This is a genomic window from Terriglobus roseus, from assembly GCF_900102185.1.
In the GTDB taxonomy this organism is placed as follows: domain Bacteria; phylum Acidobacteriota; class Terriglobia; order Terriglobales; family Acidobacteriaceae; genus Terriglobus; species Terriglobus roseus_A.
Window position 1 is genome coordinate 2,532,916 of the sequence record NZ_LT629690.1, and the last position, 57,671, is coordinate 2,590,586.

Sequence of the window (57,671 nt, forward strand, 5' to 3'; positions counted from 1 at the left end):
ACGGAACGCCTCGTGGACTTCGGCGAGAAGCTCAAGGCATCGGGATCAGCTAACACTGAGGCAGCAGAGAAGAAGGTTGAAGAGTGGCGCAGTGGCACTGTGGAAGAACGCATTGCACACGCACTGGTCAAAGGTATTGACGCATACATCGAAGCGGACACGGAAGAGGCGCGACAGAAGTTAGGGCGGCCTCTGCTCGTCATTGAAGGGCCGCTGATGGCGGGTATGAGCATCGTTGGTGACCTGTTTGGTGCGGGCAAGATGTTCCTACCGCAAGTGGTCAAGTCTGCTCGTGTGATGAAGAAGGCTGTTGCCTGGCTGACGCCTTTCATGGAGCAGGAGAAAGCCGCCCTTGCTGCAGCGGGTGTTGAGATCAAGGCGCAGGGCAAGATCGTTCTCGCCACCGTTAAGGGCGATGTCCATGACATCGGCAAGAACATCGTCGGCGTTGTGTTGGCTTGCAACAACTTCGAGGTGATCGATATGGGCGTTATGGTGCCCGCAGAGAAGATCCTCGAGCGCGCCAAGGAAGTGCGTGCTGACATCATCGGCCTCAGTGGCCTCATCACCCCGTCGCTGGACGAGATGGTGCATGTGGCGCGGGAGATGGAGCGGCAGAACTTCACCCTGCCGTTGTTGATCGGCGGCGCAACCACCAGCCGCGCGCATACTGCCATTAAGATTGCCCCGCATTACAGTCAGCCGGTGGTTCATGTCACGGATGCCAGCCGCGCCGTGCCGGTCACTACGAGCCTCCTGAGCGAGGACAGTCGAACACAGTTCATCGAGCAGCATCAGGCTGAGTACGAGGCCGTGCGCAAGGCGCATTCGGCGCCCAAGCAGCCTATGGTGCCGCTGGCTACGGCACGGGAGCGTCGGTCGCCCATTGAGTGGCGTGGTGAGGATATTGCTACGCCTGAGTTCACTGGCGTGCGCGTCCTCGACGACTTCTCCCTGGAGACGCTGCGGGAATACGTTGACTGGTCGCCCTTCTTCCACGCATGGGGCTTGAAGGGACTCTATCCGCGCATCCTGGACGACGAGAAGCAAGGTGCGGAAGCGCGTGAGCTGTTCGCTAACGGCAACAAGATGCTCGACCGCATTGTCACGGAGAAGCTGATTACTGCTCGCGGTGTTTACGGTCTCTTCCCTGCCAATGCTGTGGGTGATGATGTAGAGCTGTACACCGATGCGTCACGCAGCAAGGTTCTTACACGCTTCCACTTCCTGCGTCAGCAGGCGCATCGTGAAGGCACTGAGCCTTGCCGTTCGCTGGTGGACTTCATCGCTCCTAAGGAGACTGGTCTTCCGGATCACATCGGCGCGTTTGCCGTCACAAGCGGCATCGGCATGAAGGAACTGGTGATGAAGTTCCGCGAAGAGCATGACGATTACAGCGCGATCATGGCGGAAGCGATCGCCGATCGCCTTGCTGAAGCTTTTGCTGAAGCGCTGCACAAGCAGGTACGCGACGAGTGGGGTTATGGCCGTTGTGAAGGGCTCTCTGTGGACGACATGATCCGTGAGAAGTATCGCGGTATCCGTCCTGCACCTGGTTATCCTGCGTGCCCCGATCACACGGAGAAAGGCACCATCTGGGAGTTGCTGAACGTGCAGGAGAACACCGGCATCGAGATCACCGAGTCGTTCGCCATGTGGCCCGGATCAAGTATCAGCGGCATCTATTTCGCACATCGGGAATCGCGCTTCTTCTCGCTGGGCAAGATCGATCGCGATCAGGCTGAAGACTATGCGCAGCGTAAGAACTGGACAGTAGCGCAAGTGGAACGCTGGCTTGGACCTAACCTTGGGTACGACCCGGAGGAATAGTACCCTCCCCCTCCCCCTGTTTTTCTAAAATCGTCTTTCTATTGGGGTTAGGGATTGGGTAGCTGGAAAATCGTCTAACGATTGGGTTTAGGGACAAAATCGTCTTTCTAAAGGAGTTAGGGCCGCGCGAAAGCGCGGCCCTTTTCTCTCTGTTTCTATTTTAGTGATTTGGCAGAAATACCATGCCAACTCTATTTCTTTTATTTTGTCTAAGTTGTATGGGACAAGGACTTGACAACACTTCGTTGTCTGTCCGGTTTGACTACTCTGCGGCTACGGCAGAGTCCGGGATGCCGCGTTGTTGGAGCATGGGACCTATCTCCGGGTCGCGGCCTGCCCATTCTCGGTACAGCTCTGCGGGGTCTGCGGTGTTGCCGCGTGAGAGGACCATGTTGCGCAGGCGGTCGCCGTTGGCGCGGGTTAGGCCGCCGTTCTGTTCGAACCAGTGATAGGCGTCGCTGTCGAGCATCTCGGCCCATAGATAGGCGTAGTAGCCCGCGGCATAGCCTCCGCCAAAGATGTGGGCGAAGTAGGTGGAACGGTAGCGCGGCGGGACGAGCGCGAAATCCACGCCCTTCTCTGCCAGAGCCTTCGCCTCAAATTCGTCCGCCTGTTGGGCGCACTCGCTGGACGGCAGGGTGTGCCACTGAAGATCAACTTCCGCTGCGGCAAGCACCTCTGTCAGAGCGTGGCCACCGTTGAAGTTCTTTGTTGCCTTCAGCTTAGCCTGCAACTTCTCAGGCATTGCTTCACCCGTCTGCCAGTGCTTCGCGTAGTTTGCAAACACAACGGGATACGAGGCCCAGTGCTCGTTGAACTGCGAGGGGAATTCCACGAAATCGCGCGGTACGGATGTTCCGCTGAGCGATGGGTACATGACATCGCTCAACATGCCGTGGAGTGCGTGGCCGAACTCGTGGAAGAGTGTGTTCACTTCGTCGCTGTCAATGAGCGATGGCCGGCCGTCTACGGGCTTGGTGTAATTGCACACGTTGGTGATGATGGGCGCGTAACCCAACAGCTTGGATTGCGTGAGGAGTGAACTCATCCATGCGCCACCGCGCTTGGAGTCGCGACGGTAGAAGTCGCAATACAGAAGCGAGAGGTGCGAGCCGTCTTGATTGAAGACTTCGTAGGTGACGACGTCAGGATGATAGACGGGCAGGTCTGTGCGCTTGGCAAAGGTGATGCCGTAGAGTTCCGTTGCGGCAAACAGCACGCCGTCTTCAAAGACGCGGTTCAGATCGAAGTACTGCTTTACCTCATCTTCATTGATGTCGTACTTCGCCTTGCGCACCAGCTCTGCGTAGAAGGCCCAGTCCCACGGCTCCAACGCAAACTCGCTCCCGATCAGTTCCTGCATTGCCGCCGCTTCTGCCTTTGCGCCAACGAGCGCAGCAGGAACGAGGTTATCGAGGAAGGCAATGGCAGCGTGCGGTGTGCGCGCCATCTGATCGCTCAGCTTCCACGCTGCATAGTTTTCATAACTAAGCATGCGTGCGCGCTGGGCGCGGAGTTGTGCCAGCCGAGCGACCATTTCGCGTGTATCGCTTGTATTGCCCTTTTCTGCACGCAACAGTGAGGCCTGCCACAGTGCCTGGCGTGTTTCGCGGTTCTTCAGCGATGTCAAAGCGGGCTGCTGCGTGGTGTTCTGCAGCGTGAGATAAAAGCCCTCCAACTCGCGGCTCTTTGCGGCTTCTGCTGCTTCTGCGATTTCTGCGTCGCTCAGACCATCCAGTTCTTCGCGTGTGGCAACCTGCAGGCCGCCTTCCTTCATTGCGGCCAACACGCAGTTAATGAACTTTGCCTGAAGGGTGGACTGTTCCTGATTGAGCGCCTTCAGTGTGTTCTTGTCGGGATCGCTTAGCAATGCACCGGACTTCACAAAGCCGTCGTAAGTAAGCTCAAGCAAACGAAGCGATTCTGCATCGAGCGAGAGGGATTCGCGCTGGTCATACACAGCCTTCACGCGTGAAAACAGACGCTCATCGAGATTGATGCTGTCGCTATGCGCTGCGAGCCTGGGCGCTACTTCCTGCTGCAACTGTTGCAGGGTTGCATTGGTATCTGCACCGGACACGGCGTAAAACGCATGCGCTACGCGGTTCAGCAACTCGCCGGTTTTCTCAAGCTCGACAATCGTGTTCTGAAACGACGGAGCTTCTGCGTTCGCGATGATTGCGTCAACCTCAGACCGCGCCTGCGCCATTCCCGTTTCAAATGCGGGCATGTAATGTTCGTCGCGGATCAGGTCAAAGGGCGGAGCATAAAACGGCAGCGTGCTTGCGGCAAAGAATGGGTTGTTACTGTCAAAAACATCAGTGGAAGCCGAAATTGCCTCCGAACCTTGCTTATCAGTCATGGAATGCCTCAACAGAAATCTAACAATTTTTGATGGTTGAATTCGTTATGAAAGTGCTACCTTGCGCACAACGGAGGACGCCCATGGCACAGGATCTTCGCACGTTCACGCACCGCTGGTTTGATGACGTTTGGAATGACTACAAAGAAGCGTCGCTGGATGAGATGCTTTCTCGCGACGTGGTCTGCTATGACTTTCCTGACGTTGGTAAAACTGTGGGATTTGATGATTTCAAGAAGACTGTCGAACACTTCCACGCGAATTTCAGCAACATTCACGTGGTGGTGGATGACGTGATTGTGGAAGGCAACAGGGTGGCCAGTCGATGGCATGTGAGTATGACGCATACTGGCGAAGGGCTGGGCTTCTCACCCACGGGAAGAACGATTGCCTTCAACGGAATCAGCTGGGTAGAGATTCAGGACGGAAAAATAATGAAAGGGTGGAACGGTTTTGACCTGACCCACCCTATCTCAACTCTGAAAGCTCTTTCGACAGCTATCGCTCAGACACACTGATTATGACAGCAACTCGACTTGATCTTCGCTGCTGCCGGGCTTCAATGCGCCTGCTGGGGTCGGCATTAGCAGATCTTCCTTACGCATGACAAGGTTGGTCGCGTTGAGGCTTGCCAGCTCAAATCCATGGCCATGCGTAATGGCGTCGGTGGGGCACGCTTCAACGCAGTAACCGCAGAAGATGCAGCGGTTGTAGTCGATGTTGTAAACCTTCGCGTAGCGCTCGGCTGAGGAGATGCGCTGTTCCTCAGTGTTCTCTGCTGCCTCGATGTAAATGCAGTTCGATGGGCAGGCCGCGGCGCACAGGAAGCAGGCTACGCACTTTTCCAGACCGTTTTCGTCGCGCTGAAGCTGGTGCTTGCCGCGGAAACGCTCCTGGAAGATGGCGCCGCGCATTGGTCCCGGACCGTCGGGGTAGTTCTCAACCTCAGACGGTTGCAGCATCTCTTTGAAAGTGATGCTCATGCCCTTGGCAATGCCGGCAATGTTCTTCACGACTGACATGGCTTGAGTATACGATGCCTGCTCCGTTAGTGTTCTCTCTATGGCATCTTTGCGTACCGTTCTTGCCGTCCTGATCGCGTTTTCGCCCGTAGTCGCCGCCGCACAGAAAGAAAATCCGGCACTGCGCCCCTACGAATCCTGCTCGTTCCCTGATGGCCTTTCCGTTACGGACGTCCAGCCCATGCCGCCGGACGTGCGGGATCGCCCGGCAAAGACGAAGCAGGGTGAAAAGAGCGTTCCGCTGCTGGCCGGTCGCCGCATCACGTTTTCCTACCCCGGAGCCGACCCGTATGTCAGCGTGAAAGTGGAGCAGCTGCCGCCGGACAACTATGCCCTCAACAAGCGCTATCTGCTGGAAGATTTTGACGACATTGTGGCTTCAGACAAGGGCGTTGCGAAGAACACCACACGCCCTGCCCGCATCAGCGCCTTCAACGTTACGGGGTTGGATCGCAAAGCGATTTCGGGCAACACGCTGGGCATCTACATGCTGATGGATGACACGACTCATGTGGTGTCGACGATTTACCTGCTGAACCCGAAGCAGAGCCACATCAAGACGATTGAAGACTACTCTCGCCAGCGCGATACGTTTCTTTACAACTACACACGATGCATTCGGAATAACCAGAATGGTGTTCTGTTTGGGGTGTCGAAATGATGAAGTCTGCGGTGCTTTCCTGCGCGTTGCTGAGTGCTTTCCTGCCCCCAGTGTCGCAAAGCGGTATGGCGATGAACAAGCCTGCGGCACAGCCTTCTACTTCGCTGACGGTGACGGGGCTTTCGGGTACGTCGAAGACGCTTTCACCTGCGGATTTCAAGGCGTTGCCGCATGTCACGGTGAACGTCCACAACGTTCATACGAACAAGGACGAGAGCTACTCTGGCGTTGCGGTGAAGGATTTGCTGGCGATGGTTGCGCCTGCGAAGGGTGAGGGGCCGAAGGTGTCGGGCAATATGACGCTGATCATTGCCGGTGCTACGGATGGCTTTCAGGTGGCCATCACGCTTTGTGACACCAATCCGGATTGCCGCAATGGTCAGAGCATTGTTGCGGATGCGCTGGATGGTGCGGCGCTGACGCAGGATGGTGCGTTCAAGCTGGTTCTGTCGGAAGACAAGCGGCCTGCGCGCTGGGCTCGTAATTTGCAATCGCTGACGGTGAAGGCGGCTCAGTAGCGTTACTGCTGCGCGGCCCCGGCTGGCCCAGGCGTGGCCGCAGCCTGCGGTATTGCCGCATCGGGTTGAGGGCCGTTGGCAGGCGGCGTTGTCGCAGGTGCGGTAGTTGCGCTTGCGGGAGTGGCGCTCCTTCGCGGCGACGGTGGCACGATCGCGGTCACTGTGCTGACGACATCTGGATCATCGCGGAGCTTGAGGTACAGCGTGTGGTTGTCCGCGGGGCGAGGTACGGAGATGGAGTCGCCAGCGAAGCCCAGGGGAACTTCCGTTTCGTTCTGGAAACTGTTGTCGGTGGCGACAGAACCCAGCAGATACAGGTCTTTGCCGTTGATCTGGCATCCGGGGTCGTTAGGATCTTCTTTCGGTGTGGCACGTGTGCAGGTCACGCCTGTGATCACGGGAGTGCGCACGAGCGTTCCGAGGGGAATCCAGTCGCCTGTGGTTCCGTCGTTACCGACAGCGCGCACCTGGATGGGACCGAAGGCGGACGGGCCGAAGGTCTTGGCGGGCGTCAGGAAGGCGAGGGCCGTGTGGCTGTCCTGCAGGACGACAGAGCCGTCGGCGAGGGACAGGGTGGCTTTCAACGAACCGTCAGTCAATGCCACTTCAATCTTTTCGCTGCGGGGAAAGCGTTCCGGGAAACGAGAACGAAGGGCAAGCGTCAACTTGGCGTTGAGGGGGATGGCGTCCTCGCTGCTGAGAGTCAACGGGATGCCGGAGCCGCTGTCGGCCTTTAAGGTCTTGCGGAGGAGGTCTAATGCGGGCCGCGCCGTGTCTACGCTGTACGACACGGGGAGCGTGCGGCCATCGGCCAGTTTCGCTTCCGCGGTGCCACTGTCGCCGGAGATGAAGGCAACGGGCTTGGTGTGGGTATCAGCTAGCTGCTTGCCCTGCTCGCGGACGAGTTGGAGAGATTTGCCGTCGGCTGAAGGGCCGTCCGGGCTGGGCTTGTAGTCCGAGCCTGCAATCTTGACGGAGACAATGCCGCCCAAGCCTGTGCCCGCAAGCATGGCGGCGGTGTCGCCCGCGTGGATGCGGATGGCCTCAAGACGTGTCTTGTCGGAATAAGCGGTTACGGCGACCTTCTCCACGTCAGGCGTGCCAAACTGCTTCACCAGAAGATGGACGCTGCCGGGTGCGGCCTTCTCAAGGGGCACGCTCACCTGGAGAACGTTCTTACGGTCCGCCGCCTGCTTCCACTTGAGGGGACTATCGTGTCCTCCCTGATCGAGGGCGATGGTGGATGCGCAGGCCGTTCCATCGGCGTGGAGGCGGAGCTGGTTCTCGCGGCCGGTGAACAGGTCAGACTGTTCTGCGGCGGTCCAACCGCCACCAGGAAGCCGCTGTAGCGGCACTGTGACGCCCGAGAACGTGTCGAAGCCCCACATTCCCTGCAGCGTACCCGTGATCTGCATCGGGCCGTCCTTGTCGGCAATGAGAGGCATTGTGGTGGTGGTGTCTGGAGCCGACTGCGATGCAGGCTTTTCGTGTGATGCATCGGCATCGCGTGCTTCTGGAGCTGCTACTGGCAGAGGCTTGCGACCGCGTGCTTCTGTCAGCATCAGACCACCTTCAAAGGCGTCCGCGATCAGAGGCAGGTCGGTCTTGCCGTTCAACGTCGCGCCATCGTTCAGGTGCAGATGGAGATCATGCGCGAAGCTGGTGGCATACACCAGAGGTGCGCCTTCCAACGGCAACACCATCCTGGGCTGCAACAGGCAGGAGACGTGAGCCACATCCTGCAGACGCAGCGGCGGCGCAACGGAAGATTGGATTGCCGGCAGGGCAACCACGATTACAGACTTCGGATTATGAAACGACGGCGCGGTATTCAGACGGAGATTGAGCGACTCTTCATCCGGAAACGCTATGGCGGGGATGTACTGAAAGTGCGCGGTATGGATGCCGCTCATGAGCCGCACCAGATCAATGACTGTGCCGACGTATGCGGAGTACATGCCCGCACCGTTCGCGGTGGCCATCGGCGTTCCTGCAACGGCGCCGATCAGGTTTGCGGTGTCACCAGAAGTCAGAGCAGACGCCAGTGTCTGCCCGTGGCCGTCATCCAACAGCAGTTGAGTGCCCGTCTGCCGCAGGCAGGCCATCTGTTGATCTGCGGGCTTCTTAAAGCAGTCGTCATTCGGCTTCAGGTTCAGCGTTGCTGCGAGTTTCTTGGAATGATCCAGCAACTGGTCTGAGGAGCCTTCGGAGACACGCTGCAGCGCCTGCATATAACGCTCGATGCGTGCCTGTTCAAAGGAAGCTTCGTTCAAGTCTTGCGAGGCGCGGACAAACGTGCCGGGACGCCCTGTGACTGCTGACTTCAGAGTGGAGAAATCGCCGCCAGTCTCAGGTGCGAGGAAGATCAGCGCCTGCTGCGCTTCCTGCGGCACGGCAACCGTAACGCCTTCAGCAAACCGCTTGTCCCAGGTTTTGAGTTCCGTGAACCAATTGTCCGGCGGAGGGTTCGTGCTGCCACGGAGAAACGCCACGATAAGAATCATGCGGACAGACTGCGTTCGTGGCAGGTCCGCGTGAATGGTGAGCTTGTCGCCCGCCTGAAGATTCGGCACCATCGCAATGGGCAGGGACTGTTCGCCGCGCTGCACATGCACGCTGATACTGGGTCCGGTTAAATCAAAACGACTGGCTGCCTGTCCCATCGCCGCGGCACATGACACCGCGACCGCTGCAAGGTGCAGCGCGATGCGAACTCCCAGGCGAAATCTTCTTTTCAAGCGTTGCGACATCCTCTGGCTTTAGACGGCAAAGGTTCCAGAAGCGTCGCTTACTACGCCTCTGCGGGTAAACTCGTCAGGCAACAATACCTGTCCTTACATCGCTACGGTCCAACGAATCAATGGCTTCCGCACCGGATGCGGATGCCGGTACGCCACCAAGCGGCAGGAAGATGCGGAATGTGGTTCCCCCGCCCTGTCCTTCGCGCGCTTTACGGCTTCGTACCTGGATTCTGCCGTGATGGCGATCCACAATCTCCTTTGAAACCCATAACCCTAAACCAGTTCCGGTGACTCCCTTGGTTGAGAAGAATGGCTCAAAAAGATGATCGATCGTCTCCTGATCCATGCCGCTTCCGGTATCGGAAATGGTTAGGATGAGTCCCTTTGTTCCCGTCACCTGATCATTCGCCTCCGCTGTGCGGATCACCAAACGTCCACCAGAAGGCATGGCATCAATCGCGTTCCCCAGCAGATTGACGATCACCTGTCGCACTTCGCCCTCGTAAGCAAAGAGCGGCTGCGTGCTGCGGAAACGTTTGCTAATCGTTACGCTCTGACGACGGATGCGGGATTCAAACAACGCCACCACCGTTTCAACCAACTCTCCCGGTTCAGTATGCACAGGGCGGCTGGATTGACGATGAAAACGAAGTGTCTGAACGGTGATCTGAGCGACGCGATCAAGTTCCTTCTGCGCCATCTCCAGATAGGAACGTCCCATCTCGTCCATCTGCGATTGCTGTACGAGATACAGGCAGTTCGTAATGGCTGCGAGAGGGTTATTAATCTCATGCGCGATGGACGCGGCTAAGCGACCTGCGACAGCCAGCTTCTCTGTCCTTCGCAGAACCTCTTCACTCTTTTTCTGATGACGAAGATCCGCGATGAACACAGCGATTTCGCGATTCTCTTCTGTTCGATTGACGCCTTCGCGATCGAGAAAGGTCAAACCGACGAGAGTTTCGATCTGTTCACCGGAAGCGGTCAGGCAGACGAACTCGAAGGGCTCTTTCATCTCATCGCTGTTGAGCGCGATAAACGACTTCTGCAGCCCTGGAAGGATATTCATCAAGCTGATCGTGCCGGTCATGAGTTCGACTTCGCCGTATCCAAGCAGACGAACAGCAGCATCGTTTGCGTAAGTGATACGGCCGGAACTCTGGCCGATCAACAGACCAAGGGGCATTGCGTCCACCAGCCGGTGGAAACGCATCTCTGCAAGTTCAAGCGCACGTTCAGCGGCGACGCGGGAGCGCCGTGCGGCAGCCTCGCGGAGTTCACGCTCAAGCACTGGAACCAATCGCGCGAGATTCTGCTTTGTAACGTAGTCCTGTGCGCCACGACGCATCGACTCCACGGCAGTCTCTTCCGAGATTGCACCGGACATCATGACGAACGGGAGATCGAATCCGCTCTGGCGAACCAGGTCCAATGCTTCCGGTCCACTGAAGCGGGGAAGGTTGTAATCCGCAATGACAACATCAGGCGGATGCGCAGCGATTGCTGCAGACATCTCTTCCGCCGTTTCGACACGCGTCACCAACGGCGCAAATCCATTGCGCTTCAGGAAACGTTCCAACAGGGCTGCATCGTCCTGGTTGTCTTCCACCAGCAGCAGCGATATGCGCCTTGCCTCTAGCTCAGGGGTGGGCATTCGTTCAACACCAGCCAGTACATACCAAGCTGACGGGTGGCCTCCGCAAAGTCAGTGAAGTTCACAGGCTTGCGGATGTAGCTATTCACTCCGAGCTTGTAACTGCGCACCACATCGCGTTCTTCATCAGAGGACGTAAGAACGACAACGGGCAACATGCGTGTGGAGTCATCCTCGCGAATGCGACGCAGCACCTCAAGGCCCTCGACCTTCGGCAGCTTCAGATCAAGCAGTACGAGCTGAGGACGCACCGCTCCAGGCCCGAAGAGCGCATCCAGCGCTTCCTCGCCATCACGCGCCACACGCACCTCATTCACGATGTTGCTCTTCTTGAGAGCACGAATGGTGAGGAGCTCGTGGTCGGGATCGTCTTCTACAAGGAGGATGGAACGGCTAGTTTCGGGCATGGGTGTCATCCTAACGTAAACCAGAAGGTTGCGCCATGGTCCACGGTACTGTCTGCCCAGATGCGGCCGTGGTGACGGCGGATTACACGCGCGACCGTGGCAAGACCAATGCCTGAGCCCTTGAAATCCTTGTCGCCATGCAAGCGATTGAAGGCATTGAACAGTTTGTCGGCGTAATGCATGTCAAAGCCCGCACCGTTGTCCGTGACACGCCATGCCTTTTTCTCTGCGTCCCAACCAAAGGAAATCTCCGCGTGTTCCTTGCGCGAAGTAAACTTCACCGCGTTTCCGAGAAGATTTTCCAGCGCAACCTGCACCAGTTTTGGATCGGCCTGCGCCTCTGGGCCGGAAGTAACAGTAAAAGTGATATCCCTGTCGGGATTTTCTTCTTTCAATACGCTGATGACGCTCTCTGCAATCTCTGAGGGCACAACGGTCTCTCGGACGAGATCTGCTCGCGTGATTCGGGAGAGCTGCAACAAAGCATCAATCAACTGGCCCATGCGCTGCACGCCGGTGCGCACACGACGGATGTAGTCTCGGCCAGTTTCATCGACGACCTCGGAATAATCCTCCATGAGAGCCAATGAAAAACCGTCGATGGTTCGGAGCGGTGCACGGAGATCATGCGATACGGAGTAAGAGAATGCTTCCAATTCCCTATTGGTGCTTTCCAGTTCTGCTGTGCGCTCCTGGACTCGCTGCTCGAGTTCTGCGTTGAGGACACGGACTTCTTCTGCGGATCGCTCTGCTTCCGCCTTGGAACGAACGGCGTCTTCCTTTGCCTGCTCTGCAGCGAGGCGCTGTTCGCGTTCCTGCCCGAAATACCACGTGACCGATCCGATCATGAGCAGATCAAGAACGCAGGCGAGGCCGATTGCGAACATGGTTCGCACACCGCTTTGGTGTACTTCAATCGCGCGATTGGCGAGCAGCTTGCGCTCTTCGTTTTCCATGGAGGTGAGCAACAACCGTGCGCGTCGCATCTCCGCTTCACCCTCACCAGAATTGACTAGAACCAATGTGGCATCCAGCCCGGATGATTTCCGAACGTTCAACATGTCCTGCAGCAAGCCCATGCGACGCCCCACGGTGCCACGCAGAGCTTCCAGGTTTTTCTGTTGTTCCGGGTTGTCTACCGTGAGATCACGGAAGATCTCTAATTGCTGAGGAAGTTCGGTCTGAGCAGAGCGGTAAGGAGCGAGCATGGACTCGCGCTCTGGCGCCATGACATAGCCGCGCACGGAGCCTTCCGCGTCGTCCAGGAGCTGCATCACGCGCTCTTCCTGGCCGATGACCTCCCATGTATGCGCCAGCCAGGCTTCGCTTTCCATCAGCGATCGAACCGCCGACACAGCGAACCATGTATTCAATCCAACAACGACGAGCGCCGCAAACAGCGCAAGGGGGACTATCGAACGGGACGACCGCGCAGGCATATTCCACACATTGTAACGGGGTGCTGCGGGTCGAGCGGTATGCGCTACTATGCGTCAAACAATCCGCTCGTTCCGGAATCTTGGAAGGATACACATTCAAAAAGAAGGCCGCAGCTTGGTGGCTGCGGCCCTTGGATGGAGTGCACTACGGGTTGTTAGAAGTTCAGCTTCAGAGCTGCCTGTACGTTACGTGGCAGGTTGGCCTGTGAGTTGACCTGTCCGAAGTTCGAAGCTCCGAAGGTGGTGTTTGGCAAGCCAAACTGCACCTTGTTGAACACATTGAAGGCTTCCAGGCGGAACTGCAGCTTGATGCTCTCGTGGATTGGGAAGTACTTGATCAGTGAGAGATCGTCCTGGAAGGTTTTGACACCGCGCAGATAGCCAGAAGAGCGTGGGACGTTGCCCAACTGGAAGGATTGCGCCTGCGTGAAGCCGGTCCAGTTGAAGTAGCCGTCCTTATACCCGGCACCGGATGAACCGAGGCGATTGCGGATGTCGCCGTGGTTGAGAGGATCGACACCCTGAACGAACATGGGGCGTGATCCTGAGAATGCGGCGCCACCGGTTTGCGTGATTCCTAATGCGGCACCGGATTGCACAGCGATGATGGTGTTCAGTCCCCATCCACCGATGATCTGGTTCACCCATCCGGATGCACCGCTGCCAAAGCGCTGGCCACGGCCAAACGGAAGTGTGTAGTTCGCGTTGGCAACGAGGCGATGCGGCACGTCAGTGGATGCAACAGACCACTCGTAGTCACGGATGTGGTAGCTGTTCTGGTAGTTCGGCGTGCCATTTGCATTGAGGAAGCCAGCCGTGATTGGCACAGCGTTCGTCATGCTCTTGGAGAACGTGTAGCTGACAGTTGCTGTCAGGTTGGGCGAAGGCTGCATGGTGATGAAGGCCTGTGCCGCGTTGAACTCTGCAGTACCGCCGCCGTAGCCACTGATGTTCAGCGAGCTGTTCGCCATGCCGCTGTTCGTTGTGTACTGCGGATACGCTGCGAGCAGAGCCGCACGCTGTACCGTTGGCGTGTTCAGGTTGCCAACGTTCGGCTGTCCATAGAACGGATTCGCAACGCTGGCCTGCAGGTAATTGACGTAGTTCGTATCACCAACTGCGCCCCAGTTCTGGTCACGCAAGTCGTTGGGACGGATGTTCTGCGGCAGGTGAAGGCTGTGGCTGCCGACATAGTTCAAGTGAAGAACGATGCCGCGGGAAATCTGACGTTCCACGCCGAGGTTCCACTGCTCGTTATAGGAGAGCGGAGTGTCATAGAGCACGCCTGTCACGCTGGTACCCGTACCTACCTGAACTCCGTTTGCCGCGCCCTGAGGAAGCTGAACACCAGTCGGGAACGGGTTCGCGATGGTAGCGTTTGGAACCTGTGTGCTGACGAACGTGGTCGCCGTGCTGATGGAGTAGCCCAACGTGCTGGCGCTATAGAAGCGCTGGCTGGTCGGGAGGTAGAGGATCGAGAAGCCAGAGCGCACTACCGTCTTTGGCGTTACCTGCCAAGCGAGGCCGAAGCGCGGCGAGAACTTGGTGTAGCTCGTCTTCCAGGTGCGGTTGGGATAGTTGACGCCGAGGAAGCGTGCACCGCCGGTGAACGGAAGCGCCGCGCTGGACAACGGGTTTGCAACCTTCAGATCGAGATCCGCCCAGCGATTCTGGCGCTCGCGATAGCCGGTTTCGATGTCCCACCGGATGCCCATGTTCAGGGTCAGGTTCGGGAAGACCTTCCAGTCGTCCTGGAAGAACGGTGCGTGGTACCAGGAGTCATACGCTGGCAGCACCTGACGCTGGAGCGAAGCACTGGTGAATGTACCGAGCAGGAATGCAGCAAGAGAGTCTACGTTTGCCTGATTGCCTGTGACCGAGCCCGACGAATTCGGCTTGGTGAGGGTCGAGTCAAAGGTGAAGGAGCCTACGCCGTTACCAGCGCTCTGCTGGTGCTCCATAATCAAACGTCCGTCATAGCCAAAGGTCAACGTATGCAGGCCACGTTGCCATACTGCCGTGGAATTGAGGACGTGGGTGTAGTGCTCCCAACGATTGGTGTTGGTGGCATTCGACATGTTGGCGTAAGCGCTATTGATGCTGACGTACGGCAGGCCCGGGAGCTGCTGCTGCGAGTCAAGGTTGGTGCTGAAGCCGTACTTCGATGCTTGATAGCCGTAGTTCTGCGGGATCTGGAAGTTCTTCTGGTACGCAAAACCGTAGTTGGTCTGCAGCACCAGAGACGGCGTGATTGTCCAGGTATGGCCAGCGGCGAAAAGATACGCCGTCAACGCCTGGTTGATACCGCTGGGGCCGTTAACTCCGTTGAAGAGATCGTTCTCGTGGTGGTTGTTCACATCTCGCGAACCACGTACGAACACGCGCTGGCTCGGCGAGAAGTTGTGATCGACGCGGAAGTTGAACTGATCTTCCTTGTCGTTCGTGGCGTACGAGTAGCTGTAGTTACTGGTCAAACCCGCTGCGTTGGGCATCGGAAGAAACTGCAGCAACTGTTGCGAGACGGGATTGATCGAGGTCAGACCGTAACCTGCTGCGAAACAACCAGCCGCATTGCAGCCTGCGGGCAACGGCTGACGCGTGGTGCCGTTGTTGCTGTACGGATCGTAAACCTGTCCCAGACCGCCTTCCGTAAAGATGCCTTGGCGCTGGAGCGCAGTGGGAACCGTGACGGTGTTGAAGACGTTGGTGGTATTGCGCGTGGCTTCCCAACCGAAAGTGAAGAACGTCTTGTCCTTGCCGTTGTAGATCTTTGGCAGCCATACCGGGCCGTTCACAAAGACACCGTACTGGTTGTAACGATGCGGCAAGCGGAAGTCTTTACGTGTGGGGATGGGATACACGCCGGAACGCTTGGTGAAGAAGTTTGCAGCGTCCAACTTGTCGTTACGGAAGTATTCGTAAGCCGTGCCGTGCAGGCCGTTCGTTCCGGACTTTGTAACGATGTTCAGAATGCCGCCCGAAGTACGGCCGAACTGCGCCGAAGGAGTTGAGGTGATGACCTTGAACTGATCCACAACTTCAACGGAAGGTGTCAGCGCGGGCTGGCCCTGGCAGCATACGCTGATTGGCACGCCGTCGAGCAGGATGTCGTTTGCCGCGCTCAGACCGCCGTTCGCTTCAAAGTTGTTGGTTGCTGCTGCGACCACAGCGCCGCGTGCGGTGGCTACACCTGCACCGAAGCTGCCTCCGGGATTGATACCCGGCGACAACGCAGCCAAGCCGTAAGGGTTACGACCATTCAATGGAAGGTCGCTAACCTGACGAGCGCCCACGGTGTAGCTGATGGTGGCATCGCTGGTTTCGAGGTCAGCCTGACCTGCCGCCTGGACATCTACGGTTTCGGTGTTGCTGCCGAGCTGCAACGTGAGATCGATGGAAGCGGTCTGTCCTACGGTGAGGGTCAGACTGCTGGTGGCCTTCTTGAAGCCGGACTGCTCGACGCTGAGGGTGTAGTTGCCCGTACCGAGCGCCGGGAAGGTGTAGATGCCCTCGCTGTTGGTCTGGGTCTTCAGGGTCAGGCCTGTGTCTGTCTTCTGGAGCAAGACCTGAGCGCCGGGGATGATGGCGCCATTCGGGTCCGTAAGACGACCTGTGACGGTGCCGTTTGCGATCTGGGCATACATCGGAACCGATGCAGCAGCCAGGCACGCCACCAAGGAGAGTTTGGATAGATGTTTCATTGAGGCCTCATAAAGGGTTAGGTAAGGAAACGAAGTTCGCGTACGAATCTCCGTCGTTTGTTGTTAGGCCAGCGAGTGTTGTTGAGTGGGACAACAAACGTCCAGTTCCAGCCTGTTACGTAACTGTTACGGACGTTTGTTATCAACCACTTGAAACACTTTTTACGGTTGGGGGTGGATCCGGGACTGTGCTCGGTGGGCCTGTTGATCCAGATGGAGGATGGTTCCGTCCTTGCGAAGGATGGTCTGGAGCTTGTCTACGGAGACCTGCTGAACTGGGGTGTTGCCCTGAATGGCGAGTGCCGCAGTAACTCCGGCTGCCTGGCCAATCATCATGTACTGGGGCTCCATGCGGACCGATGAATACGCCACATGGGAGGCTGACAGGCACACGGGAACGAGCAAGTTCGTGACCTGTTCCTGCTTGGGCAGGATGGCGCGGAAGCTGATCTCGTATGGCTGCACTGCCACCTGAACATCGCCTTCGTTGAACACGGAACCGTCGGGCATGGCGACACGCTGAATGTTGTGCGAGTCAGAGTTATAGCTGCCCATGGCGATGGAGTCAGGCTTGGTGCGGTCGGTCTGGAGGTCGGCCTGGTGCATGACATACATGCCGGTCATGCGGCGACCTTCGCGGATGTAAAGCTGACGCGGCCAGCCGTCGGAATCGGTGAACTCGTCCTTGGCACGGCCCCACTTATTGGTGTCGTCGCGGAGTGATTGCGGTACGGACGGGTCGGTCGCCAAGAAGTAGAAGAAGTCCTGCGTGTACTTCATGTGCGCCTTCCAGATGGCTTCGCGATCGGCGAAGGAGGCATCGGGATAGGTCCAGCTCTTGCCGATGAAGTCGGTTGAGAATGGGCCGTTGTTGTTGAAGTCGCACTTGGCGTGATCGAAGCAGACGGGGTTGGTGACGGTGGCAAGCACGGGGTCTTTGCCTGTGTGTTCCTTGTAGCTCTGAACGTAGCGCGTGAGCAGCGCGAACTGCTTTGCGTCATACCCGGCGGGCTTGGTCCAGGGCATCTTGTTCGCGGGATCATTGGTGAGGATGAGGCGGAAGTTATAGGCCTGCACCTTCTTGTCGCCGCTGCCGCCCTTGGCCAGCGGTCCGGGGTCGACGTACGGCAGAAGCTTGTGGGCGTCGTCGTACGGGCTGATCTTCCAGAGGAACTGATGCTTGGGCGTTTCCGGGCGGACGCCGGCGAGGCTCTCGTTGTAGACCTCTTCACCTTCACGGCCTATTACGTAGCTGACATGCGCTTCCGCCATGGCGTCGCCTTCGTAGCTGCAATCCGCGAAGATCTTCCCTTCCCAACGTGTGCCATCTTCCGTTACGAAAGCGGTGACCTGCTTGCCCTTCATTTCGACGCCGCCGTGTTCCTTGATGCGTTCACCAAAACGGACGTCGACCTTGGCTTCCTTGAGCCAGCGATTGAAGATGGCCTCGCCGACCTTCGGTTCGGAGAGGAAGTCGGTGGGGTGATCGAGGTCGCCCTTGCCGTAGGTGGTGGCCGCCTCTTTATAGAACTCGCGGGTGTAGCCGCCGATGATGGGGAAATAGGCGTAGTCCGTTGCGGAGAGGCCGCCGGTGACCATGCCGCCGAGGTGGCGGGTGGGTTCGAGCAGAACAACGTGGAGGCCCTGCTTGGCGGCGGAGTACGCCGTCATGACGCCGGACGCCGTGCCGCCGTAGACCACCAGATCGGCGGAGACAGGCTTTGGAGCAGGTGACGCCGCAAAGGCAGAGGCTGCGAGGGACAGGAGAAACGTGGGAACCAAAAACCGTGCGGATGCAATCATGGCTGACCATATTGCCATCGGGATGGTGCAATCGTGACGTTTCGGGGCGTATGTTACGGAAACTTTTCTTATGGAATCAGCAACTTACATGTTCTTTGACGGCGGCGCCTTGGTGTATGCGTGCATGGTGACCGGCCAACTGCGGAGAGGCGTGTTGCCCTCAAGTTCGGTCATGGTGACCATCTCAAAGAACCGGGGCGAGCCGTGTTTGCGCCACATGTCTTCCACCGCGTTCGACCCGGCGTTGGATGAGAGGAGCGAGACCATGCCGCTGGTGTCACGCGATTCGAGCATGAGGACCTTGAGGCCGGGAGCGCGTCCGGGGAGCAGGGCGATGATGGATGGCTCCACGTGGCGCACGGATATCCCGTTTATGGGATCGTTCTTATAGACACGGCGGTATGCCGATTCCTCTCCGGGTTCCGGATGGGTGTTGATGACACGATCTTCGCCGAGGGTCATGACGAAGTTCATCGTGTCTGTGTACTCCTTCATGGGTCGGAGCGTGTTGTCCGTCCCGAGCACGATGACGTTCGCCTGTTCGAGCGAGAGCAACGATGAGTCTCGGGTGACTTCGAAGGAGATGCGTCTTCCCTGCCCGATGCGGTCGAGATAGCGCGAAATCTGGATACCCGCGAGCGTGTCCCAGGTGACGGTGTACGACTGCTCGAGACCGATGGGGCCCCACATCTTTTCTAACTCTTCCAGCTTGGGGTCGTTCTTCACCTCGTCGAAGGAGTTGACCTGGACCGAGCGGACTCTCAGCGATGGACGATCTTTGAAGCTGAAGAAGATGGGTGTGGGTAAGACGATCCTTACGGGGGCGTCGCCTTCGAGGAACGCTTTCCAAAAGCTGTTGGGTTTATCTGGTGGATGCAGCTGGGCGGCCTTCAACTGGCGGCTTTGCCAGATGGCCAATCCTGCTGTGGCGGTAAGCAGGATCGCCAACAGAATGCAGGACGCCGTGAGCACGTTGACCTTGTGTACGCGAAGCCAGGCTATGCCTGTGGGTGGTGGCTCGGGTTCGGAGACCGGAGCCTCCACATGCTCTTCTGGCGGGGCCGGAGGCTGCAGCACCAACTGGTGCGTGCCGGTGGGGATGACGAGGAGTTCGTGCTCGCCGGTTTCGCCGTAGTAGTCCTTGAGCTTGCGGCGCAGGCGCGAGATGTGGACGCGGATGCTGGCGTCGGTATTGGGATCGAAGTGGCTGTTACGGCCGAGCGCCTCGGTTGCGATGGCGTATTCGCTGAGGGGAAGATGCCGGTTGAGCCAGAGGTAGTGCAGCAGTTTGCGCTGCGTTTCCGCGCGCATGAACTGTGGGCTGTTCAGGACGCGATGCACCGCTTCCTCTACCGCCGGATCGATCTCGAGGTGCACGTCCGGTGGGGTCTCAACAGCCATAGCGGGGATTCTACTGGAGTGAAAATTCGACAGACAAGCAAAGCAGCGGGAGGAGTAACCCCGCTGCATGAGAAAGGTGAGATTACCGCCCGGTTGTCATCTCGGAGAGTGTGAGATGACGGCTTGCGTGCGATTCGTCTGTGAGGAGAATCTGTTGGCCGTTGGGGCTCATGGTGAGACCTGCGAATCGAGGTGGCAGGCGCTTCAGTTTTGCGAAGTTGGTGCTGTTGCCGGTGGCCGGGTCGTATATACGCAGGGACGATTGCTTTGTGTCTAAGAAGACAATGCCGTGGGGTGTGACTTCCCAGTAGCCCCAGTATCCGGCGGCAGGTTCTGACACGACCTCTGTCTCCGGGCCGCCTTGGACGGGCACACGCCAGATGCCCGCTTCGCCACCGCGGGCAAAGTAAAGGAACTTTCCGTCTGGCGATTCCTGCGGGACGATACCGTCGCCGGTGGTGACGGGTTGCGGCGATCCGCCGTTGCGATCCACTCGCCAGAGTTGCCAGCGACCACCTCGGTTGGAACGGAAGTAGACGGCGTTGTCGTCGTTGGACCAGCGTGGCGTGATGTCGTTGAAGTCGCCGTTGGTGAGTTGCTGGGGCGAGCCACCAGTGGCGCGGATGGCGAAGATGTGGGAGTGGCCGCCGATTCGGGAGTCGAAGAGGATTTCGTCATGCACGTGTCCCCATGATGGGCTGCCGGTGAGCGGGCCGTTGCCGTGCGTCAGTGGATGCGCGCCCGTGCCGTCGACTGCGGCCATCCATATTTCCTGAAAGCCGGATCGCTGGGATTGGAAGGCGAAGCGTAAACCGTCGCGGGCGAACGATGGCGCGGAGTCCTCCTGCGTGGAAGAGAGGATTTCGTGCGAGACGCCTTCTGCACCTCGCGTTACAGCGATGATGCTCCAGATGGCGGAGCCTTGTGTGTACGCCACGCGGAGGATGTTTCCGGTGCGAGAGACCGTGGGTTGAGCAGCGTCTTCTGTGCCGATGGGCATGCGAGCCGGCGTGCCGCCACGCAGAAAGACTCGCCACAGCGCACTCTTGCCTCCGCGGTTCGAGGAGAAGACGATGGATTTGCCGTCTGGGAACCATGCGAGGCTGTCGATGCCTGCGCTTTCGTGCGTGATCTGGTGGGCCTGACCTCCGGTCGCGGCAATCCAGTAGAGGTCGCGCACGGCCGTTTCACTGGCGCGGGAGAAGGCGATGCGCTTGCCATCGGGTGAAAACGCCGGGGTCAGATCGCCTTCCCAGCCGTCCGGCGGAGTGGTAAGCACCTGCGATTGAAGCGTCTTCAGGTTGAGCAGGACGATGGACGACGATGGATTGCTTCCCGCGTGGTCTGGGAAAGCGAGCGAGTCGCCGTCCGGGGACCACGTCAGGGCTCCCTGCTCCCACTGCGAAGCGGATTGCGGAACGAAGACTTTGCGTGTTGCACGGCTACGGATATCCACCACGTAGATGCCGAGGCCTTCGGTGGAACTTGACAGGTAGCCGATACGAGTTCCATCGGGAGACCAGGTGGGGCTGAAATCGTCGCCGGGGCCGGATGTTACGGGCGCGGAAGTCTCGGCGGTGACGGACTTTATATATATATGTTGTGCGCCACCGTTCTCGGGAACTGCGACGTAAGCCACTGTCTTACCGTCCGGCGAGAAGGCTGGCTGGAGCTGTTCACCGTCGCGGCTGGTGAATGGCAGAGTCTTCAGGATGGTCTCTCTGGGAGTTCCGGTCCACAGAAAACGCCACACACCCAAAACCACGATCACTAAGATGGCGAACGCCAGTCCTGCAAGAACCGCAGGGTGCAGTAGGAGGGGCTGGCCCTGTCTTGGGATGGGCAGTTGGGGAAACGTCTCGGCCAGAGATTCGGCCCGCGCGAGTTCGGGCGCAGGAAATGGGAGAACCTGCTCCTGAGACGGTTCGGTGGGGAGTTCGCGAAGGGGTGCCAGCAGGCGGTAGCCCACCTTGGGGACCGTTTGGATGAAGTGCGGCATGGTCGCGTCATCCTGCGTCACGCGACGCAGTACGGAGATGCAGCGGGTGAGGACATCGTCGCTGACGAAAGTGCCCGGCCATACCGCTGCGATCAGATCGTCCTTTGCGACGACGTGGTTCGGATGGTCTGCCAGCGCGAGCAGCACCTTCATCACTTTGGGCTCGAGATGCTTCTCCTGATCGTCCTTCCGGAGGCAATTCAGCTCGGGTTCAACGATCCAATCGCCTGCCTGAAATGGCGCTCTGTGTTCGGTACTCAACGCGACGTGCCTGCTGACGCACTCATCAAATCATTGATGATGAATGACTTGTTAACCATCAGAAAAACCTCAGTGAACTCTCGGCACCCTCTCAGGACAATCGTTAACTCGCGTCCATACCGTGTGGAGCGTTCGGATAAAGCAGTTGAAAGCAGGTAGCAGAACCGTGACATCTTTTCGATCCAAATTTTTGTTGGCCAGTAATCCCATGATTCAAGGACCGCTTAGCCGGCTCTGCCCCATTCCGGTGGCATGCGTTCTGGCGCTTGGAGCGGTCTCGACGGCGGGGGCTCAGGTCACGTCGGGCACCATTCTGGGCTCAGTTCAGGATACATCCGGAGCCCTGGTACCAGACGCCACCGTAAAGGCTGAAGCGTCCTCTTTGGGCGTTACCCGCACAGTCACCTCCACCGGAAACGGTAGCTTCTCCATCCCCAACCTGCCGGCGGGAACGTACACCATCACCGTGACGCGCACCGGCTTCCAGCAGTTGAAGAAGGATGGCGTGATCCTGAACTCCGCCGACCGTCTTAACGCCGGAGCGTTCCAGCTCCAGGTGGGTGCGGAAAGCACCACCGTAAACGTCACGGCCGAGACCGGTCAGATGCAGATCCAGGCCAACTCCGGTGAGCGCAGCGATCTGATCACCGGAAAGCAGTTGAACGACATTGCTCTGAATGGCCGTAACGTTCTCGACATTGTCCGCGTGATCCCCGGCGTATCGGGTACCGGTAACTTTGGCGCATCAGCCACCGGCGGTCTCGATAGCTACTCCGTCAACGGCACTCGTGCCAATCAGCATGAGTTCACCCTGGACGGCGCCAGCAACGTGGATACCGGCAACAACGGCGGCACGCAGGTGACACTGAACACCGACGCCATTGCTGAAGTGAAGGTGCTGACCAGCAACTACCAGGCTGAGTTCGGCAAGGCTGGTGGCGGTTCCATCGTGGTGACCACCCGCGGAGGCACCAACGATATCCACGGCAACGTGCACTTCTTCCATCGCAACGAAGGCATGAACGCACGTTCGTGGATTGAAAACCACAACGACACGCCGCAGCAGCTTTACCGGTACAACACGGTAGGCGCGCAGATTGGTGGGCCGATCAAGAAGGACAAGCTGTATTACTTCTTCTCGACCGAGTGGTATCGCCAGTTGATTCCCGGCAGCGTGAACCAGTACCGCGTGCCTACCGCGCTGGAACGCAATGGCGACTTCAGCCAGAGCCGCGACTCCAACGGCAACCTGATCACCGTCTACAACCCCAACACCGGACTTCCTTTTGCGAACAACACGGTTACACCGGGTCAGTTGACCGCAGCACAGGCTACGAACTTTGCGCAGATCCAGCGCATTCTGAATCTGTATCCGCTGCCGAATGTTAACGGCCAGTCCACCTACAACCGACAGGATCCTCTTAGCTATTCGCATCCGCGTACGGAGTACGTTGGCCGTATCGATTGGCAGATCTCTCCTAACGAGCGTCTGTTTGCGCGTTACATCAACAACCAGGACAGCAGCGTTGGCCCGTTCGGCAGCTTTGGCGGCTTGAACTGCTCCAGCAACCTGCAGTTCGCGGGCGGCTGCTCCAATCGGCAGCCCGGCTGGAACCTGGCTGTGGATCTGACCAGCACGCTTTCGCCGACCATTGTGAATGAGGTCAGCGTTGGCCCCAGCGTCTACCGCTCTGTCACCGAGGGTGTAAACGGCAACATCAGCGTGGGTGCCAATAACATCAACCTGCCGCTTCTGTTCCCTGTTACCTCTAACTCGTCGATCCCAGACTTCGGATACAGCGGCAATGGCCAGAACTATCCTTCAAGCTACCTGGGCGCTACACCGTGGCATCAGGTCAACACCACTATCAATGCAAATGACAACCTGACCTGGACACTGAAGAACCACACCATGAAGTTTGGCGTGTTCTATCAGCGTTCGCGCAAGGATCAGATTGCCTGGGGTAATGCCAACGGACAGTTCAGCTTTAACTCCTGCTCGACGTCGCCTGCGGGCTGCTTGAACGGTTCGACGAGCAACAGCAACCAGGGATCTCCCTTTGCCAGTGCACTGGCCGGTGCGTTCACCAGCTTCGATCAGTCGTCGTCGCGTCCTACGGGCTACTTCCGCTACAACCAGCTGGAGTTCTACGCGCAGGATACATGGGTGATCAGCCCGCGCCTGACGTTGGACTACGGCATGCGCTTTGCATGGATTCCGCCGCAGTTCGATGCGCACAACCAGATCGCTCTGTTTACTCCGTCTGCGTACAACGCAGCAAGCGCTGTGACGATTGACCCCACCAGCGGCGCGATCACGGGCAACACCGGCAACCGACTGAATGGCATGACATACAGCAACAACGGAACACTGCCGAAGGGCGGATGGAACGGCCGTGGCATTCAGTACGAGCCGCGTGTTGGTTTCAGCTATGACATGTTCAACGATCGCAAGGGTGTGTTGCGTGGCGGCTTCGGTATCTCGCATGACCGCTCGCAGGGCAACCTGGTATTCAACACCGTGTTCGGCAATCCCGCACTGGTGACGACACCAACGATCAACAACGCAAACATCACCAACATTCCAACCGCGGCACAATCGAACCCCGGTGTTCTGGGCGGCATCTACGGTGCGGACATTACCGGAAAGGTGCCGACGACGTACAGCTTCTCGCTGGGTATTCAGCGTGAAGTGGCCCCTGGCACTACGCTCGACGTTGCCTACGTGGGAACGCAGTCGCGCCACCAGGTCACGGCGCGCGATCTGAACCAGATTCCGTACGGCACGACCTTCACCAAAGCTGCGCAGGACCCAAGCCAGTACGCTGGTGGTGTTGTGCCCAACGTGGAACCGAACCTGCCGCCGGAATATGCCGCTGCCGGATACTCCTTCGCGGGTGACAAGGCATACAACCAGAACTATCTTGCACCGTACAAGGGCTATGACCAGCTTGAGTACTACAAGTTCGACGGCACTGCGGGTTACAACTCGCTGCAGGTTTCCGTGCAGCGTCGGTTCGCACGCGGTCTGACCTTTGGCGGAACCTACACGTGGTCCAAGGCGATGACGACGTCCACGGCGGATGAAACCTTCGTGGATCCGTTCAACCCCAAGAAGTACAGCTATGGCCCTGCGGGCTTTGATCGCCGCAACATTGGCGCCATCAACTACGTATATGACCTGCCGAAGTTCACGCAGCACTTTGGTGGACCGCGTTGGTTGGGTTATGTCACGGATGGCTATCAGATCAGCGGTCTGGCTAACTTCCAGAGCGGCAACCCTGTGCGCAATGCACTGTGGTCGCCTGCAAACGTGCTGACCGGTGCTCGTCAGTGGAGCAAGATTGCACCGGCATATGTCGGTGTGGATGAACGAGGCAATCTGATTCTGCCGACCATTGGTCAGCCGACGCAGTCTGCACCGGGCAGCATTCGCAACGACGCTCTTGTTACGTGGGATAACTCGATCTTCAAGAACTTCCCGCTGGGCAAGAGCGACAAGGGCCGTTACATCCAGCTTCGCGGTGAATTCTTCAACATCCTGAACCACACCAACATCAGTGGTCGCGATTACAGCGCGAACATCACAGTGCCTTCGTACAACAGCAGCACCAACACCTACACGCCGCTGTCTATTGCCAAGAGCAACTCGTGGGGCACGCCCACCTCGGTTCGCAATCCAAGTGAACCAGGCGGACCGCGCGTGATCCAGCTTGCAGCGAAGGTCTACTTCTAAACCAGCAGCCTTTTCCCAAATGGGCTGGCCATAACATCGGCCAGCCCATACTTTCTTGCACTACTATTTCCCCACACGATTAAAGGATGTCTGCGTGATTCTCTACCGCCTCTTGGTGATGTGTTCTTCGTCTCTGCTTCTCTCTGTCGCTGCCGCGCAGACGGTCCACGGTGTTCAGACATCGGTCGATCTTAGTAAGACACTTGCGCCACTTCCCTCTGCGAAATTCGAGCGCTCCTCTGTGAAGTCTGATGTGACCATTACTGTCGATGAGACGAAACGCTTCCAGACAATCGACGGTTTCGGTGCGGCGTTTGTTGAGGGGTCTGCTTATCTCTTGCAACATGAACTAACGCCACAGCAGCGCAGCGATGTGATGACGCGTTTGTTCGATCCGAAGCGTGGCATTGGTTTGAGCGCGATGCGTCTTCCCATTGCGAGTACTGATCTTTCGCGCACGCATTACAGCTATGACGATATGCCGGAAGGACAGAGCGATCCGGAGATGCAACACTTCTCTGTTGAGAAGGACCGTGCTGATGTTTTCCCCACGGTGCGCGAAGCGTTGAAGCTGAATCCACGTATGACGTTGATTGCATCGCCGTGGAGCATGCCTGCATGGATGAAGACAAAACCAACGATGAACGGCGGTGCGTTGCGCGAAGATGCTGAGCCTGCTTTCGCGAAGTATCTTGTGCGGTCGCTTCAGGCGTTTGCGAAGGAAGGTATTACGCCGCAGTACCTAACGATTCAGAATGAACCTCTGAACGAAACCAAGAACTATCCCGGATCACTGTTGTTGGCAGACCAAGCAGCACGCTTCATCGGCAAAGATCTTGGCCCTGCCCTGCGTGCAGCGAACTTGAAGACACAAGTGCTTGCGTATGACCACAACTGGGATCATCCAGAATATCCGCTCAGCGTGATTGCCGATCCTGCTGCGCGCCCTTACATGGCTGGCTCTGCGATGCATTGCTACGGCGGCAAGGCTGATGTGCAGGACGATATGCATGCTAAGGATCCGCAGATGGGGATCTGGATGACTGAGTGCTCTGGTGGCACGTGGCAGAAGGAAGCACCGCTGGCTGTCACTGCTCATCTGCTTATCTCGTCAACGCAGCACTGGGCTAAGGCAGTTACGTTATGGGGCATCGCGCTTGATCCGAAGGGCAATCCTCATGCTGGCGGCTGCGGAACATGCCGTGGTTTGTTGACGATTGATTCGACACAGAAGCCATCAAGCATTACATGGAATGGCGACTTTTACGCACTGGCTCATGCCAGTAAGTACGTTCAGCCTGGCGCCGTCCACATTGCATCCTCCGCGGCAACTGCCGGAGTGGATCAGGTAGCGTTTCAAGATATCGATGGCACCATTGTCTTGATCGCATACAACGACACGAACGAAGCGAAGACTGTGGATGTGCAGTGGCATGCACGCACTGTACAGCTTTCACTACCTGCAACGTCTCTCGTTACCTATGCATGGAAGGCTGCGCGTTAGCTAAGGATTTCAAGGTGCGACTCATTTAGGAATGCCCTGCCATCGCTTCATTGATGGCAGGGCATTTCTGTTCCGTCTGATTCAGGACACATTTATCTTCAGCAATGTTTCGCGTTCGGATTCTCGAAGGTGTCGATGTTGTCCGCGTCGCTGCGATCAATGCAGGCGAAATCCTTTTCCAAAGTGATGTGCAATGTCTCACCGCCGTAGACTTCTTGGTCGACATATAAGCCTGTGGCACTGTCATCCTTGGCCCACGCGACAATATTTTCTGTAGGCGCTGTGACGCAAATGGAGAGGCCGCCCAGTTTGACGGCGATCACTTTGTATTGGCTGCTGTGCTCAATCGAATAAGACAGACGACCAGCGGGGTCTGTCGCACTCAACAGAGTGTGCGATTCGATTTTCCCTTCTTCAGCTAACTTCTGGACCTCAGTCCGCAGTAAGCGGAAACGTATGGAATTATCTTTGATTCTCAACTTCATACGTGCAACACACCTCTATTGCTAACCCTTAACTACGGCCTTCACCTGCGGCGGTGCGAGGATGGCATTCTTCACCGCTTCGTTGTTTTCCATGTCATGCAGTAGAGCATGAATCATTGCCTCATCGGTCGATGACGCGTTCTTGATCTCAACCGGGAACAACACGGCGTACTGCAGACCCGCATCGGTCAATTGCAGCCGTGGCTCAATGCCCGGTTGCTCAACCGCAGCATCCATCCACTGCTCAACGCTCTGATGCTGAGCTTCAATCGCAGCACGATAGGTGTTGTATGTGTTCGTCACGGCACGCAGGATGACGTCCGTCGCCGCGCGGTAATCAGCATTCGGCTTCAGCTTTACAGTCAACTCATGCCAGGCATATTCCGTGCCAGGCATTTGCTTGTACAGCGGCGTGCCGCTTTGGAACAAGACCGAGTTTGCGAAGACCGCTACGCGCCCCGTGGGATGAAATTCCGTTCCCGTTCCAGTGAGTTCCGACATATAGAAGCGCACCAGGCCGACTTCAATTACGTCGCCCGTCACACCTGCGACGGTGATGCGGTCGCCTACGCGCACACCATAGCGCCCCACGATGAAGAAATATGCGGCGACCGAAAGCAAGATGGTCTGCAATCCAACGGCAATGCCTGCGGTGATGAATCCTGCAAACGTTGCTAATGAACTGAACTGGGTGACAAAACCAAAGATCAGAACCATGCCGGTGAGAAATCCCAGAACGATTCGGCGAATGATCAGTATCTGTCTACGACGCCGGATGTCACGCACATACTTTACTGTTAACCGCTGCCATATTCCGCTGACGATGAACAAGACGAGCAGCGCGACTGCGATTGACACCACGCGTACCAGCAACGCGCGTAAGAGCGTGCTGTACTCCGCATTGACGACAGTACGCCACGCCGTGAGGTTTGCTCGTGCTGATTCCAGAAGCAATACTTCTTGCGACGAGGGTAGTGTTGCAGTACTCAAGACGCGAAAGGTGGAGCTCAATGTGTCGTAGTGCTTTCGCGTAGCCCGCAGCGCCTCTGCATCGGAAAGATTCGCAGGCGCCTGCATGGCTGCGTTTCCCTGCTGAATCGTCGAGCGCAACAGAGAAAGAAGAGGTGCACGAAGATCCGTAGCCTGCTTCTTCAACGCGTCCAGATCATGAATGCGGTTATCAATATCTTTGCGCGCGCCTAACAGTTGGAACAATGCAATGGCCTGCGTGGAAACTCCCGAATCACGCACCGCCGACAGGCTCTCTAACACGGGCGGCGCCGCCACTGGTCTCGTAGCGGAAGCCAGTTCCGGCGCAGCACGCAATAGCCGTTCCACATCACCAACAAGGCCCGTTGCCGTCTGCGCATCTGCCATGGAAGACACTCTTGTCATTGCGTCAAGCATGGCCTTCTGCAACTCTAGTTGTCCTTCAAGCTGTTCATCGCGCTGCTGCAGAGGCGCAAGGGCCTTGCCTTTCGCTGTGCTGATCTGTTTATCCAACGCCGCATCCTGTGCGGACAGATCGGCGATCCGTGCCTGTACGCGTGCGCGTGCAGCAGTTAATCGTTGAGCCGTGGTGGGTTCCTGCGGCTGCGCGTCGTCACTGTCCGCGTCCTCTGCTGGTTGCGAGCCACCTGATGGCGTGTTGCCGGGCTGCAGACGATTAAACAGCGCTGCCAAATTTCTTGCAGATTGAAATGCTGTCTGCCCGATTTGCGCAGCATGCTGACTTGCCTGTTCTCCGTAAAGCGCATCACTGGGTTCGCCAACCTTTTGGATCTGTGTGGTGGATGCGCGATAGAAGCGGAGCACATCATTCAGATGCTCCAGGATCGCCTTACCTTGCGCCGCGGTATCGATCCCAGGATTCGCAAGCGTTGGCAATGAGGCGATTTGCTGCGGCAGAGTCTGTGTAGAAGCAGTGGATTTCGCAGGAGCGGCCGACTGCGCCGTGGCATTGGCGGGCGCGGCTGTTGCTGCAGACGTTGTCTTAGCCGTATCTGTCGCAGTGGTTCCGGCGGAGGTCTGGCTCACTGCGGGCAAAGAACTGACGATGAGGAGAGCCGCGAATTTCCAAGCGGCGGATGATGCGAACTTCATCCCATGTTGGATGCGGTTCCGCAATGCAATACTGCTCCACCTGGGCAGCGAGTCATCACTGCGTGCATTTCGCGTGGCACCAAGAATGGAAGTTGAATCAACAAGATAACTTACCTTCACACTATGAAGGCTAGCAGACGACACTTTATGGCGTGAATGCTCACGGCGACTGCCACATCTTTGGATAAGCAAGTCGCCGCTAAGCACTTTGATTTGTGTTCGTGCGATGAGGCTCGGAACTGCCATCTGTTTTCGTTCAGATGTCAACCAAGCATCGGCTGAGTTTGACTCGGATGGCCGCTTTCCACATGACCCGCAAGCTGCAGCTTCAACGCATCAGGAGAACCAACCTGGGTGATTGAGAGTTCGTACCAACCTGAACTGACGCCGACAGGGACTGCAAACGATGCGTTGCTTTGCGGAGCCACCGACACGTCTTGCCCGGTCGACTTGGTATGTTTCTCTTCCCAAACAACAGCTATGGGTGCCGTTGAAGGATTCTTCAGGTTCACTTGAAGTGTCTGTTTGGAAGCATCGGGACGAACTTCGACCTGCAGTCCGGTCGCTTGCGATATGCCTGTGTGGCGCGCAAAGAAGCCGTTTGCGCCATGCACCTGCAAATCAAATGGACTGTCGTTGGCTACTTCCCAGAAGTCTGACAGTGTGTCGCCTGCAGCGACGCTGTATCTGCGCGGTTGCGTTGTTGGGTTCTTCTGGTCGTAGACATAGAACGCTGCGCCAATGCTTCCTGCATTGCGAAGGTCGAGCCACAACTTCTTGTCTTCGTGACGAATCTGCGTTTCCAGCGCGTAGCCAATCGCGCGTGCTGGCCTTGTGCCGGGTTCCTGCTCCGGCATCTTCTGCACTGCAGGAATACTGTATGGCTGATGCGAAGACGCAATGGGCTGCGGCGCAGGATATGACACGATACGACGATCGGCGGTCTGTGAAAAATCAAAGGCTGAGGTGAGGTCGCCGCAGATGGAGCGTCGCCACGCAGAGATATTCGGTTCTTCCACACCAAAACGCTTTTCAAGAAAACGCAAGACTGATGTGTGGTCGAAGGTCTCTGAGCATGTCCAGCCGCCCTTGCTCCAGGGCGAAACCACCAACATGGGAACACGTGGCCCAAGCCCGATGGGCTGACGTCCACCCGGGTCAGCGCCTGGAATCAATGGACGCATTTCGTGGGGATGAAGATCGAGGTTCAGAAACTCATCCTCAAGATTCAACTGAAGCGAGTTTGAAATCATGCCACTGCCATTCGCATGCAACGTTGACGGAGGCATCGGGGGGACGATGTGATCGAACAGACCGTCGTTCTCGTCGTAGTTGATGAAGAAGACTGTCTTACTCCACACTTCGGGATTCGATGTGAGAGCGTCCATCACCAAGGAGATGAAGTATGCGCCATCGGTTGGCGAAGCTTCGGGATGCTCGCAGTATTTGTATGGAGCGACAACCCATGTAACCTGCGGGAGGTTTCCCTTCTGCACATCTTCCTTGAACTGCACCAGCGTGCGATCCGTGACGCCTCTCTGCACCAGCTCGCTCGTTGGTGATGCACCCTCTTTCACCTGATACTGCGAGAAAAATTCGAGCGAATTGTCTGTGTAGTTATCAGTAGGCGAACCGGGCAGGCCAGTGCCACCCTGATACACGCGCCAACTCACACCAGCCTTCTGCAAACGCTCGGGATACGTGGTCCACGTGTAACCATTGGTTCCCCCGCGCTCTCCCATTCCTGGGCCATTCTTCCGCTTGCCAAGGCGGTTTTGCGAATCGACCGTTCCACTCCACAGGTAGATCCTGTTCGGGGCCGTATTCGAATGCACGGAGCAGTGATATGCATCGCACAAGGTAAAGGCATCCGCGAGCGCGTAATGGAAGGACACATCCTCACGCTTCAGATAGCCCATGGTCAGAACATCCTGCTTCTGATTCACCCACTGGTTATGATGACCGTGATTCCACGCAAGGTGACCGCTGCTCCAACCGTGATCTGTACCGGCCTGAAATTCTGTTGTCTGTTTTGGATTCAGATAGAACGGCAAAACATGAGTCGCGTCAGCTGATAAGCCGCGATCGTGATAGCGCTTTGTCTTAACCTGCGCCGTTGGTTGATGCCAAACGCTCTTGCCGTTTGGCATGGGAGCAGGATGTGGATCACTAAAACCGCGTACGCCGCGAAGCGATCCAAAGTAGTGATCGAAGGAACGATTCTCCTGCATCAGGATCACAACGTGTTGTACATCCTGAATGGTGCCGGTTCGGCTATCCGGCCCGATGGCAAGCGCGCGACCAATTGCAGGCGGCGTCATGCCCATGCCCGCTGTTGCCGCTGCCATCTTCAGAAAATCTCGTCTGCTTTTCATGCATCTACTCCCGCTCTATCAGACTAAAGCGAGCCGGATGTTCTCGGCTCGCTTCTGTCGTTCGTTGTACATCGTGTTTCTGTGATTGGCTTAGAACTGCAGACGCATGGACACCTGACCAGTACGCGGGCCACCAAAATCGACACCGGTCGTCGACGTGATCTGACCAAATGTCGTGCTGGCAATGTTCATCGCAGGGTTGCCAAGGTTTGTATGATTCAGCACGTTCGTGAATGTTCCCTCAGCGCGCAGTGATACGCGCTCCGTGATATTGAACTGCTTGCTCAAACCAGTGGACAGGTTGACCAGGCCGGGTCCGACAACGGAACCATTCTGTGCGTTACCGAAGCGACCAATCGGGTTTGGATCTCCCGCTTGTCCACGTCCGGTATGGCATTGCGTTCCAGCCACCCAGTTCGGAGTACCGGGGCAAGTGAATGCCGCAGAGTTAAACCACTTGTTTGCAGAACGCTGCGCTGGGGAAACATTTACTCCCACCACGCGATCTACCTTCTGCGAACGTCCCGGATAAGCTGCACCGATCTTGGAAGAGCTGAGTCCCGAACCGGTACCAGAAGGATCGCCCTGGCCGCTGGAGAAGTATGGCGACAGGAACGGCCCCGTCTCCACTACGAAGATGCTGCTCAGCTGCCATCCACCAACCAGCAGATCCGCGTAGCGGTTCATCTTGCCACCGAACTGCTTGCCACGGCCAAACGGCAGACCATACACGAGAGTGGTGTTCCAGCGATGGCGACGCGTTCCATAGGCCTGTCCGAAGTCAACGTTCGGATCCTGGCCGTAGCTCGCACGGGAACCGCCACTTTCACCGGCAAAGCTGGCGGAACCTGGGCCCATATTGTTGGCGAGGTTCTTTGCCAAGGTATAGGTCGAATCAATCGTCAGGCCATTGCTGGCAGCGCGATGGAAATTAATCTGGCCCGACTGATAGTTCGAATCGGCTCCCGTCGACCGTGTATTGATAACACCCCAGTTCGGGAACAGACGCGCGGACAACGGCTGATTGTAAGCAGAGGTTGTCGTAGAGTAAGGCAGATCGTTCAGGTTCGGCGCCCAAACAAGGTGCTTCGTCGTCATACCGATGTAGGAGGCACGCAGACCATAGCCCTTTCCGAGGTCGCGATCCACTGACAGCGAGAACTGGTGCGAGTACGGATCGTTCCAGTGGATGTCGTTCGCTGTACCGAAGTAAGCCTGGCCGTAGCCACTTACAGCGTTGGAGCTGGTTCCTGCGCCCGCGTAGATCGCCGGCCACGTGTACGAAGGACCACTTGCAGTCTGAGTATTGGCGTACTGCGTTGTGTTGGACTGCAGCGTGCCCGTCAGCGAGTAGAAGTTTGAACCAAGCAACGTGATGTTGTACAGACCGTAGCCGCCGCGAACAACGGTACGGTTGCTTCCGAACGGCCGATACGCAAAACCGAAACGAGGAGCGAAACGTAGCTTGACCGCGGTACGAAGGCCATCAGGCAATCCTGCTTGCGTGTTGTCGACCGTGGGTGTGCAGGCCGCTCCATTTTGCGCTGGCACGCCGGAGGTCTGACCTAGTCCGCAGGAGTTGAAGCTGGCGAGATAGTCCTGAGACACCAGCGCACCCTTGCCCGTCGGATAGATCACGCGGCCCGACTTCGCAATCGATGGGTCGAAGTTACCGATGTTGCCGGACGGATCGTGATACGCCGGGTGGTATTCGTAACGGATGCCATAGCTCAGCGTCAGGCTATCGGACACACGCCACTGATCCTGCGCGTAGAAGTGATAGTGCTTCGCCTTGCCGTCGTTATCCGATTGCACAACGTCATAGAAGGTGGTGTTCGGCGTACCGATCAGGAAGTCTGCGAATTCATTGCCGGTAAAGTTTGCCGAAGAGTAATCGAATGTTCCGTAGTTATCAGCGCCATTGAAGCCGAGTGGTGTGAGTGCTTCAATTCTGCGGATATCGAGGCCAAACTTCATCGTGTGGCGGCCCTTAACCCAGGTCAGATTGTCCGTGAATACATGCGTGCGAGACTGTGAAACGGACGTCAGACGATCAGCATTCAGAGGCGTCAGATAGGAAAAGTCCAGTTCAGGCAAACCGTTGTAGAACAGATTCTGCAAGCCCTGCAGGCCAGAGTTCTGCGTGAAGGTTTTGCCGTCAAAAGGGTTCGTGTTTCCCGTCGTAGAGAAAGTGAAACCATACCGGAATTCGTTGATTAAGTTCGGCGTGAAGTTATAGTTTCCGGCTACGAGGAAGATGCGATCCTTCTCAGAGTTTTCGCTGGAAGGAACATTCAGATTCTGTGCGCTGTGTGGGTTGTGGTTCTTGAACGAGAACCGGCCGAAGACCATTGCCTTCTGACCAAAGTATTGATCGCCGCGGATATCGAACTGCTCAGAGAAAAGCGAGGTGTCTTTGTTCGTGGAGTAGTTGTACTGACCCGGAACATATGTTGACGTATCACCAATGTTTGGGTCCGGGAAGAACTGCAAGAACTTCGCGGCGACAGCGTTGACGGGAACAGCGCCCAACGCATAGTTGCCACCTGTGTAGGGGTTCTTCAAGGAAGAAACGCCCTGCACACGTGTGAAGTCGCCCTTCTTCATTGCAGCCGTGGGAACGTAGTACTGCACAGAGGTTGTGCGCGGGTTGCGATAACCCTCATAGGTACCGAAGAAGAACGTCTTATCGTGGCCGTTGTACAGCTTTGGAATGACAACCGGGCCACCCAGGCTTCCGCCATAGTCATTGGTAATAAGTTTCGCCTTCGACAACGCGGCATAGGCTCTCGCATTCAAGGATGCATCCTGGTGATACCAGAACGCTGCGCCGTGAAGCTGGTTCGTTCCACCTTTGGTCGTGGAGGTAACTTCGCCCGGCTGGCCGAATTCTGCATTGTTCATCACGCCGTCTACGCGCATTTCCGCAATGGAATCGCCAGAAGGAAAGGCATTCTGAATGGGCGAATTTCCGCCTGTAGCGCTACGTGTGGTGATGCCGTCCACCGTCACTTCCGTCTGAAACGGAAGACCGCCCTGGATGGAAAACGATGTGCCGCTGCCATCGCCCTGCACGCCGGGCAACGACTGAATCATGGTCAACGGGCTGGTGCCGTTTGAACTGGCTCGATAGTTCGCAGGCAGATCACGCACCGCAGTGGCGGAAAGGGTTGCGTCAATGGAGGGTGATTCGGTTTGAATAGCGCCCGCATCGCTGGCGTTTACAGATGTTTCCTGCGCAAGTGTTCCAAGATCGAGTGCCGCATCTGCACGCAATTCCTGACGCGCCGTCAACCGCAGATTCGACACTTTCTGCGTTGCAAATCCCTGCGCCGTAATCTCAAGCGTGTATGCACCTGCATTCAGATTGGGAAATTGATAGTTTCCAGAGGAATTGGTTTTTGCAGTCTTAACGATGCCTGTGTCAGTTGCCGTGAGCTTTACTTCGGCGTTGGGAACCACCGCCTCGCTCTTGTCCTTCACGGTTCCAAGAATCGTTCCCTGGGTGGACTGGGCGTGGACGATGAGTGTACCGCTACATAACAACACCGATGCGATCGAAATTGGCGCAAGCCTACGGATAGACATCCTGATCTCCAAGAAAGTCCACGGTGACCAAAGCCAGTTACATCGCTACAGAAGGGTTGCGACCAGCATTCGCACCATGGGGAAGTGAATGCAGCATAGCCAGCCGATGCGTTGTCCCGTTATCTAATTTCGGCAAAATGCGGCGGAAAGGCGCATTTGTCACAGAACTTTCATCTTGAGCGGGCATCCTGCGTACGCTTCAATGTGAGCGAAGGCAGTTCCAGAAAGTGCTGCTTGTAGTCTTTTGAGAACTGGCTCAGGTGCCAGAAACCCCAGTCTGCTGCGACCTGCTGAACAGACTTCATCAGCGCGCTGCGTTTGCTTAAGTCGCGCCGCACACCGTTCAATCGCAGCAGTTTCAGGTATGCGTTTGGTCCCATTCCCAGCACCTGTTCAAACGCATACTGCAGTGTGCGGCGACTGATGTTGAAGTTGCGGCAGAGTTCGGGGACCGATGCCACGCGATCATCCAGGCTCAGAAGATATTCGCGGACATCACGAACGAGAATCGCCTGCTGCCGCTCTGCCCTGCTCACTTCAGTACTCGCACTGCGCTCGCGACACGCATCCGCAACTGCGTCCATCAGCGATTGCTCCATCGCCTCCCTTGCATTCACACTCTGTGCCACTTCTGGGTAGAGCAGTGTTTGCGAAAGCAACTCGTGCAAGAGCATGCGCAGGCGCGTTCTCAGATGTGGCGCCGCCTGCAAAAGATCGTCGTGATCGCCGGGTGGAGTGACGTCCTGAAATAAGCGCAGATGCTCTTCCAGCTTTTTGCGCTCCACGACGATGCCGAAGATCTCAAACGACTCGGGTGTCATCAGTTCAAAGACCTGATTTCCACGGCGAATCGCGATCTCACCGCACGGGATCATCCGTGCGTCCAGACGAAACGACACATCTTCGCGTACAGGAATGCCGAACCACCAGGCGTCAGACTTCACAACACAGGACTGCCGCAGACGTGCGTTCGTGGCTTCGCGAAATACATGCAGCGAATCCGTGCAGATGCCCTCAATCGCGCCATGAAAGCTTCCCGGGGAGATCTGGTCGTAGAGCTGGGACCAACCCTGCAGGCTACGCGCTTGCGCATTCGCGTCGTCTGACGCACACGCATACACCTCCGCCCTTTCGGGCGAATATGACAACGCAGCCTTCCCGGTAGAAGCTGGCATGATGGTGGGTATTATCCGATAGCAACCCCGATACAGCAAATGCCATGAGACGGCATTTTTCGGGAATTGCCGAATTTCAATAGTCCTTGCACTCGAATATGAGCATAATGAGCGCACACGCACACAATTTCTGTTTTGCGGCAAAGGAGCGAATGGAAGAGCACTCTCATCTGAAGGCGACACTGAACACGTGGCAACTGTGGGGCATCGCCGTGGGACTTGTGATTTCTGGCGAATACTTCGGATGGAGTTACGGCTGGGCTAGTGCAGGCACGCTTGGGTTCCTTATCACCACGGCGTTGGTGGCCACCATGTATGGCACCTTCATCTTCAGTTTCACAGAGCTCACTACTTCGATTCCTAACGCAGGCGGCCCCTTTGCCTATGCGCAACGAGCGTTCGGACCGCTTGGCGGATACATCGCCGGCATCGCAACGCTGATCGAGTTCGTCTTCGCGCCACCGGCCATCGCGTTGGCCATTGGCGCCTATCTGAACGTACAGTTCCCTTCACTGTCACCAAAGCTTGCTGCCACCATTGCCTATCTGATCTTCATGACGATCAACATCGTTGGCGTACAGATTGCGGCCAGCTTTGAACTCTTCATCACGCTGCTTGCCATCGCAGAACTGCTCGTCTTTATGGCTGTGGTCGCTCCAGGCTTCCACTTGTCCAACTTCCTTTCCGGTGGATGGTCTGGCAAGGATCACCTGACGATTGGCACGCTGCATGGCATGTTCACCGCAGTACCCTTTGCCATCTGGTTCTTCCTTGCGATTGAAGGCGTGGCCATGGCGGCAGAGGAAGCCAAGAACCCTGCACGCTCCATTCCACGCGCGTATCTTGGTGGCATTGCGACATTGCTGGTGCTGGCGCTTGGAGTCATGGTGATGGCAGGCGGCGCGGGTGACTGGCGTCTTCTGGCAAACATCAACGATCCGTTGCCACAGGCCATGAAGATGATTGTGGGCTCCTCCAGCGGATGGCTCCACATGCTGGTGTGGCTCGGGCTCTTTGGGTTGATCGCATCGCTGCACGGCATTATCTTCGGTTATTCCCGACAGATTTATGCTTTGGCACGCGCTGATTATCTTCCGGAAATCTTTGGAAAGATTCATCCCCGATTCAAGACACCGTGGGTGGCGATTCTTGCGGGCGGCATCGTGGGTATTGCGGCCATCTACAGCGATTCATGGCTTGTGATCGCGGGACAACCACTGACCGCAAACATTGTTACCATGTCCGTAATCGGTGCCTTGGTTATGTACGCCACCAGCATGCTCGCTCTTTTTCGTCTGCGCAGGACAGAGCCAGACATGCCACGCCCCTTTCGCATTCGACTGTACCCGTTTGCCCCTCTTTGGACACTGCTCGGCGTTATCATCTGCCTGGCAAGCGTTGTGTATTACAACCGCTTGATTGCGACGATCTTTCTTGCTACGGTCATCGCGGGATACCTGATGCTTCGTGTGACAGGACGTATTGGGGCTGAACGCAACGCTTCGCGAGGCTGACGCATGGGCTTTGCTCACACCATTCAGGGAACACGCTATGCCTTCGCAGATTTGAAAGAGCTGCTTGCGAAGGCTTCTCCCGCGCGCTCCGGTGACGATCTCGCAGGTGTGGCCGCGGAGTCTGAAATCGTTCGGGCAGCGGCGCGGTATGCTCTTGCCGAGGTGCCGCTGAAGCACTTTCTTCAGGAAGCTGTCGTCCCCTACGAGCAGGATGACGTGACACGTCTCATTCTTGATACACACGATCAAGATTCCTTCGCTCCGATTGCGCATCTGACCGTCGGGCAGTTCCGCGAATGGCTTTTGCAGGAAACGCAGACACCAGAATCGCTTGCCGAGGTCAGCCGAGGATTGACGCCGGAGATGGTCGCTGCAGTCTCAAAGTTAATGCGCAACCAGGACCTGATTCTCGCAGCCAGTCGCTGCAAGGTTGTGACGCGCTTCCGATCCACCATTGGGCTGCCCGGCACCATGTCTGTTCGGCTGCAGCCGAATCATCCGACAGACGATGCAAAAGGCATCCTCGCATCCACCATTGATGGCCTTTTGTACGGTTGTGGAGACGCCGTCATTGGCATCAATCCAGCAACTGACAGCGTGACGTCAAGCATACGTCTGCTTCAACTACTAGACGACTTTCGTCTTCGTTTCAACGCACCTGTACAGACGTGTGTTCTCACGCATGTCACAAACACGATGGAAGCAATGAAACGTGGCGCTCCGGTTGATTTGGTATTCCAATCCATCGCTGGAACGCAGAAGGCGAATGAGTCGTTCGGTATTTCGCTCTCGATGTTACGAGAGGCTGAGGAAGCTGCACTCTCGCTGAAGCGTGGCACCATTGGCACGGATTGTATGTACTTTGAAACCGGCCAAGGCAGTGCGTTATCCGCGTCTGCAAATTTTGGTGTGGATCAACAGACATGCGAGGCACGAGCCTACGCCGTGGCGCGTATGTGCAAGCCGTTGCTTGTGAACACGGTGGTTGGCTTTATTGGCCCGGAGTATCTCTACGACAGCAAGCAGATCATTCGCGCTGGTCTTGAAGATCATTTTTGCGGCAAGTTACTTGGGCTGCCGATGGGATGTGACGTGTGCTACACCAATCACGCCGAAGCAGATCAGGACGACATGGATACGTTACTCACGCTCCTAGGAGTCGCGGGAGTAAACTTCATCATCGGTGTTCCAGGCGCCGATGACATCATGCTGAATTACCAAAGCACATCGTTCCACGACGCCTTGTACGTTCGCAGCGTACTGGGCTTGAAGCGTGCACCCGAATTTGAAGAGTGGCTCCGTGAGATGCAGATTGTGGATGCCAATGGTCGATTCGTCCTCTCCAGCCCTAGCCTTGCCCGGATGCTTCCGCTGGCAGGAGCGTAAGATTCGTGGAACGCTCGCTTGTCAATTCGGAGTCATGGTCCTCGTTAAGCGAGTGGACGTCTGCTCGTATTGCTTTGGGGCGGGTAGGCGTGAGTCTTCCTACCAACCCTCTGTTGGACTTCACCATGGATCATGCACGCGCACGCGATGCCGTACATGCAGCGCTTGACCTTACCGCTCTCTCTACGCAGTTGTATGAGCATGGATTTATTGCAAAACAAGCAAACAGCAAAGCAAAGGATCGCTCAGAGTACCTGCGTCGCCCTGACCTCGGGCGTCAGCTAGATCCAAACTGTATAGCGTTGCTTCAACAAGAAGGAATGCCCCGCATCAAGCGCATCACGATTGTGGTTGCAGATGGACTTTCCGCACTCGCACCCAGTTTGCATGCATTGCCCATGCTCACGCGCCTGCGCGATGCCCTTCCTGACTGGGAGCTTGATCCTGTTGTTGCAACACAGGCACGTGTCGCGCTGGCGGATGACATTGGTGAACTACGGCTCGCAAACATTTCACTCATCTTCATTGGTGAGCGACCCGGCCTCAAGTCGCCAGACAGCCTCGGCGCGTATCTCACTTATGCTCCGCGACGTGGCCGCACGGATGCTGAGAGAAACTGTGTCTCAAATATCCGGCCCGCGGGTCTCTCCTACGATGAAGCGGCCTTCAGGCTGGCACATCTCATTCAGTCAGCCTACGCACTTGGAGTGAGTGGCACGCAACTGAAAGATGACAGCGACTCCATCCTTCCAATGCTTTCTGGCAGCTGAATCACTGCTGTCACAAACCTGTATGAAGTTGACGGATCTTTTCTATGGCCCACACAGCGTCTGGCTCATGCATCGACTTAAGCTGAGGTAACGCTGCGGAATCACCTCGGAAAGCCAAAATGTGAATCGCTCGGAGTCTTACGGCAGGATTTGCATTTTGTAAGGCGCTGCGCACGACTGGCCCTACGCGGTCATCGGCCAACGTCAGCATCCACTCCGCACGATCTGCAACGCCCGCATCGGACGATCCCAACTGACGCACCGCATCGTAAGGATGCTCACCGATTCGGTCCCACAACCGAAAGCCAGCCACCTGCGAAAGCGTCTGCGTGAAGTCGGCTCCTGGGTGGAAAGCTTGCTCCTCGAGCGCAGTAAATGAAGGCGCGCCGTCCAACATGCCGATAGCTTGCAGCATCTTCATCTGCGATCGGTAGTGATCTGTGATCGTCTTGATTTCGGTCTCTGTCAGCTTCGGCTGCCCACGCTTTGTCCACGCATCGTATCGCGCCAACGTTTCCTTCACTTCGAGACGAAGACGCGCGGGCAGAACTTGCTGTGCCGTTGTAGGGTTGTGAGCGGCAAGCGCTAACGCTGCGGCCCCACAGACGGCAGTGTCCCTATGGTGAAGCAGAGGCAGCAACTGTTCCGCCGGTACGCTGCCCGGCATACGCACCAGCGCTACCAATGCCTCTTCCAGCACAAGAGGATCACTACTGTGCAACAACGGGATCAACATGGAGGACGGGCCACGCAGTGTTCCCGCTCCCCACGCAGCGCTTGCCTGAGCATGCGCATCTTTCGAGCGCAGTGCCTTGTCGAAGATATGCGGAGTTGGCCTGGGACGCATGTTTACCAGTGCGACCGCTGCAGCGCGAGAAACACGTGGATCTGCATCCAACAGCCATGATGCGAAACTCTCTTGCAACGGCACGCCGTAGAAATGGGGCAAGAGTGCAATCGCCTCGATCCGATGCTGAGTGTCTCCCGACGAAGCTGTTCGTGACAATGCAGCTACGGTTGCTTCCACTGGTCTGCCAACCGCGTCCGCACCTAAGCGAACATAGTCGACATTGATGCCATCTGCTCCGTTGGCGACTGCAGCATGCATCGCAGTGAGATCCATTTCATGTGCGTTCGCGGAGAAGTTTACGATGACACGCTTTCCTTCGCGATGTAATGAATCAATCTGCTGCGCAGTGGCGTTTGGCTGAACCCACGACTCAGCAGGGCCTGCCTGTTTCGGTAGACGGTTGCGGATATCATCCACTTCCCCACCAAAGCGGACACGATCTCTCATGGACGCGCGATCTACAGCAGCAAGGATGTCCGCGCCGGTTCCCTTTACTTTCACATCGAGGACCAGCCGGACATCATGAACGCGTGCGTAAGTAAGTGCTTGATCAAAGCGCACAATGTGCATCCCACTCCAGCGCTCGCCCATCCATGCACCAGCTTCGCGCGTAACCAGGTCATCGTAGAGGGATGTCTCTACCTCTCCCACACCATCCGTGAGTCGCTCTGTGAAACCGTCATGGTTCAGAATCAGGACACCGTCCATCGTCCTGCGAACATCTACCTCGATTACGTCACAACCCGAAAGTATCGCCATTTCCAGCGACTCCATCGTGTTCTCTGGCACGTCCTTATTCGCGGTGCGGTGACAATACAAGTCAACATGACGGCCCTGTCCGTGAGCAGCTACACAACTTGCCAAAAGTAGAAGACTGAAAATCCGCTTCATGCTTGCACCTCCTGCGGAAGGCGAAGCACTGTGACAGTACATACCGCCACCGCTACAGCAACAAGCCCAAGCAGCACAAACATCCACGCATAGCCAAAGTTGGCAAAACCTATTCCCGCAAGCGCCGTTGCTCCGGATGACACCAACGCATTACCAAACATCACCGCAGAGGCTGCCGTACTTCGTTCGCTATCGGGAGTACCACGCATCAGCAGGTTGTACATGCCGGGGGAACTCATCCATTGCGTTGCGGAAAAGCATAGGTACAGTACTGTCGCCACGTTCACTGTGTGTGTCAACGCAAGCAGCATTAACAACGTCCCTGTAACAAGTTGTGTAGCCGCGATACCACGCTGCAATCCGAAGGATCGGAACAATGGTGCAGTTACCAGCCCGGAGCATAGCTGTACCAGTTGCGATAGGAGAAAGACCGTGCCAATGTGGCTGAGGCTCAGATGCAGACTATTGGTGAGATAGACATTTGCGAACGGCACAAAGGCCGCAATCATTGCGGACCAAATCGCCATCAACGGAATATAGCGCCGGAGAAACGAGCTATGCAGCAGGTGTTTCCATCCCTGCATTGGTTCGTCTTCCGACCTAACGTCGTTGGGGAGCCGTAGTCTCCATGCGAACGCAAACGCAACAGCTGCTAGCAGTGAGGCGCAAATCAGAATGGCGCGCTGAATCTGCCACGTCAGCATTGTCGATCCCTCAGCGGCCATCCATGCAGGGAGATGCGCTGCAAATGCACCGCCAAGTGCGCTTGTACCAACACTGACAGAGAAGATCAGACTAAAGGCTGCGGCACGATTGTTCTCTTCTGTAAGTTCTGCGATGGCGGGTAAAAAGCAAACACCCCAAAGACACATCGCAGCGCCTCCAAGAAGCGCAAGAGCAATCTGCGAAGGCAACTGAGTAAAAAGTGTCCGTAACACGCCAACGGCAGGCGCCACCGCGAGGCACGCCAGCATTACTGGGCGTACGCCATATTTCCTAGCCAACATACCCGCCGGCAGAGTGCACGCAACGGAACCAAGCGTCAGCGCGCCATTGATCAGTCCAATGGAACGCTCTTGGAAATGCAGATTAAGAAGGAACAGATTGAAGAGAAAGTAATAAATACCGAAGCCCGCATCGAAAAACAGCGCGGCAAGAAAGAACGTCCAGAAGCTTCGACTGAAGCGGTACTGTCGTAACCAGGAATGAGGATCATTCCATGAAATGCGTTCCGCTGACGTCGCTTCTCCGTTCTCAACGAGAGCTTGCATCACAGGCTTTCCTCCACCATCTGTTGCAAGCGGTGCATTGCCCAATCCAAATCGCTGTAGTGCAGTTCATGCAATTGAGCGGTTAACAAAGTCTCGAGATCGTGTTCGCGTTCTGGCTGCTGCGCCGGCATTCCCCAGGCTGTTTGCCGGAAAAAATTGCGAGCAACATCCTTGCGATAGTCACTCAACTGTTCGCGTCCACTGCGACGATTGAGGAAGACAATGTGATCGACTCGAGTCTGCGTGCATGATCGAATCCCCGATGATGCCTCAACCTCAATTGAGGGCTTGCCTGCAGCGCGCGGTGTAATGGGAAGGTCATGCATCTCCGGGAAGAATCGCGCAGCTTCAGGACGCAATCGCACTTTATATGGATTGCCTAACGCTATGCGGCTGCTCGAACCACGCAGCAGAAAGGACGCATCGTCACTGATGTATCCAAAGCCAGAGCGCGCGCATGCGTACGAAAGTGTGGACTTTCCCGCGCCGCTGTCGCCGCATAACAGAATCCCGCTGTCCCCCCATTCCACACAGCCTGCGTGAACTGGAGTCACATAGCGATTGGTAATGTGACAAGACGCAGTGTGTTCAAGAAAGAAGTAGGCGGCATAGAGTGGATGACGCATTGCAGCTTCACTGATCACAACGGTAGTGGTGCCACGTTCGAGATCAATGACGCTGTAGTTGTCTGCGTCTGCCATGGAGACCATTAGCGGCAACAGTATGCGGAAGTTCGGTGTAGGTGGACACTCTGAGCTGTCACTGGCAACTACGGTGACGTCAACGTGAATCGGGGGTGTATCGAACCTTTGTGGAAATGCCTTCCACGCTTCCTGATACATGGAAAGCACCTGTGTGGAATTGCTGCGCAGATGCACTGGGAATCCATACGGACTTGCTACCGCATGTAGCTTCAGTTCAGGACCCTCTAACGGGTGTCGGAGGAAATCGAGCGGCTGCGATGCATTGCAGGCCGCCTCAATCTCTTCCACGCTCATCATCTCTGCCATGCCTGTCGCTCCCTTAGAAGGCATAACGGAATGCGAGCTGAATCACGCGGGAGTTCCCATTGTCTCCCAGGATGCGACCGAAGCTTGGGCTTGGGCGGTACTGTGAAATAGGACCGCTGGGATCACCTCCGAAGCTGAGACTTGCATTTGGGTTGGCGAACTGCGTGGTGTTGGTGACGTTGAAGAACTCAGCTCGGAAGCGCGCATTCTGCCGCTCACTGATGTTGAAGACGCGTTCCACCGCAAGATCGAGATTGCGCTGGCCCGGTCCGCGAACGGCACCCACGGCACTGTTGCCAAAGTCCTGATCTGCCGGGCTGGTTCCGAACGGCGCCTCAGGTGCACGTGTAAACGCGGAGCCGTTCAGCCATGTATTGAGTACACGCTGGAAGTTGCTGCCGCTGGTGGCAATGCTTCCCGTACCAGATAGCTGCGCGCGGTTTAGGAAGTTTCCATAGACCGATCCAGCGTTACCATCCATCACAGTAATGGGAGTTCCGGTTTGTGCGACACCGATGCCAGAGAATGTCCAATCTCCCAGTGCCGCGCGCATTACGAGAGGCAGAGTACGTAGGCGAGGTGCTTGCCATGTGAAGCTGACAACAGCACGGTGTGTGCGGTCAAAATCCGTAGGGCCATAGCCGCCTCGTGTATTGTTTTGATCGTTTGTCAGCAACCATACTTCATAGCCGATTCCACCGCCCGAGCCGCTCGTTTCATCCATAGCCCTGGACCAGGTATACGCAAACTGCATTTGGAAACCATGTGCCATGCGTTTAGTCACAGTGGATTGCAGTGCGTTGTAGTTCGCCTTAAAGATGGACAGCGTAAACAGTGAGCCGGGACTTACACCCTGAATGGGAAGACGTTGAATCAGGTTATTCGTGGAGTTCGTTGTCTCCCCTGCAACGGGATTAGTAGGCGATGCAAGCAGCGCCTGGTCAAACTCAATCGATCCGGGACGATGAATCGAACGTGTCCCGACATATCCAACCTGCAATAGGAAGTCGTGCGCAAACTCCGTCTGAACGTTTAGGTTGTACTCCTGCGTGTATGCATCCTTCAGATCAGGAGAGATGCCCTGCAGAAATGGGAAGCCAAAGGGTACGCGCGGGATGAAGGTCGGATAGCTGGAAGGAGTTGGCAGCATTGGACTGAAGGGCTGCGCCAGCGTAGCCCCCGCATTGGCCGGACCAGACGATATCTGCTGAATGGAAAACGGCGCCTGCCCTTCCTGGCCTTCAATGTAGCCGCCAGAATGCTCATCGAAGTAAATGCCATAACCACCACGCAGGACCGTCGTTGGATATCCCGCCATCTGCCAGGCAAAGCCGAAGCGTGGGGAGACATCGCCAAAACGGGTTGTCCAGAGGCTGTGTCGATTCAACTTCGTGACACCTGCGGGAACTGCTCCCTGAAAGTTTGACGGCACAACAAAGCCCGTCAGTGACCCGGTTGAAGGCGTGTCGCCCGTGGCGAGCGAAGGGTCAAAGTTTGGGAAGCGGCCATTGATCTCCCATGGTGCACCGAAGATCTCATAACGCAATCCGACATTAATCGTCAGGGACGGCGTCAGGCGCAGGTCATCCTGTGCAAACATCGCGACATCGTTATAGCGACCGTCCTTACGTGAGATACCGGAGGAGCCTACGCTCATGTTGAGATTGCTTGATCCGATGGGGCTTCCGTTTTGCGCAGCACTCTGACCCAAGAGAAAGTCGGCAAACGTATTTGTCTCCACAAAACCCGTCGCAGAGAAAGGCGCATCAATCGCCACTTGATGATGCTTAACCTCAGCACCGAATCGTATGTTGTGCTTTCCACGAGTCATGGAGAGCGTGTCCTGCCAGATGAAGGAGTTCGTCACCTGCCACTGCGAAGGCGTACCTGCATCGCCGATGGTGAACAATCCATCTACCGTCAGTCCTGGCGCGCCTGTCGTGGGGCCAACAATGCCCGTCGGGCTGCTCTGGCCGATGTTAGCTGCCAGCGTGGGATGCTCCACGTTAGCTACACCATCAAAACGCATGTATGCCGCGCGAGCTACGTTCACCAACGTGGGGCTAAACACATGTGTGTCGGCCAATACGAACATCGTGTTGCGATCCAGTTGATCTGTACCCCATCCCGGCACATTCGCTGCGTTTGCAGAGAATGGCAGCTTGAACGGATTGCGTGCGTAGAAGAAGCGTCCTGAGAGAGTATTGCGTTGCGTCAGCACGCGATCGACGTTGACAGAAAACTGATCTTCACCAAAGCGCGCGGGCGGTGCAAACGTAGACTGGCCCGCCGGTAACGCTGTCGGGTCGGTTTGTGGCAGGACGGATTGCGGAGCAGGCACAGCAAATGATCCATCAGGCAACTTTGCATTCAGGATGGCAACCGCAACAGGATTGATGTTCGACCCATCGCACGCGACCTGAGTTCCACCAGCATGCGTGAGATAACCGGAGAGTGGAGCACCTGAGGCATCCGTATGTCCCGCGGCGCAGAACTGTGCGCCAAGTGTCGCCGCCGATCGATCATTCGTCAGCAAAGGCAGCACTGCAGAACGTTTGCCTCCTAGTCCGTTGATGCTGCGTTCTCCCTGATATTGCAGGAAAAAAAACGTGCGGTCGTGTTGAATGGGACCACCGAAGGTGCCACCAAAGATGTTCTGCTTCAGCGCAGGGCGTGGCTGACCCTGCTGCTTCGTGAAGAAGTCATTGCTATCCATCGCATCGTTGCGGAAGAACTCCCATACAGAGCCGTGGAACTGGTTCGTACCAGACTTGCTCATGACATCGATGTTGGCGCCGGAGCCACGTCCGTAAGCCGCATCAAAGTTTGCCGTTTGCACTTTTACTTCTGCAATCGCATCTGGCGCAGGAATGGCTGTACCTACCTCTTGGCCGATGGCAGCCATCGAGTTTTGCGCCATGTTATTTGCATCCACACCGTTGAACTGCACATTGTTCGCCGTTGTCTTCGCACCGTTCGATGCCACGTTCTGCGATCCGTTGCCGATAGGGGAGGATGTGGGAACATCTGTGATGACGCCGGGGGCCAGGCTGAGCAGCTGTGTGTAATTCCTGGTGCGCAGTGGTAGCGCGAGCATCGATGTCTGATTCACCAGGCTGCCTAATGTGGACGACTCAAGATTCGCCAGCTGCTCGTCACCGGTTACTCGTACCTGTTGCGAGTCTTGTGCGATTGCGACGCGGATATTCAATGAACTGATGCCGCCAGTCTCCACCTTGACACGCACATCTGCGGTATCTGCGAAGCCAGACACTCGCACACGGACGGAATACGTACCAGGCTGTAACAATGCAACACGATAAGCACCCTGCTCATTCGTGTGTACAACTCGAATGGCATTCGTATCCACATCAGACGCTGTGACTTCAGCATTGCGAATCACGCTGCCGGAAGGATCTGTTACAAGCCCAGCAATAGCGCCCGTTCCCGGTGTCTGCGCATACAACGAACCACCAGACGCAGTCAGCGCTACAAGATAAAGAAACGAATGCGGTGCACGACTCCAGCGGAACATCTCCACGGCTAAACCTCAAAGAAAGATAAGCCGAGTATGCGGAAATCGAAGATGTAACTTGTTAGCGGCTTGTCATCGTTTGTAAAGAGAATTGTCTTTTCGATAGATATCTTCCGCAGCCCCAATACATCAGGCGAAACAAAAAGACGCCCTCCGAAGAGGGCGGCGGAGTATCCCGTTTGGGGGAGTCGATCTATTCCACAACGTGGATTGTGAATGCCATCTCGCCATGGCCAACACCGCAGAACACAGCACAGTGGCCCACGAAGTCACCAGTCTTGTCAGGCGTTATCTTTACTGTCGCTCCGGTTCCCTTGGCGATCGTTGCATTGATATCCAGGTCATCAAAATGCATGCCGTGTGTGACATCTTCGCTCTGGAAGACCAGTACTGCAGGCTGGTTCACCTTCAGCGTGACTTCGTTCGGAGCGAACGCAAAGCGATGTGCCGTAATTTGGATCGTCTGCGGAGCCTGATCCGCCTGCATCAGGCTGTGGAGCGACGGCACCAGCAATACTATTCCACTGATCGCGGCACACAAGGATTGCTTCAGCATGAAATCTCCTCAGGCGGAGCGTTGTCGACCCTCTCCGGCATCTCCCACCGTAAATTGGTTAGTAACAGTAGCTGTCACATCACCGTAAGAAGGATGTCTTTCTTCTGTCACCGCACCTTGTCGATTTTGGGTTGGATGCTTGCCTGTTCTCTCGCAAGTGGCTTGAAGAGCTTATGCCACAATAGTGCGAGCAGAAACTGTGAATTGCTGGTGATGTAACGCTTCCATAACCGCTTTGGATCCTGCACTAATCGATGCAACCATTGCAGCCCGGCGTCCTTCACCCACTGCGGTGAATCCTTCAATCGGCCCGTATGAAAATCAAATGCTGCTCCCACGCCGAACATCAGAACCGTATCCAAACGAGAAAGATATTGCTGCATGAACTGTTCCTGCTTTGGACACCCGATCCCCACCCAGATGATGTCTGGCTTGAGCCGCGCGATTGTTTCTACAAATGCATTGCTCTCATCCTCTGTCAGGCTTCGGAAGGGTGGAGTGTACGTTCCTGCAAACTTTGCATGAGGAAACTGTTCCGATATCCGCTCGCGAAGCAATTCCGCAACGCCCTCTTCTCCGCCGTATAGAAAATGCGTTGCGTCACGAAAGCGATCGTCACCGAAGAGCTTCAACATAAACTCCGGGCCAGCCACGCGCTCCATATGCTTTTCCCCTTGACCACGGCCAACCCAAGCGACTGGTGCGCCATCGGGAAACAACAACGATGCTCCTGCATAGCATTCAGCAAACTGAGTCGTTTTGTAAGCCTCCATCAACCCATGAACACTTACAAAACACGAATACCCTTTCCGGTGAGCTACGAAATCCTCAGCAACCCAGTCCAGAGCAAGTGAGAAATTGGCAGCAGAGATTGGTATGCCAAGCACATCCGTAGTTTTCCGTTTCATCGACATAGTCATACCTCCACGTGTCCTTTCACATGCTTAGCGGTACTGCACCCCACAGGCACACTGCTGCTATTGCGCACTACCAACGAGCGATAAAGTTCTTCATACTGGCACGCTATAGTCTCGAGACTGTACTGAGGCGACATCACAGCCAGTGGCTTTGGCCGCACGCACTCTTCGACAATTGCGTTTGCAAAGCCCACGTCAGCACAATCATTCAGACGGACGTAGCGGCAATGGTGCTTTCCCACTTCACGAAATGATGGGATATCCGAACACACCACACGGCATCCTTCCAGCAACGCCTCGGCAACTGGAAGTCCGAATCCCTCTACGACAGAAGGCGCAACCAACGCCAGGCATTCGCGATAGCACCATCGAAGTTCGCCTTCTGAGAGGCCACTCTTCAGAAGCACCTTCTCTTGAAGGTGGTGCTGCTCGATGAAACTCTTAATCGCATTTGTCTCTGGGCCGTCCATTCCGACGATGAGCAGTCGAAGATTCTGATCGACGCTAGCCATTGCCCGAAGATGCACAAACGAACGCAGTAATACGAGCAGATTTTTGTTGCGACGATGTTGTGCCACGCACAACACAAAAGGATCGCTCAGGCCCTCAAGCGGCTTCACTTCCGCATCCGGCACTTCTACGCAATTAGGAATTACATGAGCGGATCGCAGTGACAGCATAGGATCAATGCGTTCAAGACGCGCCAGCGTACTGTGAGAGACACACGCAATGGCATCAGCAGCCCAAAGGCACTGACGGAGAACGATGCGATTGAATGGGGCCTTGATAGGCCCGAAGTTTTCAGGAAGATCATGAGGATACAGATCATGCAGAGTTACCACTGCCGGCGCGTCCATAGCGCTTCGCCAGAGCGGCGATGGAAACGAATAGTGCACTAAGTCCGCGTTCTCTTGGCGGACAACACGTGGCAATCCCACGGCGTACCAAAGATTGCGCGACACGATATCGCTGTGAATTTTCAGCATCTCCAGTGAAAGTCCGGGGACATCACCAAGGGCTTCTGCGACATACTTTTGCCATTGCCCTGCAACCACATGGACGTGGTCCACGCGTTCAGTCAGCAATAAGGCGCGGACCATATTGATGGCATGGCGCGTCACACCAGACATAGTGTTGGCAGAGGAAACAACTGGAACTACAACGCGCACGGAAGCACCTCCTTCGCTTTCATCTCTCCCAACTGCAATGCACCCAGCAAGACAAGAAGCCACAATGGCCAGGAGAGATCGAATGCTTCGGTATCCGCGAGACCCCGTATAAGCGTCAGCAGAAATAATCCCGCAAACATTTGCTTTGTGGACACATTACGGAGAGAACGAAAAGACCGCACAATAACCGTATAAATTCCAACCGTCATGGCAATGCCCAGGACGCCATAGGCATAGAACTGCTGAAGCAGTTCATTGTGTGCGTGACGGGCTTGAAAAGCACTACTGTAGAAGGGCGGGATGACTTTCCATACAGAATGAAAGCCATGCCCAAACCACGGCCGGTCCATCGCTTCGTCAAACATGTAGGTCCAAATACCCAGACGACCAGTGAGCGATTCCGCCGAGGTACTGTCGGTATACGACATGAAGTAAGAAACCAACAGCGGCGTGAAAAGCACCAGAATGGCAACGCACGCGCAGACGATCTTCACTTTTGCCTTACGGTTCAGGCCAGAATTCACCAGAAGCACATAGCCTTGGGCCACTATGAATGCGACGATCGTTGTTTTGCTGAGGCTACGAAGCAGCGTGAGTCCAAAGAGCACGAGACATGCCTTCCATCGTCTCTGCATCCGCAGGCGAAGCAGATGTTGTGCAAAGAAGAATGCGAGCGCACAAGGCCAACCAATCTGATTCGGTCCCAGCAACTCTTCATCACCCAGGCGCATGTCACTCTGTGCTGGTAGTAGCCATGCAATCGCCGCAACGACCACAGTCCCATACACAAAGCCGCGAAAGAGCCCTTCCACCACATCCGTAGCGGAATGCTGGCGAAGCTGCGAAACGACAATGGCGACATCGCAAGCCATCGCCAACCAGAATGCAGCTGCGGCGGAAAGGGATGCCGCGACGGTCCAAGTAAGGCTGACACCCGTAACAAACAGGTAAAGCAGAACAGCGCGGCCAGCGGCGGTCGTGCGCAATTCTCGAGAGGTTATCGACGTAGCTGGCCCTGCGTTAAGGAGGGCAATGAGAAGCAACCCATAATTCGCAGCAAGACTGAGCGCAACACCTGTCTCCGCGTCCATGCCAAGTAGCCGCACTGTCAGTAACACGGTCATCACTCTGGCGGCATAGAAGAAGCCACTCCATTGAGCGATCAACGGATACGTTGGCGCTTGCGGTTGCAACCGCTCCACGGATATGACCCCTTCAGCGTTCATACTTCCTCACAAAGAACAGCTGAAGCATGAATCACTGACGCTCTATTTTTCAGAGCTCGCCATAGAGGAAGGTAGAGCAGGATGCAGATCAATCCATACGCAAGCCTGGCCAGAGCGATCCCCATTGCCCCAAAGTGCAATCCAAGAATCGCCATACAGCCAATACACACAAACGCGCCCAAGACATTGACAAGTGCCACCAGATGTACGCGATCAAGCGCATACAACGCATAGGTTGGGACTACGCTGATGGCAAGCAAGGAAGAGCTCCACACCAGCGGGGCAAGCAGGTGCTGAGAATCGCTATTTAGTCCTGCACGCCCTAGCAGCGCCAGGAAATGAAGGCCTACCGCCTGTAGGATGAAAGCCGCGATGACAGCAAAAACAATATTTCCTGCAGTCGCAATCGCAAGGGATTTGGTCAGACTCTCAGATGAACCTGCAGCAGCACGATGCGAGAGATATGGGAAAAGAACATGCAGACCGGCCGCCGATACTCCGTAGATGGGCTGTGCTATCTGCGCACAGATTGCATAGGCGGCAATCGTAGGAGCGCCAAGCCACATTCCGAGAAAGAGCCTGTCTAGCTGGCCGAACACAACTCCAGACACTGCAAGCAGCCAACTGTATTTCCCAAATTGAAAGAGCAGCGCCATTGCATTCGCATTCCAGAGGGGACGCAGATGCTGTACATGCAACAACTGACGCATACGGTAGTGCTGAAGAACAGTTGCCGCTATGTTGCACAACGCCGTAACAAGCAGAACGCACCAGACATGCGGGAACAGCGCTGCTGTCAATATCCCGATGACAAGCGAGCCTATCCGGGCAAAGATGCTGATTCGGACGGCCGCACCATACCGCTCGTAGGCGCGTTGCGTACTGATGAAAACACTTTCAATGACGCGCTGTACGATCAGCAGAGAGACTAACAGGATGCTGTAGCTGCAATCGGCGCGAAGAAGAAGGTCTCCGCGTGCCACTCTCGCTGCGATCCATGGCGACGCCACCAGGATCGGTACAGCAAGTAACACAGCAAGAGCAGCGCTTATCAGGAAGAGCGTCCTCACTGTGATCAAGACAGCATCCGGATCCTTTACACGATCTCGGCTTACCTGCTTGATGGCAGCGTCGCCAAATCCAGATGCAACAATGCTGGCCGCACTGACAATAGCCGCCATGACAGACCACAAACCATAGCCGTCTACGCCAAGCGTATGCATCAGCATTGGCGCAGCAAGCAACATTGCCGCTGGATATGCCACATAATCCAGCACGCCATAGAACACGTTCTGCATCTGCTCCTTCATCGTTGCCCCCACGCGGGAACTAGAGACGAAACGATGCGGCGCATCAGGAGAACACGCGCGTCCTGGCTATGTTCTTGTAGGTGATCGAGAAGCAGCCACCCGATGCACACCAGTGACATCACTCCAAACCACAGCGCCAGCGTCATTAACGCGCGAGGAGGAAACGACTTCTTCTCTGCGACAGCTGGGGCATCAATCACCTTGAGAACGGGGATATCCCGAGCCTCATTGATGCGGGCCATCTCAAACTGCTCCGTCAGCAACTCAAACAACTTCTCCTGCACTTGCACTTCCCGATAACGATCTGCAAACGGGACAGCAAGCCGAGGTAATTGACGCAATGAAGGCGCGATGGCATCACTGACAGACTCGGTTGACTCATCAGCAAGCGGAGCAGAACTTCCGGCAATCCGCTTTAACTGCGCACGGAGCGACGCCGCACGCGCTTCTGCGGCGCGAAGACGAACATTGCCGTCGCCATAGATTTGGCGCATGGAATTGATGTTGGATTCTTCCAACAGGATCTGCGCCTGCAGTGCTGCGCCGGATGTGACCTCGGCACGCGCCTGCTCTTTAAGATCAATCGTCCCGTGTGTGCTGGAGAACTCACTTAAGGCAAGCTGCGCCTGCTCTAGATCACGCCGGGACTGCAACAACCGACGCTCCACGAAGATACGTTCCTGACGTGCGGACGATGTGCTTGTTCGATTGAGCTGACGATTTAGGCCGTCCAGATATGCATCCGCCATATCGCGTGCGCGTTGCGGATCATGGTCCTCCACCACGAGCGTGATTACATCGCTCTTCTTGTCGTTCAAGATCTGCACATGGCGCGCCAAGGCCTTAAGCGTATCTACGCGATAACGCTTGTGATACACCTTCTGCAGTTCGAAACGATCTATGATCTCTCCATTGATCGTGCCGCTCCGCAAAAGTTCCATATAGATGGCGGAAGAGTTGTTAGCGCCCAGAAGGCTTCCTGCGAGACTGCCCAGACTGCCCAATCCACTGGAACTCCTACCAGCAAGAGCCGCAAACATCGCAGCTCCCATGCTGCTATTGCCTGGCGGCATGATGCTTGCAGATGATTTATATGTCTTGGGCCACAGACAAGCTATGAGCAGACTAAGTGCAAAAACAACCACTCCAATTCTGCTCAGCAGCACGCGACGCTCAAAGAGAAACTCGATACGCTCAATTCCCGCGCTAGAGTGTGTTTTGGGCTCGCTCATAGCACACCTGCCACAGCTGCCGTTATGGCGATGGAGGATGTAATCTGCGCGACGGTCAACAAATTGCGCCAGAAGAGCGAGGCCCCAATAATCTTTTGCGGAACGACAACCACATCACCTGGATTCAGTTTCGTTTCGAGTACACCGTCGTGAAACAGACCGCCGCCGCTGTTACGGCCCACAACTGAGCCATTGGCACGAATAACAAAGATCTCTTTCGTGTTGGCCACCTGAGTTGTGCCGCCGGCTCTGTGCAAGTACCAGCCCGCGCTCTTGCCTGGAGCAAATGCAATTGCTGATGAGTTATAGACCTGACCGCTTATTAAGACAAAGCCAGGACGCTTGGGGATCATCAGCTTGTCGCCCTTGCGAACTTCAATGTCAGCGGGCGTATTCTCCCACTCGGAGATGTTGTTGCTGATGTGGAGAACAAGACGCCCGGTTGCAGGCTGACTTTTAAGGTTTGCGAGGATTTGATCCTGCTGTGCCTGCACCAACTGTAGTTGTGCTGCTCCATCGGCGGGGGTCACATTGGATGATGTACGCGCCGCAGAAGCACTGGTTTCAATTTGCCGTATTAGCTCTTGCCTGCTCTTCTCTTCCAAAACCTGCACATCCGGGCGTGTCATCACCGCGCCATCCGAATAGCTTGTTTCTAGAAAACCTCCAGCGCGCCTGAGAATGGAGCTGAGCCGTTCGCCTTGTCGAAAGCCGTAACTGCCGGGATGCGCAACTTCGCCGACCAGTTCGATCGAGGCACCAATATCATCCCAGCCTGTAAGGCGATGAACGTTCAGCGTGTCGCCGGGCTTCAAGGAAACATCCGCTCCGGCATCGTTACGCAGAACAGCATCTCCAATGCGCAAGCTGGTCTGTTCGTCCTGAACGCGTGTCGCTCCGACCATCGTGTAGCTTGAAAGATCGGCTGAGGTGAGCAATGCGCCGCGCGTGAAACCGCCTGCCATGCGGACTAGTTGTGCTGCGGTCATACCCTGCGAAAACGGATACGTTCCCGGACGCAGAACTTCTCCATCAATTGACACCTTGGGAGCGTCCGCATCGTAGCGGCCTTGTACGCGGATCGTATCCAATGGCTGCAACGCGGGATTGTCGTTTCCAATCATGGCATCCGCGACGTTGAACTCGATTGTCTCCACATGCAGATCTGGAGGCACGAGGCGAATGATTTCGCCGCGATCTGCCGGCTCAGGCAGCATGTCACGATACGACGGAAGAACATCATGAAGCCGCATACCGTCATGCCATGCGACACGTCCCGGATGAAGCACATGGCCTTCGCGATACACGACACGCTGACTGTATGCTTCGATCGGAATAACGTGAACAGCGTCACCATCCTGTACGAGAAAGTGTTCTATCGCGGCGCGCGTCTGGTCACTTGAGCTTCCTTCGTTCAAAGCCAGGTCGATCGTTTCTCTCTGCATGTTGGCCCGTACACGCTCGACCGTGAGGTGGGAAAGTTCTGCGGTGACCGTCGCGGAACCCGCATCCTCTAACAGGGATGACAGTGTTGTCTTGCCTTTCAGCTCATAGATAGCTGGCCGCTTCACCGCGCCGGACACAGCTACCTGGGGTCCCGCCGGAGGCACCAACAGCGTGTCACCGGACTGAAGGCGATCCTCACTCTGGGTTCCATGTAGCAGAAAATCGTAGAGGTCGATCTCTCCCAGCAGCAGTGTGCCGCGATAGTGCCGCAATACACGAAGCGATCCGACAGCCGTTGGCCCGCCAGCGGCATACAACGCGCTAATGACCGTAGACTGTGCGCTCAATTCGTAAGCGCCGGGTCGTTGTACATCTCCAACGACGTACACACGCACACTGCGGAGCTTTCCAAGAGAGAGCGACACTCGGACATCACGAAACTGGGGTCGCATCAGATTGGCGACAGTCTCCTGCGCCTGCCTGAGGCTCATACCTGCAACATGAGCCTGACCTGCATCCTGCAAACCCAGATTGCCATCGCGATCTACTGTGCGCGTCAGTGTCTGCGTAATGCTGCCCCACATCTGTATCGAGACACTGTCACCCGGGCCCAGTACATAGTTGTCATCAGCAGGCAATGAAGCCGTAGCTGGAGCGCCCATAGCACGAGCTGTCGCAAGATCACGACGAAGGAACACATCTGAGCCAAAGCGCTTCAGCGGACCATTACTGTCTGTCACCTGCGTATACAGGTCATGCAACGAACGAAGGTTATATGGCGTGGGCCGATTCAAAACACGCGGCTCTTTCGATGGTTCAGGCGTGTCTTTCTTGAGAGGAACAGGACGCTGGACTGTTCGATTAGGGATCTCGCGACTTGATAGTTCAGACTGACGTGAAGGTGGGACGGATGTATCCTCAGACTCCTCAATGGTGTCCACAGTGAAACCACGAGTCTGCAGAAATGTGCCGACATTCCTTCGGAAGTCCGCGTTCGTTGCGATACGACTGTATAGCTGTTCATCCGTAATGCTGTCGGGCGATATAGGCTGTCCCTGCTGTCCTGCAAAGTCACTCATCAACTGCTTCACTTCAATCAATGCATCGGGTGTGCTTTGCAAGAAGGAAATGATTGCCGTCGCGCTGGACGATGAATCACGCGAAGTCAATGCTGTTGTGTCGGGCGGATATTGAGAACCAGTGGGAATATCTGTAGTGAGACGCGGTTGTGAACTGGGGTTAGTCGTCTGGACATCCTGGGTTGCTGACGGGGGACCGTACAACAGAGGGCTTTCATCCCTTTGCTGTTGCTGCTGCCCTCTTGCTGAACCACAAAACATCAAAAGCGCAATTGCCAAAAGAAATGAGCTTCCACGGTTCCAGCGCCACGACTCGTAAAGGTAATGTAGGCCCTCTACCAAATGAAAACGTGCCCGGAAGAACAGAAACCATATCTGCAGGCGATATCGCAGATAGGTTTCGCGTAGCGGTTCCTGTTCTCTGGGGGCAATAATCACGGGCGGTAATGCGCGTGGAAGCAACGACTGGCGAACCGTGCGTCGCGAGGTTACGCTGGCCGCTTCAAGCTCGCGCTGTAACAATAAATAGTTCTTGCTGCCCGGAAACGTAGCGGCCGCCGCTCGTGCGCCGTATTCCTGCACCCATCGACGCACCCCACTCGACATCTGATCCGTAGTCCATGAACGCAAAGCATTGGGTGCGAAAGAACCTGTTGCGCTCTCTGCTACTGCAATTGCAACAGCCAGTCCCTGTACTGCACGTGGATGATCGTCAGCCGCATGCCTCACATCATCAAAGAAGTT

35 protein-coding genes (2 of these 35 only partly in view) are annotated in these 57,671 nt (G+C 56.2%); 9 read left to right on the forward strand and 26 right to left on the reverse strand.

Translation table 11 applies throughout. From position 1 onward, the window contains the following. Positions 1-1,830 carry the 3' portion of a methionine synthase gene (gene metH / locus BLT38_RS10680; RefSeq protein ID WP_083345156.1) on the forward strand. It extends 879 nt beyond the left edge of the window, so only the last 1,830 of its 2,709 coding nucleotides appear in the window; the start codon falls outside the window, past its left edge; it ends in the stop codon at positions 1,828-1,830. Positions 1,831-2,092: 262 nt separating this feature from the next. Here the strand turns inward: metH and BLT38_RS10685 are convergent, their stop codons facing one another. Continuing rightward, positions 2,093-4,192, reverse strand: a complete 2,100-nt coding sequence (locus BLT38_RS10685; protein ID WP_083345157.1) for a M3 family metallopeptidase — start codon at positions 4,190-4,192, stop codon at positions 2,093-2,095. A gap of 83 nt (positions 4,193-4,275) precedes the next feature. Here BLT38_RS10685 and BLT38_RS10690 point away from each other — a divergent pair, with 83 nt between their 5' ends. Continuing rightward, on the forward strand, positions 4,276-4,710 hold the full coding sequence (locus tag BLT38_RS10690; RefSeq protein ID WP_172838225.1) for an ester cyclase: 435 nt from the start codon (positions 4,276-4,278) through the stop codon (positions 4,708-4,710). Here the strand turns inward: BLT38_RS10690 and nuoI are convergent, their stop codons facing one another. After that, on the reverse strand, positions 4,711-5,256 hold the full coding sequence (gene nuoI / locus BLT38_RS10695; protein ID WP_255347729.1) for an NADH-quinone oxidoreductase subunit NuoI: 546 nt from the start codon (positions 5,254-5,256) through the stop codon (positions 4,711-4,713). Between nuoI and BLT38_RS10700 the strand changes: the two genes are divergently transcribed. Both BLT38_RS10700 and BLT38_RS10705 read left to right on the forward strand, forming a co-directional pair. Further along, positions 5,255-5,875, forward strand: a complete 621-nt coding sequence (locus BLT38_RS10700; protein WP_083345160.1) for a hypothetical protein — start codon at positions 5,255-5,257, stop codon at positions 5,873-5,875. The two genes, nuoI and BLT38_RS10700, sit on opposite strands and share 2 nt — an antisense overlap. Then, complete coding sequence (locus BLT38_RS10705; RefSeq protein WP_083345161.1) at positions 5,872-6,393, forward strand: hypothetical protein; 522 nt, start codon at positions 5,872-5,874, stop codon at positions 6,391-6,393. Before BLT38_RS10700 ends, BLT38_RS10705 begins: the two co-directional genes overlap by 4 nt. A gap of 2 nt (positions 6,394-6,395) precedes the next feature. Here BLT38_RS10705 and BLT38_RS10710 read toward each other — a convergent pair whose 3' ends face one another. From BLT38_RS10710 to BLT38_RS10745, 8 genes are all read right to left on the reverse strand, one after another. Next, on the reverse strand, positions 6,396-9,131 hold the full coding sequence (locus BLT38_RS10710) for a hypothetical protein (protein ID WP_156785088.1): 2,736 nt from the start codon (positions 9,129-9,131) through the stop codon (positions 6,396-6,398). A gap of 76 nt (positions 9,132-9,207) precedes the next feature. Then, positions 9,208-10,788, reverse strand: a complete 1,581-nt coding sequence (locus BLT38_RS10715) for a hybrid sensor histidine kinase/response regulator (protein WP_083345163.1) — start codon at positions 10,786-10,788, stop codon at positions 9,208-9,210. Next, entirely contained in the window at positions 10,770-11,195 is a 426-nt protein-coding gene (locus tag BLT38_RS10720; RefSeq protein WP_083347043.1) for a response regulator, read from the reverse strand. The genes BLT38_RS10715 and BLT38_RS10720 overlap by 19 nt, the downstream gene beginning before the upstream one ends. A gap of 5 nt (positions 11,196-11,200) precedes the next feature. Beyond that, the gene (locus tag BLT38_RS10725) at positions 11,201-12,634 is read right to left on the reverse strand and encodes a sensor histidine kinase (RefSeq protein WP_083345164.1); all 1,434 of its coding nucleotides are present in this window, start codon (positions 12,632-12,634) and stop codon (positions 11,201-11,203) included. A 155-nt stretch (positions 12,635-12,789) separates the two neighbouring features. Continuing rightward, positions 12,790-16,335 (reverse strand): TonB-dependent receptor, encoded by a 3,546-nt coding sequence (locus BLT38_RS10730; protein WP_083345165.1) that lies wholly within the window; start codon positions 16,333-16,335, stop codon positions 12,790-12,792. Positions 16,336-16,497: 162 nt separating this feature from the next. Then, on the reverse strand, positions 16,498-18,138 hold the full coding sequence (locus tag BLT38_RS10735; protein ID WP_083345166.1) for an FAD-dependent oxidoreductase: 1,641 nt from the start codon (positions 18,136-18,138) through the stop codon (positions 16,498-16,500). An 84-nt stretch (positions 18,139-18,222) separates the two neighbouring features. Continuing rightward, on the reverse strand, positions 18,223-19,539 hold the full coding sequence (locus BLT38_RS10740; protein WP_172838226.1) for a helix-turn-helix domain-containing protein: 1,317 nt from the start codon (positions 19,537-19,539) through the stop codon (positions 18,223-18,225). Between the two features lie 82 nt (positions 19,540-19,621). Then, entirely contained in the window at positions 19,622-21,799 is a 2,178-nt protein-coding gene (locus tag BLT38_RS10745; protein WP_083345168.1) for a DPP IV N-terminal domain-containing protein, read from the reverse strand. A 208-nt stretch (positions 21,800-22,007) separates the two neighbouring features. Here BLT38_RS10745 and BLT38_RS10750 point away from each other — a divergent pair, with 208 nt between their 5' ends. Both BLT38_RS10750 and BLT38_RS10755 read left to right on the forward strand, forming a co-directional pair. Further along, the gene (locus BLT38_RS10750) at positions 22,008-25,535 is read left to right on the forward strand and encodes a TonB-dependent receptor (protein ID WP_156785089.1); all 3,528 of its coding nucleotides are present in this window, start codon (positions 22,008-22,010) and stop codon (positions 25,533-25,535) included. Between the two features lie 94 nt (positions 25,536-25,629). Then, positions 25,630-27,039: a glycoside hydrolase family 30 protein gene (locus BLT38_RS10755; protein ID WP_083345170.1), complete on the forward strand. Its 1,410-nt coding sequence runs from the start codon at positions 25,630-25,632 to the stop codon at positions 27,037-27,039. 98 nt (positions 27,040-27,137) lie between these two features. Here the strand turns inward: BLT38_RS10755 and BLT38_RS10760 are convergent, their stop codons facing one another. The 5 genes from BLT38_RS10760 to BLT38_RS10780 form a co-directional block, all read right to left on the reverse strand. Then, positions 27,138-27,524 (reverse strand): DUF7009 family protein, encoded by a 387-nt coding sequence (locus tag BLT38_RS10760; protein ID WP_083345171.1) that lies wholly within the window; start codon positions 27,522-27,524, stop codon positions 27,138-27,140. A gap of 21 nt (positions 27,525-27,545) precedes the next feature. Continuing rightward, entirely contained in the window at positions 27,546-29,651 is a 2,106-nt protein-coding gene (locus BLT38_RS10765) for a mechanosensitive ion channel family protein (RefSeq protein WP_231966419.1), read from the reverse strand. 239 nt (positions 29,652-29,890) lie between these two features. After that, complete coding sequence (locus BLT38_RS10770) at positions 29,891-32,002, reverse strand: phosphocholine-specific phospholipase C (protein ID WP_083345173.1); 2,112 nt, start codon at positions 32,000-32,002, stop codon at positions 29,891-29,893. Positions 32,003-32,092: 90 nt separating this feature from the next. Further along, entirely contained in the window at positions 32,093-35,590 is a 3,498-nt protein-coding gene (locus BLT38_RS10775; protein ID WP_083345174.1) for a TonB-dependent receptor, read from the reverse strand. Positions 35,591-35,760: 170 nt separating this feature from the next. Continuing rightward, positions 35,761-36,765 (reverse strand): helix-turn-helix domain-containing protein, encoded by a 1,005-nt coding sequence (locus BLT38_RS10780; protein WP_083345175.1) that lies wholly within the window; start codon positions 36,763-36,765, stop codon positions 35,761-35,763. Between the two features lie 152 nt (positions 36,766-36,917). Between BLT38_RS10780 and eat the strand changes: the two genes are divergently transcribed. Genes eat through eutC form a run of 3 tightly spaced genes read left to right on the forward strand, consistent with a single transcriptional unit; the run spans position 36,918 to position 40,435 of the window. Further along, positions 36,918-38,279, forward strand: a complete 1,362-nt coding sequence (eat, locus tag BLT38_RS10785; protein ID WP_156785090.1) for an ethanolamine permease — start codon at positions 36,918-36,920, stop codon at positions 38,277-38,279. A gap of 3 nt (positions 38,280-38,282) precedes the next feature. Then, on the forward strand, positions 38,283-39,665 hold the full coding sequence (locus tag BLT38_RS10790) for an ethanolamine ammonia-lyase subunit EutB (RefSeq protein ID WP_083345177.1): 1,383 nt from the start codon (positions 38,283-38,285) through the stop codon (positions 39,663-39,665). 5 nt (positions 39,666-39,670) lie between these two features. Beyond that, positions 39,671-40,435, forward strand: coding sequence for an ethanolamine ammonia-lyase subunit EutC (eutC, locus tag BLT38_RS10795; RefSeq protein WP_083345178.1), 765 nt, complete (start codon positions 39,671-39,673; stop codon positions 40,433-40,435). Positions 40,436-40,445: 10 nt separating this feature from the next. On the opposite strand, the gene BLT38_RS10800 is transcribed toward eutC, so the two are convergent. The 11 genes from BLT38_RS10800 to BLT38_RS10850 form a co-directional block, all read right to left on the reverse strand. Then, positions 40,446-42,176: a glycerophosphodiester phosphodiesterase family protein gene (locus BLT38_RS10800; RefSeq protein ID WP_083345179.1), complete on the reverse strand. Its 1,731-nt coding sequence runs from the start codon at positions 42,174-42,176 to the stop codon at positions 40,446-40,448. Continuing rightward, positions 42,173-43,447, reverse strand: a complete 1,275-nt coding sequence (locus tag BLT38_RS10805; RefSeq protein WP_083345180.1) for an MFS transporter — start codon at positions 43,445-43,447, stop codon at positions 42,173-42,175. The genes BLT38_RS10800 and BLT38_RS10805 overlap by 4 nt, the downstream gene beginning before the upstream one ends. Next, complete coding sequence (locus tag BLT38_RS10810) at positions 43,447-44,457, reverse strand: HPr kinase/phosphorylase (protein WP_231966421.1); 1,011 nt, start codon at positions 44,455-44,457, stop codon at positions 43,447-43,449. The genes BLT38_RS10805 and BLT38_RS10810 overlap by 1 nt, the downstream gene beginning before the upstream one ends. Positions 44,458-44,470: 13 nt before the next feature. Beyond that, positions 44,471-47,992: a carboxypeptidase-like regulatory domain-containing protein gene (locus BLT38_RS10815; protein ID WP_083345181.1), complete on the reverse strand. Its 3,522-nt coding sequence runs from the start codon at positions 47,990-47,992 to the stop codon at positions 44,471-44,473. A gap of 193 nt (positions 47,993-48,185) precedes the next feature. Further along, positions 48,186-48,548 carry a cupredoxin domain-containing protein gene (locus BLT38_RS10820; protein ID WP_083345182.1) on the reverse strand — a complete coding sequence of 121 codons (363 nt, stop codon included), beginning with the start codon at positions 48,546-48,548 and terminating at the stop codon, positions 48,186-48,188. Between the two features lie 107 nt (positions 48,549-48,655). Continuing rightward, positions 48,656-49,462 carry a WecB/TagA/CpsF family glycosyltransferase gene (locus tag BLT38_RS10825; protein ID WP_156785091.1) on the reverse strand — a complete coding sequence of 269 codons (807 nt, stop codon included), beginning with the start codon at positions 49,460-49,462 and terminating at the stop codon, positions 48,656-48,658. Positions 49,463-49,464: 2 nt separating this feature from the next. Beyond that, entirely contained in the window at positions 49,465-50,634 is a 1,170-nt protein-coding gene (locus BLT38_RS10830; RefSeq protein WP_083345184.1) for a glycosyltransferase family 4 protein, read from the reverse strand. Continuing rightward, positions 50,622-51,860 carry an O-antigen ligase family protein gene (locus tag BLT38_RS10835; protein ID WP_083345185.1) on the reverse strand — a complete coding sequence of 413 codons (1,239 nt, stop codon included), beginning with the start codon at positions 51,858-51,860 and terminating at the stop codon, positions 50,622-50,624. Before BLT38_RS10835 ends, BLT38_RS10830 begins: the two co-directional genes overlap by 13 nt. Next, a complete protein-coding gene (locus tag BLT38_RS10840) occupies positions 51,857-53,170 on the reverse strand; it encodes a lipopolysaccharide biosynthesis protein (protein ID WP_083345186.1) in 1,314 nt (437 codons plus the stop codon). Before BLT38_RS10840 ends, BLT38_RS10835 begins: the two co-directional genes overlap by 4 nt. After that, positions 53,167-54,243 (reverse strand): lipopolysaccharide biosynthesis protein, encoded by a 1,077-nt coding sequence (locus tag BLT38_RS10845; RefSeq protein WP_172838227.1) that lies wholly within the window; start codon positions 54,241-54,243, stop codon positions 53,167-53,169. The genes BLT38_RS10840 and BLT38_RS10845 overlap by 4 nt, the downstream gene beginning before the upstream one ends. Before the next feature lie 155 nt (positions 54,244-54,398). Further along, on the reverse strand, positions 54,399-57,671 hold the 3' portion of the coding sequence (locus BLT38_RS10850) for an SLBB domain-containing protein (protein ID WP_156785092.1). Its footprint extends 846 nt past the window's final position; the window shows 3,273 of its 4,119 coding nt (coding positions 847-4,119); its start codon lies beyond the right edge, outside the window — the gene reads right to left on this strand; it ends in the stop codon at positions 54,399-54,401.

What these genes read in the sequence shown, in the direction of transcription:
- BLT38_RS10685 (WP_083345157.1), bottom strand. Translation starts at nt 4,192, where the DNA reads ATGACTGATAAGCAAGGTTCGGAGGCAATTTCGGCTTCCACTGATGTT.
- BLT38_RS10690 (WP_172838225.1), top strand. Translation starts at nt 4,276, where the DNA reads ATGGCACAGGATCTTCGCACGTTCACGCACCGCTGGTTTGATGACGTT.
- BLT38_RS10700 (WP_083345160.1), top strand. Translation starts at nt 5,255, where the DNA reads ATGGCATCTTTGCGTACCGTTCTTGCCGTCCTGATCGCGTTTTCGCCC.
- BLT38_RS10705 (WP_083345161.1), top strand. Translation starts at nt 5,872, where the DNA reads ATGATGAAGTCTGCGGTGCTTTCCTGCGCGTTGCTGAGTGCTTTCCTG.
- BLT38_RS10715 (WP_083345163.1), bottom strand. Translation starts at nt 10,788, where the DNA reads ATGCCCACCCCTGAGCTAGAGGCAAGGCGCATATCGCTGCTGCTGGTG.
- BLT38_RS10720 (WP_083347043.1), bottom strand. Translation starts at nt 11,195, where the DNA reads ATGCCCGAAACTAGCCGTTCCATCCTCCTTGTAGAAGACGATCCCGAC.
- BLT38_RS10725 (WP_083345164.1), bottom strand. Translation starts at nt 12,634, where the DNA reads ATGCCTGCGCGGTCGTCCCGTTCGATAGTCCCCCTTGCGCTGTTTGCG.
- BLT38_RS10730 (WP_083345165.1), bottom strand. Translation starts at nt 16,335, where the DNA reads ATGAAACATCTATCCAAACTCTCCTTGGTGGCGTGCCTGGCTGCTGCA.
- BLT38_RS10735 (WP_083345166.1), bottom strand. Translation starts at nt 18,138, where the DNA reads ATGATTGCATCCGCACGGTTTTTGGTTCCCACGTTTCTCCTGTCCCTC.
- BLT38_RS10740 (WP_172838226.1), bottom strand. Translation starts at nt 19,539, where the DNA reads ATGGCTGTTGAGACCCCACCGGACGTGCACCTCGAGATCGATCCGGCG.
- BLT38_RS10750 (WP_156785089.1), top strand. Translation starts at nt 22,008, where the DNA reads ATGATTCAAGGACCGCTTAGCCGGCTCTGCCCCATTCCGGTGGCATGC.
- BLT38_RS10760 (WP_083345171.1), bottom strand. Translation starts at nt 27,524, where the DNA reads ATGAAGTTGAGAATCAAAGATAATTCCATACGTTTCCGCTTACTGCGG.
- BLT38_RS10770 (WP_083345173.1), bottom strand. Translation starts at nt 32,002, where the DNA reads ATGAAAAGCAGACGAGATTTTCTGAAGATGGCAGCGGCAACAGCGGGC.
- BLT38_RS10775 (WP_083345174.1), bottom strand. Translation starts at nt 35,590, where the DNA reads ATGTCTATCCGTAGGCTTGCGCCAATTTCGATCGCATCGGTGTTGTTA.
- BLT38_RS10780 (WP_083345175.1), bottom strand. Translation starts at nt 36,765, where the DNA reads ATGCCAGCTTCTACCGGGAAGGCTGCGTTGTCATATTCGCCCGAAAGG.
- eat (WP_156785090.1), top strand. Translation starts at nt 36,918, where the DNA reads ATGGAAGAGCACTCTCATCTGAAGGCGACACTGAACACGTGGCAACTG.
- BLT38_RS10790 (WP_083345177.1), top strand. Translation starts at nt 38,283, where the DNA reads ATGGGCTTTGCTCACACCATTCAGGGAACACGCTATGCCTTCGCAGAT.
- BLT38_RS10800 (WP_083345179.1), bottom strand. Translation starts at nt 42,176, where the DNA reads ATGAAGCGGATTTTCAGTCTTCTACTTTTGGCAAGTTGTGTAGCTGCT.
- BLT38_RS10805 (WP_083345180.1), bottom strand. Translation starts at nt 43,447, where the DNA reads ATGCAAGCTCTCGTTGAGAACGGAGAAGCGACGTCAGCGGAACGCATT.
- BLT38_RS10810 (WP_231966421.1), bottom strand. Translation starts at nt 44,457, where the DNA reads ATGGCAGAGATGATGAGCGTGGAAGAGATTGAGGCGGCCTGCAATGCA.
- BLT38_RS10815 (WP_083345181.1), bottom strand. Translation starts at nt 47,992, where the DNA reads ATGTTCCGCTGGAGTCGTGCACCGCATTCGTTTCTTTATCTTGTAGCG.
- BLT38_RS10820 (WP_083345182.1), bottom strand. Translation starts at nt 48,548, where the DNA reads ATGCTGAAGCAATCCTTGTGTGCCGCGATCAGTGGAATAGTATTGCTG.
- BLT38_RS10825 (WP_156785091.1), bottom strand. Translation starts at nt 49,462, where the DNA reads ATGTCGATGAAACGGAAAACTACGGATGTGCTTGGCATACCAATCTCT.
- BLT38_RS10835 (WP_083345185.1), bottom strand. Translation starts at nt 51,860, where the DNA reads ATGAACGCTGAAGGGGTCATATCCGTGGAGCGGTTGCAACCGCAAGCG.
- BLT38_RS10840 (WP_083345186.1), bottom strand. Translation starts at nt 53,170, where the DNA reads ATGAAGGAGCAGATGCAGAACGTGTTCTATGGCGTGCTGGATTATGTG.
- BLT38_RS10845 (WP_172838227.1), bottom strand. Translation starts at nt 54,243, where the DNA reads ATGCCGCCAGGCAATAGCAGCATGGGAGCTGCGATGTTTGCGGCTCTT.